This window comes from Gordonia sp. X0973, from assembly GCF_013348785.1.
In the GTDB taxonomy this organism is placed as follows: Bacteria; Actinomycetota; Actinomycetes; order Mycobacteriales; family Mycobacteriaceae; genus Gordonia.
Genome location: NZ_CP054691.1, coordinates 3,182,443 through 3,238,452 on the forward strand (window position 1 = coordinate 3,182,443; position 56,010 = coordinate 3,238,452).

General features: G+C 68.7%; 57 protein-coding genes (2 of these 57 cut by a window edge). 24 read left to right on the plus strand and 33 right to left on the minus strand.

The window, feature by feature from the left end; genetic code table 11:
• The 3 genes in view from HUN08_RS15715 to HUN08_RS15725 are tightly spaced (each overlapping or abutting the next) and all read left to right on the plus strand, a layout consistent with a single transcriptional unit that may run on beyond the window.
• Positions 1-747, plus strand: partial view of a M23 family metallopeptidase gene (locus tag HUN08_RS15715; RefSeq protein ID WP_124247042.1) — the 3' portion only. 165 nt of this gene lie to the left of the window's left edge; 747 of the gene's 912 nt are visible here — the last part of the coding sequence; its start codon lies off the left edge, out of view; it ends in the stop codon at positions 745-747.
• Positions 744-2,519, plus strand: a complete 1,776-nt coding sequence (locus HUN08_RS15720) for an ABC transporter ATP-binding protein (protein WP_124247041.1) — start codon at positions 744-746, stop codon at positions 2,517-2,519. Before HUN08_RS15715 ends, HUN08_RS15720 begins: the two co-directional genes overlap by 4 nt.
• The gene (locus HUN08_RS15725; protein ID WP_124247040.1) at positions 2,516-4,240 is read left to right on the plus strand and encodes an ABC transporter ATP-binding protein; all 1,725 of its coding nucleotides are present in this window, start codon (positions 2,516-2,518) and stop codon (positions 4,238-4,240) included. The genes HUN08_RS15720 and HUN08_RS15725 overlap by 4 nt, the downstream gene beginning before the upstream one ends.
• 5 nt (positions 4,241-4,245) lie before the next feature.
• On the opposite strand, the gene HUN08_RS15730 is transcribed toward HUN08_RS15725, so the two are convergent.
• Together HUN08_RS15730 and HUN08_RS15735 are read right to left on the minus strand one after the other, a co-directional pair.
• Positions 4,246-5,379 carry a nitronate monooxygenase family protein gene (locus HUN08_RS15730; protein WP_124247039.1) on the minus strand — a complete coding sequence of 378 codons (1,134 nt, stop codon included), beginning with the start codon at positions 5,377-5,379 and terminating at the stop codon, positions 4,246-4,248.
• A 32-nt stretch (positions 5,380-5,411) separates the two neighbouring features.
• A complete protein-coding gene (locus tag HUN08_RS15735; protein ID WP_124247038.1) occupies positions 5,412-6,989 on the minus strand; it encodes an acyl-CoA synthetase in 1,578 nt (525 codons plus the stop codon).
• A 61-nt stretch (positions 6,990-7,050) separates the two neighbouring features.
• On the opposite strand from HUN08_RS15735, the gene HUN08_RS15740 reads away from it, so the two are divergent.
• Positions 7,051-7,857 carry a crotonase/enoyl-CoA hydratase family protein gene (locus HUN08_RS15740; protein ID WP_124247146.1) on the plus strand — a complete coding sequence of 269 codons (807 nt, stop codon included), beginning with the start codon at positions 7,051-7,053 and terminating at the stop codon, positions 7,855-7,857.
• 88 nt (positions 7,858-7,945) lie between these two features.
• Here HUN08_RS15740 and HUN08_RS15745 read toward each other — a convergent pair whose 3' ends face one another.
• Positions 7,946-8,782: an SDR family oxidoreductase gene (locus HUN08_RS15745; protein WP_124247037.1), complete on the minus strand. Its 837-nt coding sequence runs from the start codon at positions 8,780-8,782 to the stop codon at positions 7,946-7,948.
• A gap of 70 nt (positions 8,783-8,852) precedes the next feature.
• On the opposite strand from HUN08_RS15745, the gene HUN08_RS15750 reads away from it, so the two are divergent.
• Complete coding sequence (locus HUN08_RS15750) at positions 8,853-9,179, plus strand: DUF4873 domain-containing protein (RefSeq protein WP_124247036.1); 327 nt, start codon at positions 8,853-8,855, stop codon at positions 9,177-9,179.
• A gap of 99 nt (positions 9,180-9,278) precedes the next feature.
• On the opposite strand, the gene HUN08_RS15755 is transcribed toward HUN08_RS15750, so the two are convergent.
• Complete coding sequence (locus HUN08_RS15755; protein ID WP_301546763.1) at positions 9,279-9,986, minus strand: TetR/AcrR family transcriptional regulator; 708 nt, start codon at positions 9,984-9,986, stop codon at positions 9,279-9,281.
• Positions 9,987-10,154: 168 nt separating this feature from the next.
• Between HUN08_RS15755 and HUN08_RS15760 the strand changes: the two genes are divergently transcribed.
• The 6 genes from HUN08_RS15760 (at position 10,155) to HUN08_RS15785 (ending at position 16,641) form a co-directional block, all read left to right on the plus strand.
• Positions 10,155-11,129 carry a diiron oxygenase gene (locus tag HUN08_RS15760; protein WP_124247034.1) on the plus strand — a complete coding sequence of 325 codons (975 nt, stop codon included), beginning with the start codon at positions 10,155-10,157 and terminating at the stop codon, positions 11,127-11,129.
• Between the two features lie 69 nt (positions 11,130-11,198).
• Positions 11,199-12,218 (plus strand): diiron oxygenase, encoded by a 1,020-nt coding sequence (locus HUN08_RS15765; RefSeq protein ID WP_124247033.1) that lies wholly within the window; start codon positions 11,199-11,201, stop codon positions 12,216-12,218.
• 5 nt (positions 12,219-12,223) lie between these two features.
• A complete protein-coding gene (locus tag HUN08_RS15770) occupies positions 12,224-13,309 on the plus strand; it encodes a ferredoxin--NADP reductase (RefSeq protein ID WP_124247032.1) in 1,086 nt (361 codons plus the stop codon).
• A gap of 84 nt (positions 13,310-13,393) precedes the next feature.
• On the plus strand, positions 13,394-14,404 hold the full coding sequence (locus HUN08_RS15775) for a Zn-ribbon domain-containing OB-fold protein (protein WP_124247031.1): 1,011 nt from the start codon (positions 13,394-13,396) through the stop codon (positions 14,402-14,404).
• A gap of 21 nt (positions 14,405-14,425) precedes the next feature.
• Positions 14,426-15,466, plus strand: coding sequence for a thiolase domain-containing protein (locus tag HUN08_RS15780; protein ID WP_124247030.1), 1,041 nt, complete (start codon positions 14,426-14,428; stop codon positions 15,464-15,466).
• On the plus strand, positions 15,466-16,641 hold the full coding sequence (locus HUN08_RS15785; RefSeq protein WP_124247029.1) for a thiolase domain-containing protein: 1,176 nt from the start codon (positions 15,466-15,468) through the stop codon (positions 16,639-16,641). The genes HUN08_RS15780 and HUN08_RS15785 overlap by 1 nt, the downstream gene beginning before the upstream one ends.
• A gap of 28 nt (positions 16,642-16,669) precedes the next feature.
• Here HUN08_RS15785 and HUN08_RS15790 read toward each other — a convergent pair whose 3' ends face one another.
• From HUN08_RS15790 to HUN08_RS15835, 10 genes are all read right to left on the minus strand, one after another.
• Positions 16,670-17,374: an MgtC/SapB family protein gene (locus tag HUN08_RS15790; RefSeq protein ID WP_124247145.1), complete on the minus strand. Its 705-nt coding sequence runs from the start codon at positions 17,372-17,374 to the stop codon at positions 16,670-16,672.
• 204 nt (positions 17,375-17,578) lie between these two features.
• Complete coding sequence (locus HUN08_RS15795; protein WP_124247028.1) at positions 17,579-18,226, minus strand: carboxymuconolactone decarboxylase family protein; 648 nt, start codon at positions 18,224-18,226, stop codon at positions 17,579-17,581.
• A 28-nt stretch (positions 18,227-18,254) separates the two neighbouring features.
• Complete coding sequence (locus HUN08_RS15800; protein ID WP_124247027.1) at positions 18,255-18,881, minus strand: hypothetical protein; 627 nt, start codon at positions 18,879-18,881, stop codon at positions 18,255-18,257.
• The gene (locus tag HUN08_RS15805) at positions 18,882-19,370 is read right to left on the minus strand and encodes an RNA polymerase sigma factor (protein ID WP_124247026.1); all 489 of its coding nucleotides are present in this window, start codon (positions 19,368-19,370) and stop codon (positions 18,882-18,884) included.
• Positions 19,371-19,494: 124 nt separating this feature from the next.
• The gene (locus HUN08_RS15810; RefSeq protein ID WP_124247025.1) at positions 19,495-19,944 is read right to left on the minus strand and encodes a flavodoxin family protein; all 450 of its coding nucleotides are present in this window, start codon (positions 19,942-19,944) and stop codon (positions 19,495-19,497) included.
• A gap of 9 nt (positions 19,945-19,953) precedes the next feature.
• Entirely contained in the window at positions 19,954-20,850 is an 897-nt protein-coding gene (locus HUN08_RS15815) for an RNA polymerase sigma-70 factor (protein ID WP_124247144.1), read from the minus strand.
• On the minus strand, positions 20,850-22,004 hold the full coding sequence (locus HUN08_RS15820; RefSeq protein WP_124247024.1) for an NAD(P)/FAD-dependent oxidoreductase: 1,155 nt from the start codon (positions 22,002-22,004) through the stop codon (positions 20,850-20,852). Before HUN08_RS15820 ends, HUN08_RS15815 begins: the two co-directional genes overlap by 1 nt.
• Positions 22,005-22,135: 131 nt before the next feature.
• Positions 22,136-22,573 carry a hypothetical protein gene (locus HUN08_RS15825; RefSeq protein WP_124247023.1) on the minus strand — a complete coding sequence of 146 codons (438 nt, stop codon included), beginning with the start codon at positions 22,571-22,573 and terminating at the stop codon, positions 22,136-22,138.
• Between the two features lie 874 nt (positions 22,574-23,447).
• Entirely contained in the window at positions 23,448-23,897 is a 450-nt protein-coding gene (locus HUN08_RS15830) for a nuclear transport factor 2 family protein (RefSeq protein WP_124247022.1), read from the minus strand.
• Positions 23,894-25,123, minus strand: coding sequence for a cytochrome P450 (locus tag HUN08_RS15835; protein WP_301547008.1), 1,230 nt, complete (start codon positions 25,121-25,123; stop codon positions 23,894-23,896). The genes HUN08_RS15830 and HUN08_RS15835 overlap by 4 nt, the downstream gene beginning before the upstream one ends.
• A gap of 228 nt (positions 25,124-25,351) precedes the next feature.
• On the opposite strand from HUN08_RS15835, the gene HUN08_RS15840 reads away from it, so the two are divergent.
• A complete protein-coding gene (locus HUN08_RS15840) occupies positions 25,352-26,515 on the plus strand; it encodes a steroid 3-ketoacyl-CoA thiolase (protein ID WP_124247020.1) in 1,164 nt (387 codons plus the stop codon).
• A gap of 7 nt (positions 26,516-26,522) precedes the next feature.
• Positions 26,523-27,026, plus strand: coding sequence for a nitroreductase family deazaflavin-dependent oxidoreductase (locus tag HUN08_RS15845; protein WP_124247019.1), 504 nt, complete (start codon positions 26,523-26,525; stop codon positions 27,024-27,026).
• Here HUN08_RS15845 and HUN08_RS15850 read toward each other — a convergent pair.
• The 3 genes from HUN08_RS15850 to HUN08_RS15860 are packed head-to-tail and all read right to left on the minus strand — an operon-like array spanning position 26,998 to position 28,236.
• The gene (locus tag HUN08_RS15850; protein WP_124247018.1) at positions 26,998-27,288 is read right to left on the minus strand and encodes a HigA family addiction module antitoxin; all 291 of its coding nucleotides are present in this window, start codon (positions 27,286-27,288) and stop codon (positions 26,998-27,000) included. The two genes, HUN08_RS15845 and HUN08_RS15850, sit on opposite strands and share 29 nt — an antisense overlap.
• Before the next feature lie 13 nt (positions 27,289-27,301).
• On the minus strand, positions 27,302-27,580 hold the full coding sequence (locus HUN08_RS15855; protein ID WP_124247143.1) for a type II toxin-antitoxin system RelE/ParE family toxin: 279 nt from the start codon (positions 27,578-27,580) through the stop codon (positions 27,302-27,304).
• A gap of 38 nt (positions 27,581-27,618) precedes the next feature.
• Positions 27,619-28,236 carry a TetR/AcrR family transcriptional regulator gene (locus HUN08_RS15860; RefSeq protein ID WP_124247017.1) on the minus strand — a complete coding sequence of 206 codons (618 nt, stop codon included), beginning with the start codon at positions 28,234-28,236 and terminating at the stop codon, positions 27,619-27,621.
• A gap of 110 nt (positions 28,237-28,346) precedes the next feature.
• On the opposite strand from HUN08_RS15860, the gene HUN08_RS15865 reads away from it, so the two are divergent.
• Positions 28,347-29,603, plus strand: a complete 1,257-nt coding sequence (locus HUN08_RS15865; protein ID WP_124247016.1) for a cytochrome P450 — start codon at positions 28,347-28,349, stop codon at positions 29,601-29,603.
• Here the strand turns inward: HUN08_RS15865 and HUN08_RS15870 are convergent.
• Positions 29,576-30,544 (minus strand): hypothetical protein, encoded by a 969-nt coding sequence (locus HUN08_RS15870; RefSeq protein WP_301546764.1) that lies wholly within the window; start codon positions 30,542-30,544, stop codon positions 29,576-29,578. The genes HUN08_RS15865 and HUN08_RS15870 overlap by 28 nt on opposite strands.
• A gap of 72 nt (positions 30,545-30,616) precedes the next feature.
• Complete coding sequence (fadD8, locus tag HUN08_RS15875; RefSeq protein WP_124247015.1) at positions 30,617-32,224, minus strand: fatty-acid--CoA ligase FadD8; 1,608 nt, start codon at positions 32,222-32,224, stop codon at positions 30,617-30,619.
• 173 nt (positions 32,225-32,397) lie between these two features.
• Between fadD8 and HUN08_RS15880 the strand changes: the two genes are divergently transcribed.
• The gene (locus HUN08_RS15880; protein WP_124247014.1) at positions 32,398-33,060 is read left to right on the plus strand and encodes a GNAT family N-acetyltransferase; all 663 of its coding nucleotides are present in this window, start codon (positions 32,398-32,400) and stop codon (positions 33,058-33,060) included.
• Positions 33,061-33,206: 146 nt separating this feature from the next.
• Here the strand turns inward: HUN08_RS15880 and HUN08_RS15885 are convergent, their stop codons facing one another.
• Positions 33,207-34,100 carry an SDR family oxidoreductase gene (locus tag HUN08_RS15885; RefSeq protein ID WP_124247013.1) on the minus strand — a complete coding sequence of 298 codons (894 nt, stop codon included), beginning with the start codon at positions 34,098-34,100 and terminating at the stop codon, positions 33,207-33,209.
• Between the two features lie 54 nt (positions 34,101-34,154).
• Entirely contained in the window at positions 34,155-34,961 is an 807-nt protein-coding gene (locus tag HUN08_RS15890) for an SDR family oxidoreductase (protein ID WP_124247012.1), read from the minus strand.
• Between the two features lie 68 nt (positions 34,962-35,029).
• Here HUN08_RS15890 and HUN08_RS15895 point away from each other — a divergent pair, with 68 nt between their 5' ends.
• Genes HUN08_RS15895 through HUN08_RS15915 form a run of 5 tightly spaced genes read left to right on the plus strand, consistent with a single transcriptional unit; the run spans position 35,030 to position 40,580 of the window.
• Positions 35,030-35,803 carry an enoyl-CoA hydratase family protein gene (locus tag HUN08_RS15895; RefSeq protein WP_124247011.1) on the plus strand — a complete coding sequence of 258 codons (774 nt, stop codon included), beginning with the start codon at positions 35,030-35,032 and terminating at the stop codon, positions 35,801-35,803.
• 3 nt (positions 35,804-35,806) lie between these two features.
• Entirely contained in the window at positions 35,807-36,733 is a 927-nt protein-coding gene (locus HUN08_RS15900) for a CoA transferase subunit A (protein WP_124247010.1), read from the plus strand.
• Positions 36,730-37,488: a CoA-transferase subunit beta gene (locus tag HUN08_RS15905; RefSeq protein WP_174900948.1), complete on the plus strand. Its 759-nt coding sequence runs from the start codon at positions 36,730-36,732 to the stop codon at positions 37,486-37,488. Before HUN08_RS15900 ends, HUN08_RS15905 begins: the two co-directional genes overlap by 4 nt.
• The gene (locus HUN08_RS15910) at positions 37,485-38,585 is read left to right on the plus strand and encodes a nitronate monooxygenase family protein (RefSeq protein WP_124247008.1); all 1,101 of its coding nucleotides are present in this window, start codon (positions 37,485-37,487) and stop codon (positions 38,583-38,585) included. The genes HUN08_RS15905 and HUN08_RS15910 overlap by 4 nt, the downstream gene beginning before the upstream one ends.
• Positions 38,586-38,624: 39 nt before the next feature.
• Positions 38,625-40,580, plus strand: a complete 1,956-nt coding sequence (locus HUN08_RS15915; RefSeq protein WP_124247007.1) for an acetoacetate--CoA ligase — start codon at positions 38,625-38,627, stop codon at positions 40,578-40,580.
• 16 nt (positions 40,581-40,596) lie between these two features.
• On the opposite strand, the gene HUN08_RS15920 is transcribed toward HUN08_RS15915, so the two are convergent.
• Positions 40,597-41,565 carry a sigma-70 family RNA polymerase sigma factor gene (locus HUN08_RS15920; RefSeq protein ID WP_301546765.1) on the minus strand — a complete coding sequence of 323 codons (969 nt, stop codon included), beginning with the start codon at positions 41,563-41,565 and terminating at the stop codon, positions 40,597-40,599.
• A gap of 1 nt (position 41,566) precedes the next feature.
• The gene (locus HUN08_RS15925; protein WP_124247005.1) at positions 41,567-41,998 is read right to left on the minus strand and encodes a VOC family protein; all 432 of its coding nucleotides are present in this window, start codon (positions 41,996-41,998) and stop codon (positions 41,567-41,569) included.
• 115 nt (positions 41,999-42,113) lie between these two features.
• Here HUN08_RS15925 and HUN08_RS15930 point away from each other — a divergent pair, with 115 nt between their 5' ends.
• Positions 42,114-43,241, plus strand: coding sequence for a class I SAM-dependent methyltransferase (locus HUN08_RS15930; protein ID WP_124247004.1), 1,128 nt, complete (start codon positions 42,114-42,116; stop codon positions 43,239-43,241).
• Here the strand turns inward: HUN08_RS15930 and HUN08_RS15935 are convergent.
• Positions 43,213-44,679 carry an MDR family MFS transporter gene (locus HUN08_RS15935; RefSeq protein WP_165353469.1) on the minus strand — a complete coding sequence of 489 codons (1,467 nt, stop codon included), beginning with the start codon at positions 44,677-44,679 and terminating at the stop codon, positions 43,213-43,215. The two genes, HUN08_RS15930 and HUN08_RS15935, sit on opposite strands and share 29 nt — an antisense overlap.
• Positions 44,680-44,757: 78 nt before the next feature.
• Between HUN08_RS15935 and HUN08_RS15940 the strand changes: the two genes are divergently transcribed.
• Entirely contained in the window at positions 44,758-45,387 is a 630-nt protein-coding gene (locus HUN08_RS15940; RefSeq protein WP_124247003.1) for a TetR/AcrR family transcriptional regulator, read from the plus strand.
• Positions 45,388-45,481: 94 nt separating this feature from the next.
• On the opposite strand, the gene HUN08_RS15945 is transcribed toward HUN08_RS15940, so the two are convergent.
• Entirely contained in the window at positions 45,482-46,084 is a 603-nt protein-coding gene (locus HUN08_RS15945; RefSeq protein ID WP_124247002.1) for a TetR family transcriptional regulator, read from the minus strand.
• 85 nt (positions 46,085-46,169) lie between these two features.
• Between HUN08_RS15945 and HUN08_RS15950 the strand changes: the two genes are divergently transcribed.
• Positions 46,170-46,610: a hypothetical protein gene (locus HUN08_RS15950; protein ID WP_124247001.1), complete on the plus strand. Its 441-nt coding sequence runs from the start codon at positions 46,170-46,172 to the stop codon at positions 46,608-46,610.
• A gap of 78 nt (positions 46,611-46,688) precedes the next feature.
• Here HUN08_RS15950 and HUN08_RS15955 read toward each other — a convergent pair whose 3' ends face one another.
• The 5 genes from HUN08_RS15955 to HUN08_RS15975 form a co-directional block, all read right to left on the minus strand.
• On the minus strand, positions 46,689-47,912 hold the full coding sequence (locus tag HUN08_RS15955) for a serine hydrolase domain-containing protein (protein WP_124247000.1): 1,224 nt from the start codon (positions 47,910-47,912) through the stop codon (positions 46,689-46,691).
• Positions 47,913-49,421, minus strand: coding sequence for an aldehyde dehydrogenase family protein (locus HUN08_RS15960; RefSeq protein ID WP_124246999.1), 1,509 nt, complete (start codon positions 49,419-49,421; stop codon positions 47,913-47,915).
• Positions 49,422-49,552: 131 nt separating this feature from the next.
• Positions 49,553-50,710 (minus strand): acetyl-CoA C-acetyltransferase, encoded by a 1,158-nt coding sequence (locus HUN08_RS15965; protein WP_124246998.1) that lies wholly within the window; start codon positions 50,708-50,710, stop codon positions 49,553-49,555.
• A 33-nt stretch (positions 50,711-50,743) separates the two neighbouring features.
• Positions 50,744-51,583 carry an SDR family oxidoreductase gene (locus HUN08_RS15970; RefSeq protein ID WP_124246997.1) on the minus strand — a complete coding sequence of 280 codons (840 nt, stop codon included), beginning with the start codon at positions 51,581-51,583 and terminating at the stop codon, positions 50,744-50,746.
• The gene (locus tag HUN08_RS15975) at positions 51,580-52,878 is read right to left on the minus strand and encodes an acyl-CoA dehydrogenase family protein (RefSeq protein ID WP_124246996.1); all 1,299 of its coding nucleotides are present in this window, start codon (positions 52,876-52,878) and stop codon (positions 51,580-51,582) included. Before HUN08_RS15975 ends, HUN08_RS15970 begins: the two co-directional genes overlap by 4 nt.
• A 43-nt stretch (positions 52,879-52,921) precedes the next feature.
• On the opposite strand from HUN08_RS15975, the gene HUN08_RS15980 reads away from it, so the two are divergent.
• Complete coding sequence (locus HUN08_RS15980; protein ID WP_124246995.1) at positions 52,922-54,478, plus strand: FadD3 family acyl-CoA ligase; 1,557 nt, start codon at positions 52,922-52,924, stop codon at positions 54,476-54,478.
• Between the two features lie 69 nt (positions 54,479-54,547).
• Here the strand turns inward: HUN08_RS15980 and HUN08_RS15985 are convergent, their stop codons facing one another.
• The 3 genes in view from HUN08_RS15985 to HUN08_RS15995 are tightly spaced (at most 33 nt apart) and all read right to left on the minus strand, a layout consistent with a single transcriptional unit that may run on beyond the window.
• A complete protein-coding gene (locus HUN08_RS15985) occupies positions 54,548-54,970 on the minus strand; it encodes a hypothetical protein (protein WP_124246994.1) in 423 nt (140 codons plus the stop codon).
• Positions 54,971-54,999: 29 nt separating this feature from the next.
• On the minus strand, positions 55,000-55,365 hold the full coding sequence (locus tag HUN08_RS15990; protein ID WP_124246993.1) for a DoxX family protein: 366 nt from the start codon (positions 55,363-55,365) through the stop codon (positions 55,000-55,002).
• A gap of 33 nt (positions 55,366-55,398) precedes the next feature.
• Positions 55,399-56,010, minus strand: partial view of a hypothetical protein gene (locus HUN08_RS15995; RefSeq protein WP_124246992.1) — the 3' portion only. Its footprint extends 54 nt past the window's final position; 612 of the gene's 666 nt are visible here — the last part of the coding sequence; its start codon lies off the right edge, out of view; its stop codon occupies positions 55,399-55,401.

Sequence of the window (56,010 nt, forward strand, 5' to 3'; positions counted from 1 at the left end):
GCCCTCGCCGCGCTGTCCAATCCCCCGGTGTGGATCTTCGGCACCCGGGTGGTCCTCGCGCTGCGCTGCCTCGTCATCGCGGCCATCGTCGCGTCGGCCATCCGCTTCCGGTCGGCCGCCGACGCGTCGGCCCTTTCCGACGAGATCGTGGTCGTCGCCGTCGTCGCCCTCCTCGTCGCGGCGATCTGGCTGGTCACCCGAGCATCCGGGCGGGCCCGGATCGATCTGCACAAGCCGGTCGACGGCGATCTGATCGTCACCCAGGGCGGCCGCTTCGGCAACCACCACAAGGTCTCGGCCACCCAGCGGTGGGCGGCCGACATCCTGGCCCTGGGAACCGACGGTCGTCGGGCGCCGGCGATCGCGGCCACCCACGCCGAGGAGTACGTGATCTTCGGCCTCGACGTGCACGCGCCCTGCGACGGCGTCGTCGCGGAGTGTGCCGACGGACGGCCCGACAACACCGATCTGAACACCCCGCCGACGTTCAGCGACGCCTACGGGAACTTCGTGGCGATCGCCACCGACGAGAACGTGCGGGTCGTCCTCGCCCACCTGCAGGACGGCTCGATCGCCGTACGCGAGGGCGACCGCGTCACCGTCGGCCAGGTGGTCGGGCGGAGCGGCAATTCGGGACGGACCACCGAACCGCATCTGCACCTGCATTGCGAGTCCGACGGCGTCGGCGTGCCCTTCACCATCGACGGCCACAAGCTCTACCGCGGCGCGCGGCTGCGTCGACGGTGAGCCGCGGGCGCTCGGAGGTCGGCCGCCGGAATTTCTACCTCGTCGACCTGGTGCGGCTCTGCCTCAGTCGGCGGCTGCTGCTGATCGCCGCGGCGATCGTCCTCGCGCAGTCCGCCTCCATCGCATTCGAGCTGCTCCTGCCCGTCCTCTACGGCCGGCTGATCGACGGCGGTCTGCTCACCGGCAACGCGTCGCACGCCATGCGGATCGGCGCGTGGATGCTGGCGGCGGTCGCCGCGCAGGCCGTCGTCTCCTATGGCGCCGTGCGACTCGTCGCGCAGGCGTCGATCATGGTCGGCACGACGTTGCGCCGCCGCCTGGTACACGGCGTCGTCGCCGGTGCCGGCGAGCGCGCCGGCCTCGAAGCGGGCGGGATCGTCACCCGCGCGTCGCGCGACGTGATGGGAGTCCAGGCGCTGTTCTCCAATGCGCTCGGATCCTGGTACACGGCGGCCGCCCTGAGTGTCTTCGGCCTGGTCACCCTGTTTCTCGTCGCGCCGCGATCGGCGCCGCTCGCGACCTGTTTCACCGTGCTCTTCGGCGTGGTCGGCTACGTCCTGGCGCGGCGGATGGCCCCGCACATCCGCACCATCCTGCGGGTTTCCGACCGGGTGAACACCGCCTTCTCCGACCGGATCCGCGGGCGCGAGTCGCTGCGGGCACTGCCTCGCTTCACCTCGGTCGTCGACCCGTTCAGCGGGCCGAACAAAAAGCTGCGCGACGAGGAACTCGGTCTGGGATCGATCCTCGCGCTGATCACCCCGTCGTCCACGGTCATCACGACCGCCGGGGCGATCACCGTCATCGCCACCGGTGCGGCCGCCGTCCAGGCGGGAAGCCTCCAGATCGGCGAGCTGTCCGCGTCGATCACGATCTTCCTCCAAGTCCTGTTCGGCGTCTCGTCGCTCCTCGCCAGCCTCATGTCGCTGCCGATCCACCTGGCCAGTGCCGAGCGGGTACACGCGGTGGTCCACGGGGCCGACGGCGACGCCCCTGCGCCGGTCACCGCACCCGACGGACGCGAATATCTGCTCCGCGTCGAAGACCTGCACGTCACCGACCCCGCCACCGGGCGGCGCGTTCTGGACCTCGACGAGCTGGACATCGCCGCGGGCAGTCGCGTCGGCATCGCCGGGCCGATGGGATCGGGGAAATCGGTGCTGGCCAGACTGCTCGCCGGGCTCGCCGTTCCGGAGGACGGGCGGGTGGTGTTGATCGACACCTCCACCGGCGCCGCCGTCTCGCCGCTGGGCGTCTGCGGCTACCTGGCCCAGGAGCCCTATCTGACGACCGGCACCATCCGTTCCAACCTGTACCCCGCGAAGACGAGTGGGCACGGCGACGACAATGCGATCGCGGCGCTGCAAGCGGCATCCATCGACGCCCTGGTACTCCGACGCGGCCTCGACGCACCGGTCTCCGGTGGCGGCGCCGAGTTCTCCGGCGGTGAGCGCCAGCGCCTGGCCCTCGCCGCGGCCCTGCACCAATCGCGCGGGTTGGTCGTCCTCGACGATCCCGTCTCCGCGGTCGACCCGGCGACGCGCACCCGGATCACCGATGCCCTCTTCGACGACGAGACCGAAGGTCGGCGTCCCGGAACCCTCGTCGTCGCGACGACCGATCCCCGCATCCTCTCCCGCTGCGACGTCGTGGTCTACCTGGATGCCGGATCGGCCGCCGACGTCGGGACCCACCGGGAGTTACGGGACCGCCACGACGCCTACCGGATCCTGGTCGACTCGTACTCCGACGAGGAGGTCTCGCCCCGATGACCACCCCGACCACCCGCGCGGCCGGCGCCCCGGATTCCCCGGTCCACGACTCGAGCGGCACGCTGCGCCGGCTGATCGCGCTGACCCGGGGAAGCATCCGCGGATTCCGGTGGCGACTGGCGCTGGTGATCGTGCTCTCGGTGCTGCTCGTCGGCCCGGCGATGGTGACGCCCTATCTGCTGGGCGCGGCCACCGACGCGGTGATCGCACGCGTATCCGGGGCGGCCGGCGGGAGATCGCTCGCGTCGGTACTGGCCGCGGTGGGACTCGTCGCGATCATGGCCGCGATCATGGGTTTCACCCGCGACCGCGTCCTGTTCCGGCTCATCGAGGACTGGAACCGGGCCGTGCGCGCCAGGTTGATGGACATCTTCAACCGCAGTCCGGCGAGCCTCGAGGAGATCCCGCCGGGGGATCTGCTGGCCCGCTGCGTCACCGACCTGGACACCCTCACCAACACCGCGACGCAGTCGCTCTCGTCGGCGGCGACGGCCGTCGTCTCGATCGTCGGATCGCTGGTCATGATGGCGTGGTTCGACCCGTGGTTCCCGCTCCTGGCCGTCGCGACCTTGGCGGCGACCGCCCTCGTCGGCCAGTTGCTGGCCCGGCGGGCGCGGCCACATTTCGAGCAGCAGATGCGCGAATACGGCGGGCTGACCGGCATCGTGCTGGACGCCTACCGGGGTCGCGACTCCTATCGGACCGGCCACAATTCCGCTGGTCTGCTCGCCGCGCTCGACACCGTCGACCGGCGGTTGTCCGCCAGCGCGTTCCACTCCGCCCGCCTCTCCGGTGCCGTCGGCCCGACGGCCGCGGTCCTGGACAGCATCGGCTTCGTCGCCATCGTCGTGCTCGGCGCCTTCCGGATCGCCTCCGGCTCGCTGTCCGTCGGGCAGGTGCAGGCCTCCATCCAGTACTTCCGCCAGGCGACCGGCCCGGTCGGCAAGCTGACCGACCTGCTCTACTCGATGCAGCAGGCGATGACCTCGGCCCGTCGGGTACTGGCGGTCCTGGCGCTCGACGACGCGGCGGCCCGGCGTCGCGACGTGCAGGCGACACCCCCGCCCGAGCCGGGGCCGCTGGCCGTCTCCGTCGAGAACGTCTCCTTCGCCTACGACGACAGCACAGTGCTGGACGGACTGTCGCTGCACCTTCCGGCGGGATCGCACGCCACGCTCACCGGCCCGTCCGGCGCGGGTAAGAGCACCGTGGTGAACCTGCTCCACGGCCGCCTCCGGCCCGCCGCGGGCACCATCCGCCTGGGTGACCGCGTCCTCGCCGACATCCCCCGCGACCAACTCGTCGAGATGGTCGCGGTCGTGCCGCAGGACCCGTGGATCTTCACCGGGACGATCACCGAGAACATCGCCTGCATGCGCGCGTCGATCCCGGTGGACCGCGTCCACGAGGTCGGCGGCCTATGCGGCCTCGACACCTATCTCGCCGCCCTGCCCGACGGCTACGACACCGTCATCTCGGCGGACGGCCGCGAGCTCTCGGGCAGCGCGCGGCGACTGGTGGGCATCGCCCGCGCGTTGGCGGGCCATCCCGGACTGGTGCTGATGGACGAACCGACGGCCGGGATGGACCCGGCTTCGGCCGCGGAGATCGAGACCCTGATCGCGGACGGCTTCGAGGGCATCACGGTGCTGGTCATCTCCCACCGGGCGTCGACGATTGCCGCCCTGGCACGCACCATCACGCTCGGCGAGGCGCACTAGGCGGATCAGCGCGCGATCGTCGCGTTCATGCGGGCGACGGACGCGTCGTATTCCTCGACGAGTCCGGCGATCAGATCGGCCACCGGGGTGATCGCGTTGCACCGCCCGACGATCTGCCCGGCGGGCATCGCGATGACGTCGGGATCGTCGGCCGCCGAGATACGCGCATGCGCCTCCCCGACGAGGAGGTTCTGCAGCGGCATCGGCAGCGGATCGGGGGCGTTCGCCGCATCCCAGGCGTCGGTCCATTTCGTCTTGAGCAGCCGCGCCGGTTTGCCGGAGTAGATGCGGCGACGGACGGTGTCGCGCGAGGTCGCCTTCAGCAGCGCCTGCTGCACGGTCGACGGTCCGTCACCGGTCGCACCCAGTTTGTATTCGTCTGCGGTGAGCCAATAGGTGCCCATCCACACCCCCTGCGCGCCGAGGGCGATGGCCGCGGCGATCTGGCGTCCGCTGCCCACCCCGCCGGCCGCCAGCACCGGGGCGGTGTCACCCAGCGCGTCGACGATCTCGGGCCACAGCACCATCGAGGTGACCTCGCCGGTGTGCCCGCCCCCCTCGTAGCCCTGGGCGATCACGATGTCGACGCCGGCGTCGACGTGGTGCAGGGCGTGCTCCTTGGCACCGGCGAGCGCGGCGACGGCGACCCCGTTCTCGTGGGCGAGCGCGATCACGTCGTCGGGCGGGGACCCGAGGGCGTTCGCGATCAGTTTGATCTGCCCGTATTTGCGGGCGTGCGCCATCGCGACGTCGACGTGGCTGCGGGCCACCGAGTGCAGCCAGCCCAGGACGCCGGTGTTGATCCGGCTCCCGTCGGGCAGCGGCGGCACGCCGAGGTCGTCCAGGGTGCGCTCGACGAAGGCGCGGTGCTCGGGCGGGATCATCGAATCGAGGTCGACCTTGGAGCCCTCGGTGGGGATCTTCGCCGGCATCACCACGTCGACACCGAAGGGCTTCCCCTCGGTGAGGTCGTGCATCCGCTCGAGCACCTCGTCGAGTTCGGATGCCTCGTTGAACCGCACGCAGCCCAGGACGCCGAGGCCGCCGGCGCGGCTGATCGCGGCCGCCACGTCCTCACTCGGGGTGAAGCCGAAGATGGGGTATTCGATGCCGAATTTCTCGCTGAGCTGGTTCTTCATGGAGGCTCCTGACGTGGTCGGGGTGGCGGTTGTCAATGCGCTTCGTGCGGCGGCGAGTCAGCGGTGACCGATGCGGCCCAGCGGTAGTCGGGCTTGCCCGCCGGCGACCGTCTGATCTCGTCGACGAACCAGAGGCTGCGCGGCACCTTGTATCCGGCGAGTTCGGCGCGCACCACCTCCGACAGCGCGGCCAGCGAGGGACGCGCGCCGTCGCGGGTCGCCACCACGGCGGCGACGCGCTGGCCGAACCGCTCGTCGGGGACGCCGACGACCGAGACGTCGAAGACGTCCGGGTGGGCCTTGAGCGCGGCCTCGACTTCCTCCGGGAACACCTTCTCGCCACCGGTGTTGATCGACACCGAGCCGCGGCCGAGCATCGTGATGGTGCCGTCGGATTCCAGCGTCGCGAAGTCGCCGGGCAGCGAGTAGCGCACCCCGTCGTATTCGACGAAGGTCTTGGCCGATTTCTCCGGATCGTTGTGGTAGCGCAGCGGCACGTGACCGGATCGGGCCAGCACGCCGACTTCCCCGCTGCCGGGTTCGACCGGTGTCCCGTCCTCGCGCAGCACGTGGGTCTCCGGGTCGGCCTTCACCTTCGGCGCACCGACGTGGCTCTCTCCCTTGACGACGACGCTCATCCCGCCGAACCCGGTCTCCGACGAGCCGATGGCGTCGACGACGACCGCGTTGGGGAAGGCGGTCACGTAGCGGTCCTTGACCGACGGGGAGAACAGCGCCGCCGACGAGGCCACCGAGACGAGCGTGGAGGTCTCGTAGTCGCCGGCCTCGTAGGCCTCGATCATCGGGCGGCCCATCGCGTCGCCGGTGATGAACACGACGTTGACGCCGTGGCGCTCGATGGCCCGCCACACCTGCTCGGCGTCGAAGTCGGGGTAGACGACGGCCTTGCCGCCGGCGAACAACGACTGGAAGATCGCCCACTGGGAGCCGCCGTGGATGAACGGCGGGATCGGGAAGCGGACCAGCTGGCCGCCGTCGGCGCCGGCCTTGGCGAGTTGCCACTCGTCGGCCACGGGCTCGCCCGAGTACCAGTCGATGCCGCCGCCGAGGACCCGCCACACGTCCTCCTGGCGCCACACCACGCCCTTCGGCCGCCCGGTGGTGCCGCCGGTGTAGAGCATGTAGAGGTCGTCGTCGCTGCGGGCGGTGAAGTCGCGCTCGCCGGACTGCTCGGCGAGCAAGCCGTCCAAGTCGTCGAGGACGAGGCAGTCGGTGATCGCGGTCTCGGTGTTCTGCAACGTGTTCTCGACGCGGTCGGTGTAGCGCCCCTCGTGGAGGAGCACCTTCATGCCCGAGTCGGCGAAGATATGGGCGAGTTCGGCTTCGACGTAGCGGTAGTTGACGTTCACCATCACCGCGCGGGCCTTGAAGATCGCCAGCATGGCCTCGACGGCCTCGATGGTGTTTCTGCTGTACAGGCCCACCGCATCGCCGGGTTGGACGCCGCGGGAGATCAGCGCGTGCGCGAGTTTGTTGGCGCGCGCCTCGAGCTCGGCGTAGGTGCGCGAACGATCACCCGATTCGAGGGCGATTCGCTCGGGCATGAGGTCGACGGCGTGCTCGAACAGGTCGCCAATCGTGTAGGCCATGCCTAGAAACTAGAACGTGTTACTGTTTTCGGCAAGCGTCTGCGTGCGCGCCCTGCGACCGATGGAGGATCCGATGGCCGACACCACCCCCGATTGCCTCGTCGAGAAGCGCGGCCACATCCTCATCGTCACGATGAACCGGCCCGAGGCGCGCAATGCGCTGTCGGCCGAGATGATGGCGATCATGACGGAGGCGTGGGACACCGTCGACGCCGATCCCGAGATCCGCGTCGCCGTGCTGACCGGTGCCGGCGGCGCCTTCTGCGCCGGGATGGACCTCAAGGCGATGAACGCCAACTCGCCCGGCGACACCGTCGACAGCGGCAGCTGGGACCCCGCACGACTGCCCGCCCTGCTGAAGGGACGACGTCTGACCAAGCCGCTGATCGCCGCCGTCGAGGGCCCGGCCATCGCCGGTGGGACCGAGATCCTGCAGGGCACCGACATCCGCGTGGCGGGGCAGAGCGCGAAGTTCGGGGTCGCCGAGGCCCGGTGGGGCCTCTACCCGCTGGGCGGCAGCGCGGTGCGCCTGCCGCGCCAGATCCCGTACACGATCGCCGCCGACTTGCTCCTGACCGGGCGCCACATCACCGCCGACGAGGCCAAGGAGTACGGCCTGATCGGCTACGTGGTGCCCGACGGCGGTGCGTTGGACAAGGCACTCGAGCTCGCCGAGCTGATCGCCGCCAACGGACCACTCGCGGTGCAGGCGATCCTCAAGACGATGCGCGACTCCGAGGGCATGCACGAGGAAGAGGCCTTCACCGCCGACGGCAAGGTCGGGATCGGCGTCTTCAAATCCGCCGACGCCAAGATCGGCCCCCGCGCCTTCGCCAACAAGGAAAAGCCGGTCTTCACCGGCGAATAGCGCCGACTGGGCACCCCAACCCCGCCGACTGGGCACCCCAAATGCATCGACTGGGCACCCCAACCCCGCCGACTGGGCACCTAACGCTTCAGAGGCGGTCGGCCACTCCACCGATCTTGCCGAGTCGTCCGACGACGTCCTCGTAGCGGCCCCCGACGACGCGCGGCACCGCGTCGAAGAACCGGGCATCCGCGCCGATCAGCACGCGCGGCTTGTTGTGCCTGATCCCGCGAATGATCGCCTTCGCCGCACCGTCGGGGGTGGTCATCGCGATCTTGTCGAACCCCTTCGCCGCCTTGGCGATCTCCTCGGGCGTCTTGCCCGTGCCGCGGGCGTTCGCGGCGATATTGGTCTTGATCCCGCCCGGGTGCACGCAGGTGACGCCGACCTTGTGACCGGAGAGGATCATCTCTTGGCGCAGTGCCTCGGTGAACCCGCGGACGGCGAATTTCGCCGAGTTGTAGGCACTTTGGCTCGGTATGCCCATCAGCCCGAACACCGAGGAGACGTTGGCGATGTGCGCGTCACCGGAGTCGATGAGTTGCGGCAGAAACGCCTTGGTCCCGTGCGCGACGCCCCAGAAGTCGATGTCCATCAACCAGTGGAAGTCCTCCCACGACATCTCCTCGATGGTGGCCGAAAGCGCCACCCCGGCATTGTTGACCAGCACGTTGGCCGGGCCGAAGTCGTCGCGCACCTGCTCCGCGTGGGCGTACACCGCGTCGCGGTCGGCGACGTCCAGGCGGTAGCCGAGGGCCCGGGCACCGAGCTTCTTGCACATCTCGACGGTCTCGGCGAGGCCGGCCTCGTCGACGTCGGAGATGGCGATCGCCATTCCGCGCTCGGCAAGGTTCGTCGCCAACGACCGTCCGATTCCGGAACCGGCACCGGTGATGACCGCCGTCTTTCCCTCGAGATCCTTCATTGCCGCCCCGTCCTGCCGTCCCGTGCGCGATGCGCTGATGGAAGCAAAAGTATGGCATACCATCGGTAGCATGAGCGGCGTCTTCACCCACAGCCCCCACGAGGGATCCGACTACATCGGTGACGCGACGGTGATCGTCCGTGGCACCGAGGTTCCGGTCCAGATCGAGATGCGCGGCTACCGCGAGCCGATCGACGGCGTCTACCGCTGGATCGGCCGGGTGTCGGCGAATCAGCAGCTCAGCGACATCCTCGGCGACGCGCAACGGACCGACATCACCATCCGGACCCACGACGACCCGCGACCCGCCGTCATCGGCGACCCGGACCCGTGGAACCGCTTCCGCGTGATGGGCAAGAGCACACCGCCCTACCCGGTCGAGACCGAACTGGACTGACCCACCCCCAAACCCCGCACTTCACGACAAACCCGACGGGCAGATGCCGCTGGGTTTGTCGAGAAGTGCGGGGTTTGCCGGGCGCGCGCGGGGAGACCGTCAGCTCGCGTAGACGGCGGCGAGGTTCTCCGCGATCGACGCGTCGAAGTCCAGTTCGGCATTGCCGGTCTTCGACGCGGCGACGGCGAGGAGCGCTCGGATATACGGCGCGGTCCGGTCCACGAAACTCTCGACGCTCTCGGTGGGCACGTCGTCGCCGACCCAGCCGTCGGCGGCGAAGACCACGGCCCCCATGATCATCGCCGCGGCGGCGTCGAGTTCGTGGATACCGTCGGACCTCTCCTCGGAGGCCCCCGGCACCAGGGCCGAGAGCACGCTCGAGATGTCGAAGGCCATCGTCCGCGCGGTCTCGATGGCGTGGACGCCGGGCGACGCGGCGCCCGCGTTCGCGCCGGAGAAGTTGAGTTGCAGGAAGCGGAAGACGCGCGGGTGCCTGCTGACGAAGTCGGCGTATCCGGCGATCCCGTCGTGGACCATCTCGCCGAGGGTGCCCGCGGTCAGCTGCGGGCCCATCACGATGCGGTCGGTGAGCGTGTCCATCACCCGGTCGTTGATCGCGTTGACCAACTCCCACTTGTCGGTGAAGAAGCGGTAGAGCGTCGGCTTGGGAATCTTCGCCTCCGCGGCGATCTCGCGCATGCTGACATGCGGGCCCTGGGCGTCGATCGCGCGGATGGCGGCGTCGACGAGCGTCCGTCGCATCTTCTTCCGATGCTCGGCCCAGCGTTCGGTGCGAGCATCCGGCATGACTCCCCCGTTCACCATTCTCGGGCTGCCCGACCGGTCGGCGGCGGACTGGCCGCGACGGGTGAGGCGCTCCCCCAGTATGAATCATCGCGCCCGGATACGTCGAAACCCTGTCACGACCGACCAAGTTAGTCATACTGGCGGTATCCCATACCGGAGGTTGGCGATATGAACACCGAGTTCTACGCACCGACGACCACCGACGGCGCCGCGATCACCCGACGCCGCTCCATCGTCGATCGGCAGGCCACGGCTCAACGGTTCCTCTTCGAGGCGGCCGAGGACGTCTTCGACGGCGACCTCGACATCGACTGGGACGCGCCGCCGGTCGCCGGACGCAGATGGCTGCCCGACCAGATGGTCACCCTCTTCGGCACGCCCTCCTGGTCCGCGATGGAACCGGAGAAGCGCGCCGACCTCGCCCGCCGCGAACTCGTCGACCTGCTGACCGTCGCCGTCTACGCCGAGACCGTCCTCTCGATGCTGACCTTCCGCGACGCCGCCGAGGAACGCGCCTTCGCCGACGACCGGACGCGCTGGCAGCTCAAGTGCATCGACACCCGGGCGCGCAATATCAGCATGTTCGGCCGCTTGATCGACATCACCGATGTCCGGCCATACCTCCGCCCGAAACTCGCCAAACGACTGGAGCGGTACACGCTGCTCCTGCCCGCCGGCGCGACGACGGCGACGGTGAACCTGCTGCTGGAGTCGGCGCTCCAGGGCTTGGCCGAGTTGATCTCCGCCGATCCCGACCTTCAGCCCCACGTCGCGCAGATCATGGAAATCCAGCTGGGCACCGGTCGACGCCACGTGCAGTACGCGCGCGAAGAGCTGACCAGGGTCGTGGCGTCGCGCGGTGCAGCGCGACGGGCCGGCGCCTCGATCGCCGGCGCCGCCGTCGTGTCGCTCATCGGTCGGCTGATGGTCAACCCGGCCGTCTATCGCGACCTCGGGTTGGCGGCACACCTGACGGCGCAGCAGGCGCGAAGCGGTCCGGCGCGCCGACGGCGAATGGATGCGGCCTTTGCCGACGCGGTGCGGTTCGCCGCCGACGCGGGCCTGTTCCGCGACCGGACGAGCAGGGCGATCCTGCGCCGCAACCACCTCGCACCGACCCGGATGACCGATGTTCGATCTTGACTTCACAATTGTGATGCGCGACACTGATACCGGCGGTAGCCGATACCTCTGGTTCAAGAGGGGAGAATCATGACCGTAACGGATTCCACCGCCGCAGAGGCTGCGGGTGGCTCGTCGGGGGTCCCGCGCTTCTACAAGGGAGCGGTCAGCACCACCGACATCAACGTCGGCGATCGACAGAAGACCGCCCAGCGCCTCCTCCGCTCCACGGCCGATCGGTCATATGACGGCGAACTCGACATCGACTGGGATGCCGCCCTCGTCGACGGCGCGCCCTGGGTCCCCTATCACCGCGTGACACTGTTCGGCTCCACGCACTGGGACGGGCTGACCGACGAGCAGAAGCAGCAACTCTCGATGCACGAGGCCGTCGCCGTCCTCTCCTACGGCATCTTCGCCGAGATCGGCCTCTCGCTGAACCTGATGCGCAGCGTGTTGCGCAATCCCGGTTTCGTCGACGACCACATCCGCTACGCACTGGCCGAAGTGGCCGAGGAGACCCGCCATTCGACGATGTTCGGGCGGCTGATCAACAAGTCCGGCCTTCGCCCGTACCGGCGACCGAAGGCGGTCATGAAGATCCTGCGCCTGGTCGGGTTCGTCCCGATGGGCCCGTCGGCCTATGCGGGCACTCTGCTGATCGAAGAGGTGCTCGACCGACTGCAGCGCGAGGGGATGATGGACGAGACGGTCCAGCCCCACTTCCGCCAGCTGATGAAGATCCACGTCCTGGAAGAGGCCCGCCACATCACCTACGCCCGCGAGGAAATGGTGCGCTCCATCGCCGCGCGCGGACCGATCTCCAACGCCGCCCACCGGCTCGCATTCGCGCTCATGGTGAATTTCGTGCAGGAGGAGATCATCCACCCGAACGTCTACAAGTCGGTCGGGATGCGCCCCATGAAGGGAATGCTCGCGGCCCGACGCTCCCCCCAACACAGCGCGACCGCGCAGTTCATGGCCGGGCCGCTGCTGGACTTCGCCTACGACGCCGGGATGATCAAGGGCGCCGTCACCACCCGGCTCTATCGGATGACCGGCGCGCTCTCACCCGAGCTGCGCGCCAAGATCGAGGCCGACCGCCGCTGAGCCCCATGACAATCGAACCGACGGTGGCCACCGACGAGGGCGCCACGCCCCGCCCACCCGTCAGCCACGCCCATGACCTCCGCGTCGTCGAGGTCGTCGCCGAGACCGCCGACGCCATGTCGATCGTGTTCGACGTGCCCGAGTCCGCGACCGCGGCGTTCCGCTATCTCCCCGGCCAATTCCTGACGATCGACATCCCCACCGACCGGGCCGGCGGTGCGGCGCGCAGTTACTCGCTGTCGAGTTCACCGCATTTCGAGACCGACCTCGTCATCACCGTGAAACGCACCGTCGGCGGCTACGCGTCGAATTGGCTGTGCGACAACATCCGCCCCGGTTCGACCCTGCGGGTGCTCACCCCGGCCGGTCGGTTCACCCCGCCCTCGCTCGATGACGACGTGCTGTTGATCGGCGCGGGCAGCGGGATCACGCCGTTGATGTCGATCGCGAAGTCGGTGCTGATCGGCGGCACCGGCACCGTCTACCTGCTGTATGCGAACCGCGACCGGGCGTCGACGATCTTCGGCCGGGAGCTGACCGCGATGGCCGCCGAATTCCCCACGCGGTTCGCGGTCGAGCACTGGTTCGCCGACGAGCGCGGACTCCCGACCGTCGACGGCCTCGCCGCGGCGGTCGCCCCCTTCGCCTCCTATGACGCCTTCCTATGCGGACCGGCACCCTTCATGGCGGCTGCGAGCAGCGCCCTGACCCGGGTCGACGTGCCGCCGTCGCATATCCACGTCGAGAAGTATCGATCGCTCGACGGCAACCCCTTCGCCGGCGCGGTCATCGTCCCGACGGCCGACGGGGAGACGAGTGCGCACGCGACGGTCGCCATCGACGGGCAACTCGTCGAACTGGAGTGGCCGCGGCAGACCAAGCTCCTCGACCTCCTGCTGGCGAACGGCTACGACGCCCCGTACTCCTGCCGCGAGGGCGAATGCAGTTCCTGCGCGTGCACGGTGCGGCGCGGCGAGGTGCGGATGCTGCGGAACGAGACCCTCGTCGACGCGGATCTACGGGCGGGACTGACGCTGGCCTGCCAGGCGGTACCGATCTCCGATGAGGTCGACATCGCGTTTGACCAGTAACTTCTAGAACACGTTCTGCCCGGTCGACATCTCGCTTCAGCACGTCCTTGCGCGGCAATATTAGAACGTGTTCTAGTAGAGGTTGTGAGTACATCGCCGATCACCAGCCCCGTCGCGGAGGTGCCCGAACCCACCACGACGATCCTGTCCGCGCCGCTGTCCAACAGCTTCGACTACACCCGTTCGCTCGGGTCGGTGCTGTCGCCCTTCGCCCTCGCGCTGCGCGAGGGGCGCATCCTCGGCTCGAAGGGCAGCGACGGCCGCGTCAGCGTCCCGCCGGTCGAATTCGACCCGACGACCGGCGCCCCGACGACCGAACTCGTCGAGGTCGCGACCGTCGGCACCGTCACCGCGTGGTCGTGGGAGCCCGATCCCCAACCCGCCCACCCGCTGGACAAGCCGTTCGCGTGGGCGCTGATCAAACTCGACGGCGCCGACACCGCCCTGATGCACGTCATCGACGCCGACTCCCCGTCGCAGCTGTCCACCGGCGCCCGCGTCGCCGCCGTGTGGCGGCCCGCCCGCACCGGCGTCGTCACCGACATCGCCCACTTCACACTTGCCGACGCCGGGCACCCGGCAACGGCGAACACCGCCGACGTCGAGACCCCCGCCGACGGCAACGTCGTCATCACCACCCCGTACGCGGCGACCATCGAGCACGCGGCCACCGAAGAGGAGTCCTGGTACCTCGAGGGCCTCAAGAACGGCAAGCTGCTCGGCGGCCGGGTCGCCACCGGCGAGGTGTACTTCCCGCCGCGGCAGGCCAGCCCGGCCGACGGCTCGCGCACCGCCGAGCGCGTCGAGGTCTCCGACCACGGCACCGTCACGACCTTCTGCATCGTCAACGTCCCGTTCCTCGGCCAGCAGATCAAGCCGCCCTATGTCGCGGCCTACGTGCTGCTCGACGGTTCGGACATCCCGTTCCTGCACCTGATCCTGGACTGCCCCGCCGAAGACGTCCGCATGGGTATGCGCGTCAAGGCGGTGTGGCGGCCGCAGGAGGAATGGGGCCACACGCTGCGCAACATCAGCCACTTCGCGCCCAGCGGCGAGCCCGACGCCGACTTCGCGTCGTACCGAGACCACCTGTAGGCGAGAAGGAGACCCACCCCCATGAGCAGTCCTGACCTGCCTCGCATCGCGGTTGTCGGCTTCGCCCACAGCCGCAACGTCGCACACACCACCGGCACCACCAACGGCGTCGAGATGCTGATCCCCTGCTTCGACAAGCTCTACTCCGAACTCGGCATCACCCGCTCCGACATCGACTTCTGGTGCAGCGGATCATCGGATTACCTTGCCGGACGGGCATTCTCGTTCATCTCGGCCATCGACTCGATCGGCGCGGTGCCGCCGATCAACGAGTCGCACGTCGAGATGGACGGCGCCTGGGCCCTCTACGAGGGGTGGGTGAAGATTGCCACCGGCGAAGTCGACACCGCCCTGGCCTACGGCTTCGGCAAGGCGTCGGCGGGCAACAGCGATCTGACGCTGGCACTGCAAACCGACCCGTACACCGTCGCGCCGCTGTGGCCCAGCGCCTACGGTCTGGCCGGGCTGCAGGCCCGCGCCGGACTCGACGCCGGCACCTGGACCGAGGCCGACATGGCCGGCGTCGCGTCGCGGTTCACCGGCAAGCCCGTCGACGAGCTGCTCGCCGCCGACTACGTCGCCGACCCGCTGCGCGCCCACGACATCGCGCCCTACGCCGACTCGGCCGCCGCGGTCATCCTCGCCACCGAGGAACGGGCCCGCGAACTCGTCGAGAATCCGGCCTTCATCACCGGCTGGGACCACCGGATCGACTCCCCGAACTTCGGCGACCGCGATCTGACCGTCTCACCGTCGACGAAACTGGCCGGCGACACCGCTTTCGGCGACCGGCCGCGCGACGTCGACGTGGCCGAGATCCACGCGCCCTACACCCACCAGGAGCTGATCGTCCGCTCCGCGCTGGGCCTGCCGGATACGACGCGGATCAATCCCTCCGGCGGGGTGATGGGCGGCAACGCCCTGTTCTCCGCGGGGCTGCAGCGGATCGGCTACGCGGCGCACTCGATCCTGACCGGCGACGCGCAGACCGCACTCGCCCACGCGACGAGCGGACCGCTGCTGCAACAGAACATGGTCGTCACGCTGGAAGGGAATTCCTAATGGGCCGCAATCGGGCCGCGGTGCTGGGCACCGGGCAGACGAAGTACGTCGCCAAACGCCACGACGTCACGATGGCCGGCATGTGCCGCGAGGCGATCGACGCCGCGTTGATCGACGCGGGCGTGAGCATCGACGACATCGACGCGATCGTGATCGGCAAGGCCCCCGACCTGTTCGAGGGCGCGATGATGCCGGAACTCGCGATGGCGCAGGCACTCGGCGCCGTCGGCAAACGGCTGATCCGCGTCCACACGGCCGGCTCGGTGGGGGCGTCGACCGCCATCGTCGCGTCGTCGCTGGTGTCGTCCGGGGTGCACCGTCGCGTGCTCGCCGTCGCCTGGGAGAAGCAGTCGGAGTCGAACGCCATGTGGGCGCTGTCGATCCCGGTGCCCTTCACCATGCCGGTGGGTGCCGGCGCGGGCGGCTACTTCGCCCCGCACGTGCGCGCCTACATCCACAACTCGAAGGCACCCGAACACATCGGTGCGATGGTGGCGACCAAGGACCGTCGCAACGGCGCCAAGAACCCGCTGGCCCACCTGCACCAGCCGGACATCACCGTGGAGAAGGTGATGGCCAGCCAAATGCTCTGGGACCCGATCCGTTTCGACGAGACCTGCCCGTCGTCGGATGGCGCGTGTGCCGTGGTGATCGGCGACGAGAAGGCCGCCGACGACGCCGTCGCACAGGGTCACCCGGTCGCGTGGATCCATGCGACGGCGATGCGCACCGAGCCGCTTGCCTACGCGCATCGCAACGTCGTGAGCCCGCAGGCCGGGCGCGACGCCTCCGCCGCGCTCTGGAAGGCCGCCGGGATCACCAACCCGCTCGAGGAGGTCGACGCCGCGGAGATCTACGTGCCGTTCTCCTGGTTCGAACCGATGTGGCTGGAGAACCTCGGCTTCATGCCGGAGAACGAGGGGTGGAAGCTGACCGAGGCCGGGGAGACCGAGATCGGCGGCAAACTGCCGGTCAACGCCTCCGGCGGCGTGCTCTCGTCGAACCCGATCGGCGCGTCGGGCATGATCCGCTGCGCCGAAGCAGCCATCCAGATCATGGGGAAGGCCGGCGACCACCAGGTCGACGGAGCCCGCAAGGCCTTCGGGCACGCCTACGGCGGCGGTTCCCAGTACTTCTCCATGTGGCTCCTCGGGGCGGACAAGCCGCAGCTCTGACACCGCTGTCACAGGCTGACACCGCTGGTCACAGGTCGGGACCGACCTCGGTATCGATCGCGTTCCACCGCACCGCGGTGACCGAGGGGTCCATGCTCAGCTGGCTGATGGCCGACTCGAGTGCGCTGTCGTCGCGACCGTCGGCGGTCAGGGTCGCGCGCACCTCCACCCGGCCGTCGGTGGTGTTGCTCGAGCCCACCGACTGCACGTGGAAGACCGTGCGGGTGAGTGCTTGGACCAGCATCACCCGGACGTGTGCCTCGTTCTCGTCGCGCGTGGCGGCGACGAACTCGTAGCGCGTCGGGGCCTCGTCGCCGGTGGTGGGCGCCTTGTCCACGACGTATCCCACCGAGCGCAGCGCGGTGTTCACGCAGATCACGACCACCGTGCCGATTGCCGCCGGAATGTACATGCCCGAACCGGCGAGTGCGCCGACGGCGGCCGAGCACCACAGCGTGGCCGCCGTGTTGAGTCCGCGCACGGTCAGCCCGTCGCGCAGGATGACGCCGCCGCCGAGGAAGCCGATCCCCGACACGATTTGCGCGGCGACGCGCGTCGGGTCGCCGCCGGCGAACCCGTAGGCGGAGAGCACGACGAACAGAGCCGAGCCCACCGACACGAGTGCGTTGGTGCGGAGCCCGGCCATCCGGGCCCGATACTGCCGCTCAAGTCCGATGAGTGTGCCGAAGCCGACGCCGGCCGCGATCCGCAGCACGATGTCGAGGATGGTGATGTTGGTGTTGACGCTCACGGCGCGCCTCCCTTGCCTGAGAAGCCCACGGGCCGCCGCACCGCGCACGGCACGGCGACACGTTGGGGATGAACTGAGCGCAGCGAAAAGCGCGCCGGTTATCGGCGCGACAGCAGATTCACCGCGATGAAAGCTGATGCGGCTCAGCGGGCTCCGGAGATGATGCGGAGACCGCCGAGCATCGGACTATCGCCGTTCGGCATGTGCATCACCTCCTGCAGGTCGATCCCCAGGATGGCACGGGCCAACCGGGTCGGCAACTCGAGACGGCACCGTCGGAAGGGCTACGACGCGCGGCGCTCCGGCAACGCAGGCCTGGCCGTCGGACATCCCGGTGGCGCGGACGCCGAGCGCCTGGTTCAACCGGGCGCGCTGGTTCTCCCAGGCGACCTCGGCGGCCAGCTCGGCGACCTGCCCCTTGGTGAAGTGCGTCAACAGCTCGTCGCGGATCGCGGTCAATTCCTCGCCGACGGCCGGCGTCGCGGTCATCGCCTCGGCGAAGGAGAGCACCAGCTTCTCCAGCTCGGTGTACGCGTCGCTGTCGGCGTAGACCGGCAGGTCGCGCAACTGCTGCTCGGTGATGCCCCCGTAGCGGGCCAGCGCCGAACCGATGTCGAGGCAGAACTCGCAACTGACCATCCCGGCCGACTTGAGCAGCGCCAGCTCCTTGTAGTGCGGATCGAGGCGGTTGGAGAACATCAGCGACATCTCGTACCAGGCCGTGGCGAGCAGGATCAGCGGCCGCCGGATCAGCCACGCGTAGAGATCGACGCGATTCCGCTTCGACGACGAGAAGGCTCTCACGTAGCCCCAGAGCCGGTGGATTGCGCGCATGATGACCTCCTGGTTGCGCCGTTCGGCGTTACTCCCCTGCTTCGGGCCGTCGACGCCGACTGTAACGCCACGCGACGACGAATGTGACCAGCAACACAATCGCGGCCAGCCCCTCCGCCGCGTGCAATCCGGCGCCCCACACCCACACGTTCACCTCGCGGAGCCCGTGGACGCCGAGCACGACGCCCAGCGGCACCCCGGCCGCGACGGCGAGCACCACCCATTGCCGGTCTAGTGACGCGACCAGTGCGACGAGTCCGACGGCGATCAGCGCGAATCCGCCCTCGGTCATCGAATGCGGCGAATACGGCTCGCCGATATTCGACGCGATCCAGCGGCCCGACGTCAGGTTGGTGATCCCCTGGAAGGCCAGTAGCGCACCGAGCACCGCGGCCGCGATCCGCGGCCACCGCCAGGCACGCGCCTGCTCCGCGCGGGCGCGTCGTCGCGCCGCGGCCGATGCCCGGCGACGGACCGGTGGCGCCGGCGTCAGTTTGGCGGCGACCCGTTCGGTCACCACGGTCGGCGGGGTCAGGGTGAAGGCATCGGTGAGCCAGGCCAGCGCCGGATCGGTGCGATCACCGGCCAGCGCGTCGTCGATGGCGACGTCCAGCGCATCGGCCGCCGCTTGCCCACCGTCGAAGGTCTCCGTCACTCACACCACCTCCTTCCGCAACTTGCCCACCGCCCGGTAGACGAGCATCCGGGCGGCCGGTGCCGAGATACCCAGGGCCGCACCGATTTCCGGCGACGAGAGGCGGGCCCCGAAGCGCAACGCCACCGCGTCGCGCTCCCGGGTGGTCAGCACGGCCAGGTGCGCGCGGACCTCGTCGTCGGCGAGTCGGCGCAACGTCGCGCTCTCCGGGTCGTCCTCGGTGGCCGGCCGGTCGTCGGCGACGGCCTCCACCGGGATCTCACGCCCGGATCGCCGCCACCAATCCGCGACGCCGTGCCGCGCGATGCCGGTGAGCCACGCCCCGACGGTTCCGTGTGCGGGGTCGTAGCGCTCCCACGATTTCATCGCCGCCACGAACACCTCGCTGATCACGTCCTCCGCGTCGGCGTCGCAGGGCACGCGCACGCGCACGTACCGCCACAGGGGCGTCACGTGCTCGCGGTAAATGCCCTCGAATCCACCGTCCATCCATCACCCCTTCGCGCGGAACGGCGAAACTGTAACGCGCGGAGTTCCCACAATCGTCCGAATCCTGGGGTGCCGAGGGCATATTGCCCTCGGCAGCCGCCAACTCGGACGATTGTGGGAGTTCTCATTTGAGAGCAGCGGCAAATGACTCGGCTCGGTCCAGGTCGGCGTCGAGCGGATGGTCTTTCTTGGCCCCGCCGAACCAGCCGAAGGGTGGCGACGTGTCGTAACCCCGGCACAGGAACTCGCCCGCGACGGTGAGCCCGGCCGCTTCCAATCGCTTCTGCAGCGGTTTCGTCGTCAGCGGCGGGAATCCGCTGGTGCCGAAGACGAAGGCGCGACCGGACAGACCAAGCGGCGGAAGATCCTCGACAAAGCCGCGCAGGCGCTCGTGGAACCGCTGGTAGAAGATGCCGGACCCGAATCCGACCAGGTCGTAGTCGGCGAGGTCGGCGACGGTGACCTCTTCGGGTTCGACGATTCGAGCGTCGAGGATCCCGGCCATCGCGTCGGCGACCCTGCGGGTGTTCCCGTGCGAAACGGATACACAGATCAGCAGCGCATTGGTGCTCACTTCACTCTCCTATCGGGCGATCGAGCGCGGGGCCTCGAGGCCGCCGAGCTTCTCCGGGTTGCGCATGGCGTAGATGTGCGCGATCTTGCCGTCGACGACATGGAACCAGAACGCACCGCCAGGATCGTCGGTCATCGTCACCGCAAAGCCGGGCATGCCGTTGGCACGCAACGCGCGCGTGGCCATGTCCTTCTTCATGCCGATCCGTACGAAGCCCAGCAGTATTCGGGCGATCGCGTCGGCCCCCACGATCGGGCGCTTGGCCGCGCTCGCCTTGCCGTCGCTGTCCGCGGTGTACACCGCGTCGGGGGCGAGTAGCGCCAGCAAGCCATCCATGTCCCCGGTGACGGCGGCGATCTGGAATGCGTGGACCACCTCGTCGGCGCGGGCCGCAGCCGCCGCGTCATAGCGCGGCCGTCTGGCTTGGACATGCCCGCGCGCACGATGCGCGGTCTGACGGACGGCGTCGGCCGATTTCCCGACGATGGTGCCGATCTCGTCGTAGCCGAAGCCGAACACCTCGCGCAGCAGGAATACCGCTCGCTCCTGCGGCGCGAGCGTTTCCAGGACGACGAGCATCGCGGTCGACACTGACTCCGCCAACACCACGTCGTCGGCCGGGTCGTTCTCGTCGAGCAGGATCGGCTCCGGCAGCCACGGCCCGACGTATTCCTCGCGCCGACGAGAAGCCGCCCGCGCCGCGTTGAGCGCCTGCCTGGTGACCACCCGGGCGAGATAAGACCGCGGGTTGTCGACCGTGGCGAGATCGACGTCGGCCCAGCGGAGATAGCTCTCCTGCAGCACGTCGTCGGCATCGGCGGCCGAGCCGAGGATTTCGTAGGCGATGGTGAACAGCAGTGGCCGATACTCGGCGAAAACTGTTGCGTGCCCGCCGGTCTCGTCCATCACACCGCCACCCGGGCCGGCGCGTCGGCCACGACGCCGGCCGGGGCCGCCCCCGTCGACGCCCGGTAGAGCCGCGGATGACGGACCCCCCAGACGGTGCTGCGGCAGATCGTCTCCTTGATCTTCGCCCCCAACCCGCCGGTGAGGATTCGATTGATCGGGGTGTCGTCGAACTTGCTGAGCTGGACCGTCGCCGCATGACGCCCCAGACTCACACACTGGCCGACGAAGGTCAGGTGGACGGCTTTGGGCGGATTCCCCGCCGCTAGCGCGCGGACGGTCGCGGCGGCGTGGGCGCCGAGCGGGATGGCCGCCTGGCAGCTGTTGCGGATGGCCACCCCGGCCACGGTCGCGGAGTCGCCGGTTCCGACGATCCGCGCGTCGTCGATGCTGACGAGGGCGCCGTCGGTGCGCAGGCGCCCGGCGTCGTCGACGGCGAGCCCGCTGCGCCGGGCAAGATCGGGGTAGGCGAATCCGGCCGTGACGACGGTGACCGTCGCCGCGATCTCGGAACCATCGTCCAGGTGCACCGACGTGGGGCCGATCTCGGCGACTCCGGCCTGCTCGCGGACCTCGACACCGATCCGTCGCAGCGTCTCGCGCGTCGACTCACGCCCCTTCTCCGACAGGCTCGGGCCCAGTTCACCACCGGTCACCAGGGTCACCCGATGGCCCTGTTCGGCGAGCTCCGCCGACGTCTCGATGCCGGTGAGGCCGCCGCCGACGACGGCGACCGACTGCGGGCCGACGCCGAGGACCTCGCGCAACCCGGAGGCCGATTCCCAATCCTCGAGCCGATGACCGTACTCGACCGCGCCGGGGATCGTCGCATCCGGCGCACCGCTGCCGAGGGCGTAGACCAGGTAGTCATAGCGCAAGACCTCGCCCGACGCCAGGTGGACCTGGCGCTGCGGCGCGTCGATGGCGGTCGCGGTGTCGACGACGAGCCGGACCCCGGGGGCCAGGATCGTCGCGAAGTCGTGTGCCGCCTCACCGCTGCCGGCGGCCCACTGATGCAGGCGGATGCGCTCGACGAAGCGGTCGCGCTCGTTGACGACGACGACGTCGAAGTCCCCGACTTGAGCGAGGCGGTTGGCCGCCATCGTCCCGGCGTATCCGCCGCCGATCACGACGACCCGTTGTCTCTGCGTCATGGTGTGCCTCCCGTGGTTGTCTTGAGTCTGACAACCCCAAGACACCGACGGAAGGGGGTTTGTGACAGGAGGTGACCGAGGCCACCCGTCGGCACGGTCGCCCGACGCCCCCCAGGGGGCGGCGCTGCAGGCTAGGGCTCGAGCGATTCGACGATCTTGACCGCTATCTCGATGGCTTTCTCTTTCGGTCCGACCACACCGAATTCGAACCGCGGCATGACGACTATGAAAGACAATTCATCATCGTAGGTACTATAGTCTTCGTTGTTCATGACGACCCCGCCGCGTTGGTCGACTTGCGGGATTTTCAGGACAGCATAATCGGGCGGAACGTCGCTATGGAAACGCTCCGACTTTCCAGTCCGGATGTCATCGATGACACTTAGCTCCGTGGGGGTGGGCCTGAGTCCGACAACGAATGTTTCGCCATCAGTATCGATCCGCCACCGACACAGGATTCCGGCTTCCTCTTCGTCCTCCGGCGTCTGCGGGCTGAATTCCTCGGTCGTACCATCCAAGACGTGCCCAAGGAGCACCGACAACTCGGCACAGGTCGAGGGGATGTTCATGAAATGACCTCCTGATTGGTGGCGGCCAGTCGGCGAGCCGTTCCGCGCATTGCTATCCGCACAGCACCCCCTCTGACCCGACCAATCTGGGGGCGAAGACAACCGCCCGAGAGATTTCGACTCGGTCAATCAGCGAGGATAAGTTCGATTTCGGGCAAGGGACGTCCAAGCGTGTAGGCCACGAGGAAGCTCTGGAATTCTTTCCGCGTGAAGCCTGTTCGCGCATGGAATTCGCCTTGCACCATAAACATCAATGTCAGACTCATGCACTCAACGGATATTCGGCTGTCTGAATCCGACACCTCCATAAGTTCAGATGGCGCCGCGCGCAACGCCGTGGCACAAGCTCTAATTCGCGCGAAAGTACCGGATTTAACCTCGTCTTTCGTTCTTCCAACCACAGTTTCGAAGTATTCCTCCGGAAGGAGTTCCCTAGCCTCCACTATCCCCGATCAGAACATGGACAGGTGGGCTAATGAGTATGACTGAGTCATTGGCTATCGCCTTTCCTCGAAGTACTGTCGGCCACGGTCCGGACGGAATGACGGCAAACGAGTTCGCCGCCTCACTGGTCGCCGAGCCACTCAGCAGTGCCGCCACGACCCCGGCAAGCAGCGCAACCGAGAATCTCCCCCACATGGTCACCCCTGTCCACGACATCCGATATGTCGGATAGTGGCACAGAGTTATTGATCATGTATCTAGAGTTCGATATCAACCTTCGGTGTGGACGGAGAAACACCTGGTCAACATGCAGTTCGACATTCGTAGGGACCAAAGTCCCGATGCCGCGATTCGGCTTCAGACCGACTTATCTCTCCAATCGCTCCCCACAGGAGCCACCGCCCCGGCCCGACTACGGTCGATCGTCGAACTAGGCCGGGCGCAGCGTCTGCATGGTCTTCTCGACCTCCCAGAACGCGCGCAGGGCGGAGAGCTTTCCGTTCGCGTCGGCACGGTAGGTGAAGACCCCGTGCGCCTCCGAGATATGACCGGCGATGTGGGTCACGATCTTGCCGACGTAGGCCACCTCGTTGCCGCAGATGATCTCGTCGTCGAAGACGAAGTCGAGCTTCTCGGTGGTGCCGATCGTCTTGTCCCAGAATTCCGAGAGCGCCTGGCGCCCGCGGTGGCCGACGCCCTGCTCATCGAACATCGACGGGCCGACCGGGTCCTCGACGATCCCGTCGTCGGCGAAGTTGTCCAACCACGCCTGCTTGTCCCGAGCGGCGACCGCCTCGCGGGACTTACGCCCCACCACCACACCGGGCGCGTTCTCCCGGTCGATGTTCAGGTACGCCGGGGTGCTCGCCTCGTCGCTCACTTGGCCCCCGTGCCGTAGTCGACCTGCAGTTCCTTGATGCCGTTGATCCAGCCGTGGCGCAGGCGGCGCGGGGAGTCGAGCTTGGTGATGTCGGGGACGATGTCGGCCAGCGCGTTGAACATCAGGCTGATCTCCATGCGCGCCAGGTTAGCCCCGACGCAGAAGTGGGCGCCGTTGCCGCCGAAGCCGACGTGCGGGTTGGGGTCGCGCAGGATGTTGAACGTGAAGGGGTCCTCGAAGACCTCTTCGTCGTAGTTCGCCGAGCCGTAGAACATCCCGACGCGATCGCCCTCCTTGATCGGCACGCCGCGGATCTCGGTGTCGCGCAGGGCCGTTCGCTGGAAGGAGTTGACCGGGGTCGCCCAGCGGACGATCTCGTCGACGGCCGTGGCCGGACGGTCCTTCTTGAACAGCTCCCACTGGTCGGGGTTGTCGAGGAAGGCGTTCATGCCGTGGCTGATCGCGTTGCGCGTGGTCTCGTTGCCGGCGACGGTCAGCAGGATGAAGAAGTAGCCGAACTCGATCTCGTCGAGCGAGTGGCCGTCGATGTCGGCGGTGACCAGGGTGGTGACGATGTCCTCGGCCGGGCACTTCCGGCGCGCCTCGGCCATGTTGTAGCCGTAGCCGAGGATCTCCGCCGACGCCTGGTCGGGCGGGGTCGTGAACTCGGGGTCGTCGGCGTTCATCATCGAGTTGGACCAGTCGAACAGCTTCATCCGGTCTTCCTGCGGCACGCCGAGCAGGTCGGAGATCGCCATGAGCGGGAGGTCGACGGCGACCTGGTGGACGAAGTCGCCGCTGCCGGAGTCGGCGGCCTCCTGCACGATCTTGCGCGCTGCCTCGTCGAGCTTCTCCTCCAGGCCGTGGACGGCGCGGGGGGTGAAGGCCTTCGAGACGACCTTGCGCATACGGGTGTGGTCGGGGGCGTCACGGTTGATCAACAGCGACTTGGTGACCTCGAGGGCCTCTGGCGGCATGTCGTCCTCGAACCGCATGATCACGCCGTTGCGGTTGGTGGACCAATCCTGGGAGTTCTTGGAGATGTCGCGCACGTCGGCGTGCTTGGACACCACCCAGTAGCCGGCGTCGGTGAATCCGCCGCCCTTGCCCGGCGCCTGCGCGTTGAACCACACCGGCGCGGTCTTGCGCAGACACGCGAACTCTTCCATCGGGATGCCCTGCTGGAGCAGGTCGGGGTTGGTGAAATCCCAACCCTCCTGCTTCATGAACGGGCATTGCCCCGCAGCCTCGCTCGTGGCATTCGCCGGAGCGACCGTCGCCTCATTCGCCTGGGTCACGTCTGCACCTCTTCTTGCCTGTCCCGGCCGGGCCGCGGCCGGGAAGGAACGTGTTTCAATTCGTGTGTCGCATACTCTGCCACACAGGGTAGACGGGAACAAGAACTTGTTCTAGTTTTGAAGCTGAGATTCCACCAAGGAAAGCGAGATGCTCAGATGGGCGTGCCAGTAATCGTCGAGGCAGCGCGTACCCCGATCGGCAAGCGCAACGGCTGGCTGTCCGGGCTACACGCCGCGGAGATCCTCGGCGCCGCCCAGCGCGGCGTGATCGAGCGGGCCGGGATCGACCCGGAACTGGTCGAGCAGGTCATCGGCGGCTGCGTCATGCAGGTCGGCGAGCAGGGCAACAACGTCACCCGCACGGCCTGGCTGCACGCGGGTCTGCCGTGGCAGACCGGCGCGACCACCGTCGACTGCCAGTGCGGGTCGGCGCAGCAGGCCAACCACCTGATCGCGGGCCTGATCGCCACCGACACCATCGACGTCGGCGTCGCCTGCGGGATCGAGGCGATGAGCCACGTTCCGCTGGGGGCCAACGTCGGCGAGAACGCCGGACCGCGTCGCCCCGAGTCGTGGGACATCGACATGCCCAACCAGTTCGACGCGGCCGAGCGCATCGCGGATCGGCGCGGCATCACCCGCGAAGACCTCGACGCCTTCGGGCTGCGCAGCCAGCAGCTGGCCAAGCAGGCGTGGGACGAGGGCCGCTTCGACCGCGAAGTCCTCACCGTCATCGCGCCGGAGCGCACCAAAGAGGGAGAGCTCACCGGGCAGAAGCTCACCGTCGACCGCGATCAGGGTCTGCGCGACACGACCGCCGAATCCCTCGCCGGCCTCAAGCCGGTCGCCGAGGGCGCCCGCCACACGGCCGGCACCTCGTCGCAGATCTCCGACGGCGCCGCCGCCGTGCTGCTGATGGACGAGGCGAAGGCCAAGGCGCTCGGACTCAAGCCGCGCGCGCGGTTGCGCGCCCAGGCGCTCGTCGGCGCGGAGCCGTACTACCACCTCGACGGTCCGGTGCAGGCCACCGAGCGAGTGCTGGCCAAGGCCGGGATGAGCATCGGCGACCTCGACCTCTTCGAGGTCAACGAGGCATTCGCCTCGGTGGTGCTGAGTTGGGCGCAGGTACACCGGCCGGATATGGACAAGGTGAACGTCAACGGCGGCGCCATCGCCCTCGGGCATCCCGTCGGGTCGACCGGCTCGCGGCTGATCACCACCGCGCTGCACGAGCTGGAACGTCGGGACGGCGAGACCGCACTCATCACCATGTGCGCCGGCGGCGCGCTCTCGACCGGCACGATCATCGAGCGGATCTGATCGCATCGTGGATGCGCGCAAGCGTCCCGATCAGCTCGACTCGCCGGTCGTCGCGTCGCTGATCAAGGTCGGCTCCCGGCTCAACACCCGCCTCTATCGGGCAACCGGCGGCCGCCTCGGCGGGACCTGGCGGATCGGTGCCGGGATGCGCAAACCCGCGCCGGTCTGCCTGCTGACGACGATCGGGCGCAAGTCCGGCGAGGCCCGCACCGCACCGCTGATCTACCTGCGCGACGGGGAGGACTTCGTCGTCGTCGCGTCCCAGGGCGGCCTGCCGAAGCATCCGGCGTGGTATCTCAACCTGCGCGACAACCCGCAGGTGACAATCCAGGTCGGCACGCAGCGCCACGACCTCGTCGCACGCACCGCGACTCCCGACAAGAAGGCGCGCCTCTGGCCGAGGCTGGTCGACGTGTACGCCGATTTCGACGACTACGACGCCTGGACCGAGCGTGAGATTCCCGTCGTCATCTGCTCGCCGATCACCGAAGCGAAGCGAGCGGATCGATAAACGAGAAGTCCGTTCTCGACCGCGTGACCTCCACGTCGTAGCGCTGCTGCAAGTTGAGCCAGAAGGTCTCCGACTGGCCGAACAGGCGCCCCAATCGAATGGACGTATCCGGTGTGATCGCCCGCTTGCCGTGAACGATCTCGTTGATACGGCGCGGCGGTACGCCGATCAACTCGGCGAGCTTCCGCTGCGACAGCCCGTAGTCGGGGAGGAAGTCCTCGGCAAGCACCTCACCCGGATGGATCGGCGCGAAGTCAGCCATGTCGCCCTCCTCTCTAGCGGTAGTCAACGATCTCCACATCCTCCGGTCCCGCCTGCTCCCATCGGAAGCAGATCCTCCACTGCGAATTGATTCGGATGCTGTGTTGGCCTGCGCGATCACCGGTCAACTGTTCCAGTCGATTGCCGGGCGGTGAGGCCAGATCGGACACACTCTCCGCCGCATCCACCGTCTGCAGCTTCCGATGGGCCATCCGAGTCAGCTCCGGTCCAAACCGTCGGACAAACTTCCGTTCCCACACGTGCTCGGTGTCCTTGTCGGCAAAGGACTGGATCGCGACTCAAGCGTAACGCGTAACGTTACGCGGCGCCACTAGTCGCCTCGCTTACCCACACCCTCGGGTGCCATCCCCCGGATCGCGGCACCGACCCAGCGGTCGAGGAAGCCCGTTAGATCCGCGCGGTCGCCCGGCGCCAACACCAGCGACTGCAATGTGCGCAGGATGATCTCGGCGATGTCGGCGAGACGATCCTCCCCCAGTCCGTGCGCCGCCCAGTCGACGTCCATCCGGCTCATCATCGAGCGGGCGAAGCCCTGCCCGACCTCCGACGTGAAGTCGCCGACGACCGGCAGGCTCAGCTGTTCCCCGCGCAGCACGAGACCGACGTAGTCGTCGGCGGCGAGGGCGTCCATCACGGCGACGAGGCCGGCGACCACGGCTTCGTCGGGACGCGTATGACCCCGGAGCTTCTCCGCCACCCGGTCGAGTAGCGCACCGACCGCACCCATCGCGGTCGCGGCGAGCAGGTCGCCGGTGCTGGGGAAATAGCGGTAGACGGTCTGGCGCGTGACGCCGAGCTGGCGGGCGACGTCGGCCAAGCCGGTCGACGACCCCTTCTCGTCGATCACCTGCCGCGTCGCGGCGAGGATCCGCGCGACGGCCTCCTCGTCGTCGACGGGCGGTTGTCCGCCCCAGCCGTGGGTGCGCATGGCTGGTCAGCCTACCCACGTCGCTCTGGCCGACTTAGACCATACGCTCAACGATATTGTGTATGGTCATAGTGACCGCGACCACAGCCGACCCGCGCGGAGGACCCGAAATGACCGCAGCCGCCGACGCCTGCCCCATCCACCAGGGCTTCGACTTCACCGATCCCGACCTCCTCGAGCGCGGGATGCCCATCACCGAGTTCGCGCAGCTACGTGCGACCGCCCCGGTTTGGTGGAATCAGCAGCCCGCGCTCGCCGAAATCTTCGGCGACGACGGATTCTGGGTGATCTCCAAGCACCGACACGTCCGCGAGATCTCCAAAGACAGCGGCTTGTGGTCGACCAACGCAAAGGGCGCCATCATCCGGTTGCCCGAGTACATGGAGCCCGACCAGCTCGACCTCACCAAGGCCCTGCTGATCAACCACGACCCGCCCGAGCACACCCGGCTGCGCAAGATCGTCTCGCGGATGTTCACCCCACGCGCGGTGCACGCGTTGGAGGAGCGCCTGGCCACCTCCGCCCGCGAGATCGTCGAAGAGGCGGCGGCCAAGGGCAGTGGGAATTTCGTCGACGACGTGGCGATCCACCTCCCGCTCAACGCGATCATGGATCTGCTCGGCGTTCCCGCGCCCGACCGGGGGCGCATCCACCAGCTCGTCGACTCGATCATCAACAGCGACGACCCGGACCAGCCCTTCGACCCGGTGACCGCGAACGCGGAGTTGATGGCCTACGCCTATCAGATGGCCGAGGACCGTCGCACCAACCCGACCGAGGACGTCGTGTCCGCACTCGTCGAAGCCGGCGACGACGGTGAGGCGATGTCCGAGGTCGAGTTCGCCTTCTTCGTCATCCTGCTCATCACCGCAGGGAACGAGACGACGCGCAATGCCACCAGCCACGGCATCAACGCCTTCTTCGACCACCCCGAACAGTGGGAGTTGTTCAAATCGCGGCGCCCGGCGACCACCGTCGACGAGGTGCTGCGCTGGGCGACGCCCGTCCACGCCTTCCAGCGCACCGCCACCGCCGACACGCAGGTCGGCGGGGTCGACATCGCCGCGGGGCAGCGCGTCGGCATCTTCTACAGCTCGGCCAATTTCGACGAGGAGGTCTTCGACGACCCCTTCACCTTCGACATCACTCGAGACCCCAACCCGCACTTGGCCTTCGGCGGCAACGGGGCCCACTTCTGCATCGGCGCCAACCTGGCGCGGCTGGAGCTGAACCTGATCTTCAACGCGATCGCCGACGTCATGCCCGACATCAGCCGCACCGGGGAGATGAAACGTGTGCGCTCGGGCTGGCTGAACGGGGTGAAGGGGCTCGACGTCGACTACGGCTGTCCGGTCGTCGGCCGCTGAGGTATGCCGAATATCCGTCCGGTGAGCTTGAGCACCGAGCCGTCCTCGGAACCGGCGACGACGCTGCGGCCGTCCGGCGTGCGCGCCAACGAGGTGAGCGGATGCCCGGTGCTCACCGTGCAGATGCCGCCCGTCGCCAGGTTGACCACGCCCACCGTGCCGAGTGCGGAGGTCACCGCCAGGGTGTGCTTGCCGAGTACGACGAGGTCGTCGAGGGTGCCGGGGATCGGTGCGGTCAGGTCGGCCGCGACCGTGGCGGCTGCCGGGTTCTTGATCGGCACGCGCAGGACCCTCCCGGACAGACTGGACGTCATCGTCACGTAGACGGCGTCACCGAGGACCACGACCCCGTTCATGCCGGTGCCGTTGACGGTCGCATTCGGCGCGAGGTTCTTCGGCGCCCGTGCGGTCCATGCCTGATCGATCGAGCCGTTGCGACGCACGCGGACCACACCGAGGCGCGAGTCGCCGACGTACATCGTCCCGTCGTCGGCGACCGCCAGCCCGTTCGGCATTCCGAGGCCGCGCGTCACCACGCGAACCGCTGGCGACGTTCCGGCGGGATCGAAGGAGACGATCCTTCCCTGCCTGGGCAGGATCGGCATCATGTTGGCCGGACTGTCGCCCGAGTTCGCGAACATCTTCCCGTCGGGACCGAGCCGCACCGCACCGGGCGCGTCGATGTGTACCGCCCCGATGTGACGCCCGCGCGGGTCGTATTTGTCGATCACGTTCTGCTGGGTCCGCGAGACCCACAGATTGCCCGCCTTGTCGTATCCGACGTTCTCCGCCCAGCTCAGCACCGGTACGGGCGCCGGTACGACCGTCGAGATCGACACCGGACCGCAGCCCGATGCGGCCGACGCCTGGCCGACGTGTACGCCGGTCAGACCCAGCATCGCTACTCCGAGCAGGACGCCCGCAACTCCCCGTGACTTCATCGCAGAAGCGTATCGCCTGATCTGTTGCTGTTCGTGCCGGTAAGCGACACAAACAGCAACGGATCCGCCCAATCAGCCGACGGAGCGCGCCGCGCCTTCCCAGAACTGCGCCCGCAGCGCCTTCTTGTCCGGTTTGCCGAGTGCGGTGAGGGGAAGTGCGTCGGCGAAGATCACCTGCTTGGGCGACTGCACCGCCCCCTTGCGGTCCTTCACGGCCACCTTGATCTCGTCGGCGATCACGGCGCGCGCCTCTTCGGTCTCCCCGGTGCCCGCCCGCAGAACGACGACGGCGGTGACGGCCTCTCCCCACTTCTCGTCGGGCGCCCCGACGACGCCGACCTGCGCGACGGAAGGGTTCTCGGCGATGACGTCCTCGACCTCGCGCGGGAAGACGTTGAATCCGCCGGAGACGATCATGTCCTTGGTGCGGTCGACGATGAACCAGAAGCCGTCGTCGTCCTCGCGCGCGACGTCACCGGTGCGCAGCCATCCGTCGGCGGTGAAGGTGTCCGCCGTCTGCTCCGGGAGGCCGAGGTAGCCGCCGGCGAGCAACGGGCCGGAGACACAGATCTCCCCGGGCTCCCCCTGCGCGGCCGGCTTGCCGTCGGCGTCGAGCAGCGCGGTGCGCAGGAAGGCCGACGGGCGGCCGCAGCTGCCGAGCCGCGCCGGATCGTGCTCGTCGCGTCGCAGATAGCTGATGACCATCGGCGCCTCGGACTGCCCGTAATACTGCGCGAAGATCGGGCCGAACCGCTCGATCGCCTCGGCCAGCCGCACCGGGTTGATCGGCGATGCCCCGTAGTAGACGGTCTCCAGCGACGAGAGGTCGCGAGTCTTGGAATCGGGGTGGTCCATGAGTGCGTAGAGCATCGAGGGCACCAGCATGGTCGCGCTGATCTTCTGTTCTTCGATGGTCTTGAGGACCAGCGCCGGGTCGAAGGTCGGGAGCACGATCATCGTGCCGCCCTTCATCAGCGTCGGCGTGAAGAACGCGGCGCCGGCATGCGAGAGCGGCGTACACATGAGGAAGCGCGGGCGCTCCGGCCATTCCCATTCGGCGAGTTGGATCTGGGTCATCGTCGACATCGCGCGCGCGGTGCCGATGACCCCCTTCGGCTTGCCCGTCGTCCCACCCGTGTAGGTGATCGAGACGACGTGGTCGGGGGCGAGGCGGGCGGCGGCCAGCGGCTGCGGGTCGAACCCGGCGGCCGTCGCGATGAGATCGGTACCGACGTCGGCGAGCTCCGGCGGCACCGGGCCCAACGTCAGCACCTGCTTGAGGTCGGGCACCTTGGCCAGGAGTTCGACGGTGCGCTCGACGAACTTGGGGACCGGGTCGATGATGATCGTCGAGACGCCCGCGTCGTTCAGGACGTAGGCGTGGTCGTCGGCGGAACCGAGCGGGTGCAACGCCGTCCGGCGATACCCTTGTGTCTGCCCGGCGCCGATCACCAGCAGCACCTCGGGACGGTTGAGGGCGAGCAGCCCGACCGCGGTCCCGGTGCCCGCACCGAGGGATTCGAAAGCCTGGACGTAGGTGCTGATTGCCGCGGCCATCTGCTGGCCCGTCAGTTCCACGTCGCCGAGTTGCAGCACGGGCCGGCGGGCATGGCGATGGAGGGCGGCGACGAGGTAGTCGCCGAGGTGGGTCTCGCCGTGCAGGAGGTCGATTTCCGTCATGAGTCAAGATTAGGACGTGTTCTAGTTTTCGGGAAGTGATGGGCCGAAATAATGGCTACACACTGGGGATTGTCTGTACCAACGCGATTAAGAACGCGTTACACTTCTGACCTGCGTAAACTACTCGTCAGTAGACTCACCAGTAACACTCGAGCGGCGTTACCATCGGCCCCATGACCGATCTGGACCAGACCACCACCCGCCGCGACATCACCGACGCCCTGCTCACCGCACTCGAACGCCGCCACGAGGTCCTCGACGCAATCGTCGACGCCGACAACCGCGCCGCCGCCGTCGACGCCATCTCCGATCTCCTCGGCAAGTCCAAGTTGGGCGCCGAGGCGGTACTCGGGATGTCCTTCTACCAACTCACCAAGGATCAGCGCCGCCGCAATCAGGCCGAGCTCGACGACCTCAACTCCGCATTGACCTTCACCCTTGCCGAGCGGCCCGCCTCCAGCGGCGACACCTTGGACCTGCGCCCCTTCTCCCCCGACGCCGACGCCGATCTCTTCGCCGAGCGCACCAGCGAGCAGGGCTCCGCCGGCGACGGTTCCGGCAAGCCTGCGGGCGCACTCGACGACGAGATGGCCGCGGCGAGCAACCGCGTCGACGACGAAGAGGCCGTCTGGCTCGTCGCGACCGAGGGCAACGCCAAGATCGGTCTGGTCATGGGCGAGCTGAACGGCGGCGAGGTCGACGTCCGCATCTGGATCCGCCCCGATCGTCGCAAGCAGGGCTTCGGCATGGCCGCACTGCGCCGATCGCGCGCGGAGATGGCCGCACTGTTCCCGGGTGTCCCGATGGTCGTACGCGCGCCGGGCGCCGGTGCCTGACGCTTATCCCGCACCAATACGCAGATCCCGACGGAATTTCGTCGGGATCTGCGTATTTGTGCGGGAGGAAGGTCTCGATACGACCACCGTCGATATCGGTGGTCGAGTGTCGGCGAGGCGCCAGCCGAGCCGATGTATCGAGACCCCTACCGCGCGCCGTAGGCCTTAACCGGCTCCGGGGACTGGGAGACCAACTCGGCAACGACGGAACCGACCTCCGCAGGCTCCCAGCGGGCACCCTTGTCACGCGAGGCGGCGCGCTGCCAGCCGTCGAGCACGGTGATCGTGCCGCCCTCGACCTCGAAGACCCGGCCACTCACGTCGGCCTGCGCCGACCCGAGCCACACGACGAGCGGGGAGATGTTCGCCGGGTCCATCGCGTCGAAGGAGCCGTCGGTCGGCGCGGCCATCTGCGCGGCCATCGCGTCACCGGCACCCATCGTCATCGCGGTCCGCGCGGCCGGGGCGATCGCGTTCACCAGCACCCCGTACCCGCCCAGTTCGGCGGCCGCCTGGATCGTCAGCTCGGCGATCCCCGCCTTCGCCGCGGCGTAGTTCCCCTGCCCGACGGAACCGAAGATGCCCGCTCCCGACGAGGTGTTGACGACGCGCGCCTCCCGCTGCGCACCGGCCTTGGCCTGCGCCCGCCAGTATTCGGCGGCATGCCGCAGCACGACGAAATGCCCCTTGAGGTGCACACGCACCACCGAGTCCCACTCGTCCTCGGACAGTGAGACCAGCATGCGGTCGCGCACGAACCCGGCGTTGTTCACCACGGTGTCCAGGCCGCCGAACTCGCGGACCGCGGTCGCGACCAGCTCGGCACCGGCATCCCAATCCGCCACATCGGCACCGTTCGCGACGGCCTTCCCGCCGGCGGCGACGATCTCGTCGACCACCCGCTGGGCGGCCTCGACGGCGTAGTCGTTGACGACGACGCTCGCACCGTCGGCGGCGAAGGCCAACGCGTGCGCCCGCCCGATCCCCTGGCCGGCGCCGGTGATGATGACGACGCGACCGTCGCTGAGCTTGTCGGACATGAGTGCTCCTTGAGTCTGGATAGTTGGGGAATTCTGGATGGCGGGAAGGCGCGGTTAGACCCGGTTCTCGGCGTTACCGGCGTCGAGGAAGGCCGGCTTCTCACCGCCGCCGTGGACGGTCAGCGTCGAGCCGGTGATGTAGGCCGACAACGGCGAGAGCAGGAACGCAACAGCGTTGCCGACGTCGGCGGGCGTCGCGAGGCGGCCCATCGGGATGGTCCTCCCGACGGCGGCGACCCCGTCGGCGTCGCCGTAGTGCAGGTGGGAGAGTTCGGTCTCGATCGGCCCGCAGACGACGGAGTTGAGGCGCACCGCCGGCGCCCACTCGACGGCGAGGCTTTGCGTGAGGTTGTCGAGCCCGGCCTTGGCCGCGCCGTATGCCGAGGTCCCGGGCGACGGCCGGTGCCCGCTCACGCTGGAGACGTTGACGATCGCCCCGCCGCCGTCCTGGCCGGCCATCACCGCGTGGGCCGCCCGCGCGACGACGAGGGGCGCCACCAGGTTCAGTTCGACGATCTTGCGGGCGAAGTTGTCCGAGGCGTCGGCGGCCAGGGCGAACGGCGAGCCGCCCGCGTTGTTGACGACCCCGTCGAGGCGACCGTGCTTCGCGACGATATCGGCGATCATCGTGGCGACCGCCGCGGAATCCCGCACGTCGCAGGCGAAGAAGTCGGGACGACGGCTGGGCAGGCCGTTCTCGGCGCCGGGCTCGGGCGCGGTGCGCCCGCAGATGACCGGCACCGCGCCGAAGCTCTCGAGTACGGCGACGATCCCCGCGCCGACACCGCGGGCGCCGCCGGTGACCAGGACGACGCGGCCACCCAGGTCGAGGCCGGCGGTCGCCGACGTGTTCTCAGGCATGGGTGCTACCCTACCAAACAACCAAGCATTTGCTTGGTACACCTAGACCCGACGACGAGGAGCATCTCGTGCCCATCACGACCACTCGCGGCGAACCGGGGTCCGCCGACGCCGGGATCGTCACCATCACCGTCGACTTCCCACCGGTCAACGCGCTGCCCAGCGCCGCCTGGTTCGAGTTGGCCGACACCATCACCGCCGCGGGCGCCGACGAGTCGACCTGCGTCGTGATCCTGCGGGCAGAAGGTCGCGGTTTCAACGCCGGCGTCGACATCAAGGAGATGCAGCAGACCAGCGGCTTCGACGCCCTGATCGCGGCCAACCAGGGCTGCGCGGCCGCCTTCTCCGCCGTGTACGACTGCGCCGTCCCGGTGATCGCCGCGGTCAACGGCTTCTGCGTCGGCGGCGGGATCGGCCTGGTCGGCAACGCCGACACCATCGTCGCCTCCGACGACGCCGTCTTCGGGCTCCCCGAGGTCGACCGCGGCGCACTCGGCGCGGCCACCCACCTGGCACGGCTGATGCCGCAACACATGATGCGGACGCTGTACTACACGGCGCAGAACGCGACCGCCCAGCAGCTGCACCACTTCGGCTCGGTGTACCGCGTCGTCCCTCGCGAGGAGCTCCTCGATGCGGCTTTGGAGGTCGCGCGCATGATCGCCGTCAAGGACACCCGGGTCATCCGCCGCGCGAAGGCCGCGATCAACGGCATCGACCCCGTCGACGTGAAGAACAGCTACCTGTTCGAGCAGCGCTTCACCTATGAACTCAACCTCGCCGGCGTCGCCGACGAGCACCGCGACGCGTTCGTCGAGACCGGAAAGCCGAAGGGGAAGTAAGAGATGCCCACCGACAAGACTTCGACACTCGATGAGGTGATCGGCGAACTGCGCGACGGGATGACCATCGGGATCGGCGGCTGGGGCTCGCGCCGCAAGCCGATGGCCCTGGTGCGCGCGCTGGCTCGCTCGACCGTCACCGACCTCACCGTCGTCACCTATGGCGGCGCCGATCTCGGTCTGCTGTGCGCGGCGGGCAAGGTCCGCAAGGCCTACTACGGATTCGTCTCGCTGGACTCCGCGCCGTTCTACGATCCGTGGTTCGCCAAGGCCCGCACGGGCGGCGAGATCACCGTCCGCGAGATGGACGAGGGCATGGTCAAATGCGGTCTGGAGGCCGCGGCGGCCCGACTGCCGTTCCTCCCGATCCGCGCCGGACTCGGTTCCGACGTCCCGACGTTCTGGGAGGGCGAACTCAAGACCGTCGAGTCACCCTATGCGGACGCCGACGGGCGGACCCAGACGCTGATCGCCATGCCCGCGCTGCGCCTCGACGCCGCCTTCGTGCACCTCGACCGCGCCGACTGCCACGGCAACGCCGCCTATACCGGCGTCGACCCCTACTTCGACGACCTGTTCCTCGCCGCCGCCGACCGTCGCTACCTCGAAGCCGACGAGGTGGTGTCCACCGAGGAATTGGTCGGGTCGGTGGAACGCGAACGCTTGCTGATCAACCGGATGAACGTCGACCGCGTGGTCCACACCCCGAACGGTGCGCACTTCACCTTCAGCGGGGGCGCCGGGAGCGGAGCGAGCGGGCCCAATCGAAACGGTTACGGCCGCGACGAGGCGTTCCAGCGGTTCTACGTCGAATCCGCCGCCGACGACGAGACGTGGACGGCCTTCAAGACGCGTTTCCTCGACGTCGACGAGCCGGCCTACCAAGCCGAGGTCGCCAAGTGGCAGGCCGAGCAGGAGGACAAGAAGTGAGCACCAGCACCGAGATCACCCGCGCCGAGTACTGCGTCGCGTCGTGCGCCGACCTCTTCACCGGCGCCGGCGAGATCATGGCGTCGCCGATGGCCCCGACGCCGTTGCTGGGCGCCCGCCTGGCCCGCCTCACCACCGAGCCCGATCTGCTCATCACCGACGGCGAGGCACTGATCCTCGCGGACACCCCGGCCATCGGCAAGACCGGCCCAATCGAGGGTTGGATGCCGTTCCGCAAGGTCTTCGACGTCGTCGCGTCGGGCCGTCGCCACGTGGTGATGGGCGCCAACCAGATCGACCGGTACGGCAACCAGAACCTGTCGGCCTTCGGACCGCTCCAGCATCCGACGCGACAGATGTTCGGCGTGCGCGGAGCACCGGGCAACACCATCAACCACGCGACAAGCTACTGGGTCGCGCGGCACTCGTCGCGCGTCTTCGTCGACACCGTCGACATCGTCTCCGGCATCGGCTTCGACAAGGTCGACGCGGAGAACCCGGCCTTCGACCACATGGGCGTGCACCGCGTCGTGTCGAATCTGGGCGTCTTCGACTTCGGCGGTCCCGACCACACGATGCGCGCGGTTTCGTTGCATCCCGGGGTCACCGCCGCCGATGTCGCGGAGAACACGACCTTCACGATCGTCGGCCTCGACGAGGCGACGGAGACCCCGGCGCCCTCCGACGAGCAGCTCCGGATCATCCGAGAAGTGTTGGATCCCAAGGGTGTTCGTGACCGCGAGGTGAAGGCGTGAGCGCCGACCGGTCGAGTGCGGAGACGCTGAGCACCCGCTTCACCGAACTCGTCGGGGTCCGCTACCCGATCGTGCAGACCGGCATGGGGTGGGTTTCCGGCCCGGCGTTGACCTCGGCGACCGCCAACGCGGGCGGATTGGGCATCCTCGCGTCGGCGACGATGACCTACGACGAACTCGAGGCGGCCATCGCGAAGACGAAGTCGCTGACCGACAAGCCGTTCGGGGTCAACCTGCGCGCCGACGCGACCGACGCCGGTGAACGGATCGACCTGCTCATCCGGGAGGGTGTGAAGGTCGCCTCGTTCGCCCTGGCCCCCAAGGCGGAGTTGATCGCCAAGCTCAAGGACCACGGCGTCGTCGTCATCCCGTCGATCGGTGCCGCCAAGCATGCCGTGAAGGTCGCCTCGTGGGGCGCCGACGCCGTCATCGTGCAGGGCGGCGAGGGCGGTGGCCACACCGGTCCGGTCGCCACGACACTGCTGCTGCCGTCGGTGATCGACGCGCTCAGCGAGAACGGTGGACCGACGTCGATCCCGGTCGTCGCCGCCGGCGGCTTCTTCGACGGTCGCGGCCTGATCGCGGCGCTGGCCTACGGCGCCGAGGGCGTCGCGATGGGCACCCGCTTCCTGCTGACCTCGGATTCGGCCGTGCCGGATTCGGTCAAGCAGGAATACCTGCAGCGCGGCCTGTCCGACACCGTCGTCTCGACGAAGGTCGACGGCATGCCGCACCGCGTCCTGCGCACCCAACTGGTCGAGGCACTGGAGAGCGGCTCGGGCGTGCGAGCGCTGGCCGCGGCCGCGCGCAACGCCAACGAGTTCAAGCAGATGACCGGCATGCGTTGGACGACCATGCTGCGTGACGGTCGGTCGATGAAGCGCTCCGGCGAACGCACCTGGCAGCAGGTCATCATGGCCGGCAACACCCCGATGCTGTTGAAGGCCGGCCTCGTGGAGGGCCGGACCGATGCCGGGGTGCTCGCGTCGGGGCAGGTCGTCGGAATGATCGAGGATCTGCCGTCCTGCGACGAACTGATCCAGTCGATCATGGCGCAGGCGCACGCCAGGTTGGCCGCACTGAAGAATTTCAGTTAATTTCTAGTAACTGGGAGGGTTTGGGGTGATAATCACCCCATGCCCGAAACCGCGCCCGCGCCGCTCTGGACCCCCGATCCCGATCGAATCGCGGGGGCCCGGATCACCGACTTCGCCGCCAAGGCCGGGCGCACCGACGACGACTACGCCGCCCTGTGGGAGTGGTCGGTCACCGAGCCCGGCGAGTTCTGGGCCGCGATCTGGGACTACTTCGACCTCGACTCGGGCAGCGGCGGCTACTCCGAGGTCCTCCCGGATGCGACGATGCCCGGCGCACAGTGGTTCACCGGCGCGGAGGTCAACTTCGGCGGATACCTCCTGTCCCAGGGCGAACCGGATGACGTCGCGGTAGTCGCCACCGACGAATCCGGCTCGTCGACGACCTGGACCCGCGCGCAGTTGCGGGAAGCCGCGGGCGCGCTCGCGGCGACATTGGCCGAGGCCGGCGTCGGTCGCGGCGACGTCGTCGTCGGGTATCTGCCCCACGTCGCCGAGACGATCGTCGCCTTCGCCGCGACCGCCTCTCTCGGCGCCATCTGGTCCTGCGTCGGCCAAGACTATGTCGCCGGCGCCGCGATCGACCGCTTCGGCCAACTCGAACCAAAGGTGTTGATCACCGCCACCGGCTACTCCTTCAACGGCAAGCAGCACGACCGCCGCGGCGACATCGCCAGCCTGCGCGAGGGCCTGCCCACCGTCGGCACGACGATCGTCCTCCCCCGTCTCGGCTTCGACGCCGAGGGCCTGGGCACGCCGTGGGCGCAGGCCGTCGCCCGGCCCGCCGCCTTCGATCCGGTGCCCGTCCCCTTCGACCATCCGCTGTGGGTGCTGTTCAGCTCGGGCACCACCGGCATACCGAAGGGCCTGGTCCACGGGCACGGCGGCATCCTCGTCGAAATGCTGAAGCAACTCGGGCTGCACTGGGACCTCGGGCCCGACGACCGGCTGTTCTGGTACACCTCGCCGAGCTGGATGATGTGGAATGCGCAGATTTCGGCGTTGGCGCTCGGCGCATCGGTCGTCTGCTACGACGGTTCCCCGACCTTCCCGGACGCGGCGGCGATGTGGGATGTCGTCGACCGGCACGGCGCCACCTTCTTCGGCACCAGCCCCGGCTATCTGCTCGCCTGCCAGAGCGCCGGGGTGAGCCCGGCCAGCGGCTCCCGCACCCTCGCGTCACTGCGCTCGATGGGCTCCACCGGATCGCCGTTGTCCCCCGATGTCCACCAGTGGCAGGCCGCCCAGCTGCCCGACATCCCGCTGTGGTCCTTGTCCGGGGGCACCGACGTGTGCAGCGCCTTCATCGCCGGTTCCCCGACCGTACCGGTGTGGCCCGGGGAACTCTCGGTGCGCTGCCTGGGCGCCGACGTGCAAGCCTGGGACCCCGCCGGGAAGCCGGTCCCGGCCGGCGCCGTGGGCGAGCTGGTATTGGCCACGCCGTTGCCGAGCATGCCGGTGAAACTGTGGAACGATCCGGATGGGCAGCGCTACCGCGACGCCTACTTCGAGATGTACCCGCACGCCTGGCGCCAGGGCGACTGGATCACGCTGACCGAGCGCGGCAGCGTCGTCATCCATGGGCGGTCCGACTCGACGCTCAACCGGCACGGCATCCGCATGGGCAGCGCGGACATCTACGCGGCCGTCGACACCGTCGACGGGATCACCGAGTCGCTCGTGATCGGCGCCGAACAGCCCGACGGCTCGTATTGGATGCCTTTGTTCGTGGTGTTGGCGGAGGGGCGCGAACTCGACGACGAGCTGATCGCGACGATCCGCTCCCGTATCCGCGAACGCGCATCGGCCCGCCACGTGCCAGACGAGGTGATCGCCGTCCCCGGCGTCCCGCACACCAAGACCGGCAAGAAGCTCGAGGTGCCGATCAAACGCCTCCTGCAGGGCGCCGAGGTCTCTGCCGTCGTCAATCCGGCCTCCGTCGACGACCCGCAACTCCTGGAGGTCTACGCGCGGTTCGCGGCCGAGCGCAACGGCTAGGCGGTCTCGCCCGGGGTCAGCAGGTCTCCGGCAGTCCGGCCAGGCGGAACAGCTCCGGCTCGAAGAACGCCCCGACATGCGCGACCTTCCCGTCGACGATGGAGATCACGTCGAGTTGGAACGGCCGCCACACGTCGCGCCCCGCGACGGTCGTGCGGAGGTACATCCCCGCTGCGGGGAGCCCGTTGCACGTCGTCGGGATCATCCGGAGGTCGCCGGCCCGCTGTGCCGGGCACTGCGTGCGGGTCAGCGTGCCGATCGCCGCGGCACCGACGTACCAACCGGGGAACGGCGGCATCTCCCAGACCGCCTCGTCGGCCAGCAGGCCGACGACCCCGTCGATGTCGTGGCGCTCGAACGCGGCGCAGAACTCCTCCCATACCGCCCGTTCGTCGGCGGTCAGCTCAGCCGCGCGGCGGCCGTCGGGCACCGCACCGTCGCCCAAGGTCTTGCGCGCGCGGGCGAGCGCGCTGTTCGCCGACGCGACGCTGGTGTCCAGCAGCTCGGCGGTCTCGGCCGCGCTGAACGCCAGCACATCCCGCAGGATGAGGGTGGCACGCTGCCGCGGTGGCAGTTCCTGCATGGCCGCCACCATCGCGAGCCCGACGCTCTCGCTGCGCACCGTGGCCTCCGCCGGATCACCCAGCGCTCGGTCGGGCAACGGCTGCAGCCAGAGGGTTTCGCGGTCGGCGACGACGGGAACACTCGGGTCGCTCGCGTCGGTGCCGAGCCCGGTCGGCAGCGGGCGTCGCGACTGGTTGTCGAGAGCGGTCAGACAGGTGTTGGTCGCAATCTGATAGATCCATGTCCGCACCGACGAGCGGCCCTCGAAGCGATGGAACGCGCGCCACGCCCGCAGGTATACCTCCTGCACCACGTCCTCGGCGTCGGTGGCCGAGCCGAGCATGCGGTAGCAGTGCGCGAGCAGTTCTGCCCGAGACACGGCGGCAGTCAGCTCGTCGAAGGCCGTCTCGTCGGCGGTCACGTCACGCTCCCTGCTGTGCGAACTCCTCCGGCCCCACCTCGACGGCAGCCGGATCCATCCACATGATGCCCCACGCATGGCCGTCGAGGTCCTCGAAGTCGCGACCGTACATGAATCCGTGGTCGTCGGTGCGGCCGTCCTTGGCGCCCAACTCGACCGCGCGGTCGACCAGCGAATCGACCTCCTCGCGGCTGCCCGCGCTCAGGTTGATCAGCACCTCGCTGGACGTCTTCGCGTCGACAATCGTCTTGTCGGTGAAGGTCGAGTAGAACTCGGCGCGCATCAGCATCGAGACGATGTGGTCGCCGAGGACGAGCGCGGCGGCGTTGCCGTCGCAGAACCGGTCGTCGAAGTGATAGCCGAGGGCTTCGAAGAAGGTGCGCGAGCGCTCCAGGTCGGCCACGGGCAGGTTCACGAAGATCATGTCGTGCATCGGTTTCTCCTAGTTCCGCGACACCGCGTTTCGATGCCGTCATAGAGGTAGACCGGTGCCGGCCCCGAAACTGATCGGTCCGGGTGGAATCGATTCACGAAGTAGGCTCATCGTCGTGGATCTGCGCCGCTTCCCCGACGTCGAAGGGCCCGGACTCGTGGCTGTCGACGCCGCGGACCGGCTGATCCTCGACGAGACAGCCGGACTCCTCGCCGATGGCGCGACATTCGCTCGCGACGCGGCCGTCGTGATCGACGACGCCTACGGCGCGCTCACCCTCGGGTCACTCGAGATGCTCGACGGGCCCGGCGCCGTCCACGTTCATCAGGATCTGATCACCGGCGAGCGCGCCCTGGCCGCCAATGCCGCGCGCAACGGGGCAACCGGTTTCCGTTCCCTACCGCTGAGCCCGGATGCCGTCGCCGGCGCGCGACTGGTTCTACTGCGCCTCCCCCGCTCACTGGACCGCCTGGCCGAAGTCTCCGCGCTGATCGCCTCCCACGCCGCACCGGATGTCGTCGTGGTGGCCGGCGGGCGGATCAAGCACATGACTCCGCGGATGAACGACGTGCTGGGCGAGGTGTTCGAGCGCGTCGACGTGAGTCATGCGCGGCAGAAGTCGCGGGTGTTGTTCGCGCGCGGGCCGCGCGCCGCAGCTGCGTCGACCGCATCCGGCATCTGGCCACGTACCGAAGACCACCCCGATCTTGACCTCACCGTGGCGGCCCACGGCGGCGTCTTCGCCGGCACGAATGTCGACATCGGCTCCCGCTTCCTCCTGAAATGCCTCGACGAGGAACCCGCCGCACCCTCCGACGGGACGGTCGTCGACCTCGGCTGCGGCAACGGGTCGCTGGCCGCATGGTTCGCGAAAACCCATCCCGACGCCAGGGTCACCGCCTTCGACCGCTCGGCAACGGCCGTCGGCTCCACGCGCATGACCGCCGAGCGCAGCGGTGTCATCGTCGACGCCAGGCAGGCCGACGGCACGGAAACCCTCGATGCCGAGTCCACTGATCTGGTGCTGCTCAATCCGCCGTTCCACTCCGACGCCGCGCTGTCGACGGGGATCGCCGAGCACCTCTTCGCCGACGCGGCCCGGGTGTTGAAGCCGAGCGGCGAACTGTGGTGCGTCTGGAATTCGCACCTGCGCTACCGCGGCGCGCTGACTCGAATCGTCGGGCCGACGCGTCAGATCGCGCGCAACGCCAAGTTCACCGTGACGGCATCGGCGCGTCCTTGAGCTGATCGCCGCTGGGCTCGACGACGGGCCGGCCGGGCAACCAGACGGCCAGCACGGCTGCAAGCACCGCGAATCCGATCGACCACCAGAAGGCGATGTCGAAGGCGTCGGAGGCGCCGGCAGACCCGGCGGCCACCCGGCTGAGCATCGCCGACTGCAGGATGACCGCCAGCACGGCTGTACCGAAGGATCCACCGAGCTGCTGCGCGGTTCGGGTGATGATGCTCGAGTGCGGGATGTCGGTGGCGGCCAGCCCCTGGTAGGAGGCGACCATCAGCGGCATGATGATGCCGCCGAGGCCGAAGCCGCGCACCACCAGCACCGCCATAAGGAACCACTTGTCGGTCGTGGCGGTACTCAGGGCGAACGGGATGGTCGCGAGCCCGACGATGAGGAAGCCGCAGAACGCGACCGGGCGCGCGCCGATGGTGTCCGACAGCCGCCCGGCTATCGTCCGGCTGAACAGCATCCCGATGCCCTGCGGGATCATGAACAACCCGGCCCCCAGCGCGTCCATCCCGCGCAGCTGCTGCAGATAGAGCGGCAGCAGCAACATGATGCCGTAGGCGGCGACGCCGGACAGGAACAGCAGCGCCGACGCCGAGGCGACGGAACGAACACCCAGGAGCCGGACGTCGACGAGGGCGCGGTCGCCCCGGCGCAACGCGTAACCGGCGAAGCTGAGCAGGAGTAGCACGCCGATCGCAATGAGCGGCCAGGCGTCGTGCGCGGCGAATCCGTCGTGCCCGGCGGAATTGGAGAGTCCGACGAGGATCAGCACGAGAGCGGGCAAGAGGAGAATCACGCCGACGATGTCGAGGCGGGGAGCGCGGCCGGTCGGACGGTCGGTGGGCAACCACCGCCACGCCAGGAGCAGCGACGCCACACAGAACGGGACGTTGACCCAGAACAGCCACGGCCAGTCCAGCCAATGCAGGATCGCCCCGCCGACGGCCGGTCCCAGGATCGGGCCGAGCATCGCGGGCAGGCCCACCGTCGCGGCGAGCCGTCCGAGGTTCCGGCCACCCGCGCGCTGCATCAGCAGCGTCTGCATGAGTGGCATCATGATTCCGCCGCCGATGCCCTGCACCACGCGGAACGCGATCAAACTCGACGCGTTCCAGGCGAGGCTGCACAGCACCGAGCCGATCAGGAACAACGCCACCGCGAGAATCCACGACCGCTTCCCGCCGAGTCGTTGCTGCAGCCAGCCGGTCAGCGGGACGGTCGCGGCGAGGGCGAGGACATACCCGGTGGTGACCCATTGGATGGTCGAGACCGGCGACTTCAATTCGGTCGACAACGAATGCAGCGCGATGCTCATGATCGTCGTGTCGAAGACGACGGCGAGTACGCCGACGATGAAGACCGCGATCATCTTGTAGTCGTCGCGGCTCAACGATTCGGCCGGTGATTCGACCTGCTTGGCGTCTGTCATGTGCCCACTCCCGGTTTGTCCGCTTTAGATACACCCGCGTATCCAATTGACAGTAGGCCCCGATGTTAAGATACGCAAGTGAGTCTTAGTAGCCGGCCCGGTCGGGCTCGGGCGTCGGGAACGCCGCGGACCCGCCGTCGCGGCGAAGAACTCGACGAGGCGCTGCTCGAGGCCGCGTGGGAGGAACTCGAGGAGCGCGGCGTCGCTGCCTTCACCTACGACGCGGTCGCCAAACGCGCGCACACCAGCCGGCCGGTCCTCTACCGCCGCTGGGCGACGCGCGAAGATCTGATCATCGCGGCGATCGCCCACCACTTCGACAACTCACCGGTCGCGATCCCCGATACCGGCACGCTTCGCGGGGACCTCTTCGCCTTCCTGCGCGACCTCGGTCAGCGGCGCGGGGCGATGGCGGCACCGATGGCGGTACAACTCGGCGCGCTCTACGAATCCGGCATCACCATGGCCAAGGCCCGCGAGCGGATGATCCGGTCGCACCCGGCCGTCGACGCGTTGATCCTCGAGCGGGCCGACGCTCGCGGCGAGCTCGACCTCGCGAAGATCCCGCCAGCGGTCCGCTCACTTCCGCTGGACCTGTGGCGCCACCACATGCTGATGACACTCGATTCCTCCGACGAGGAGTACATCCGCGCCATCGTCGACGACATCTTCCTGCCGCTCGTCGCGCACTATTCGCGCGCACGGTGATCGGCGCGGCGAGTGCCCAGTCGGCGGGGTTGAGGTGCCCAGTCGGCGGGGTTGGGGTTGCCCACTCGCGGTCACTCGACCCAGCGCCCGGCGCTCAGCGCGGGAGGATGCCGTCGAGGACGACGCTGAGGTACTGGTCGGCGATCTCGTCGACCGACTTCGTGCCACCCGGCCGGTACCAGCGGACCGCGACCCACACCGTGTCGCGCAGGAACCGGTACACCAGCTCGACGTCGAGGTCGGTGCGGAACTCACCGTCGGCCACCCCGCGTCGCAACACCGACTCCCACAGCTCGCGGAACTCGACGTTGCGCTCGTTGATGTAGGCGAACCGGTCCTGGCCGGCGAGGTGACGCGCCTCGTTCTGGTAGATGGCGACCGCGGTGTGCCGCGCGTCGATTGCTTCGAAGGAGGCGACCACCAGCCGGCGAAGGGTCTCGGCGGCCGACAACCCGGCGGCCGTGATCTCGCGGTAGCGGGCGAACAGGTCGTCGAGGAAGCCGCGCAGCAGCTCGTCGACCATCGACTCCTTCGAGTCGAAGTGGTGGTACAGGCTCCCGGACAAGATCCCCGCGGTGTCGGCGATGTCGCGCACCGTCGTCGAACGAAGGCCACGTTCGGCGAAGAGTCCGCCGGCGATGCCGAGCAGTTCCTCGCGTCGGGTCGCCCCCGACGTCCCGTCGGTCTTCGCCGCCACCGCACCTCCTATAGCCGGTCGCATCACCCTAGCAAGTGCTTGGTTGATATGGTCGGTCGACAAGGTCCCCGGGGGAAGGAATCACATGCGCAATCGTCGGATCGTCATCATTCTCGCCGCAGTCGCGGCACTCTTCGGACTGCTCGCCGCACCGGCACCGACTCCGGCCGATGCGGCCGGTCCGCCGTCGGTCCGCGTCTGCGCACGCATCGGCGGCGATCCCTACGTCGGCCCGATGACCGTGGACAACGGCAACTTCTGGGACTTCGCCGCGCATCGCACCTTGAACTCCTCACCGCGCGGCTGCATGGTCTTCGGCCGCCTGCTGCCGCACCGCAACTACCGCATCGTCGTCGACCGGATCTTCTCCAGCTGCAACAGCGGCACCCGGGCGGACGGCACGACCTACCGCTGGGGCAGCGAGGGGCACGAGGTCGGCGCGAGCCGGTGGACCCTGACCAAGCGGACCGGGCAGACCGACCTCGGCACCTTCCGCGTGCGCCGCGTTTACAACGCCTGCAGCTAAGACCTCACAAAAACGTCCGAATCCCGGGGGTCGGAGGGCAAATGCCCCTCTGACCCCCGGGATTCGGACGTTTTCGCCTCAGCCGGCCTTCGCGGATGTGATCGTCGGAGGCTCGCCACGGCGGGTGGAGAGCGCAGTCGCGGGGGCACCCTTCGCGGCGGCGCGGCTGATCATCGGCAGCAGCCACAGGAAGCTGCCCAAGTCGGCGGCGACCGTCGACATGAGCCGGTTGTGGACGAATCCGACGGAGAGTCCCGTCGAGGGATCGGCCCAACCGAAGCAGCCGCTGTAGCCGACGTGGCCGAACCCGTTCGCGACGGGGATCGGCGCGCGGTGGAACCCGTGGTTCCACGACATCGGCAGACCCAACGCGCGGTCCCGCCGCCACCGGAACGGACCGTCGAAGGAGGCGACCGTCGATTCGGAGAGGAAGCGCACCCCGTCGAGGGTGCCGTCGGTCGCCAACGGCGCGTAGATGCGGGCCATGGCCCGTGCCGAGGCGACACCGTTGGCCGCGGGCATCTGCGCATCGTGGATCGCCGGATTCTGAGCCTTGAACAGCTGGGCGCTGCCGGGTCCGACATGCACCCCGCCCGCCATCGCACCGGCCGGCCCGGGCAGCCTGGCCAGCCCGGACAGCACCGAGTCGCGCAGGCCCGCGTTGCCGATGCGGAACGGGTCAACGATCTCCGAGAGCTCCAGCTCGCCGTCGCGCGGTGCGCCCAGGGACAGTTCGCCGACGCCCAGCGGCTCGGCCAATTCCTGCGCCCACAGCTCGCGCATCGACTTGCCCGTCACCGCCCCGGCCAGTCCCGCCATGAGCCAGCCGAAGGTCAGCGCGTGGTAGGCCGGCGCACCGAAGTGGCGGTCCGGACTGGCGGCGGCCAGTCTGGCCTGCATGAGGTCGTGGTCGAGCAGGTCGTCGACACCGTCGACCAGCCGCCGCAGCTGCGACAGCCCGCCGCGGTGCAACAGCAGCTTGCGCACGGTGATGTCGCTGCCGCTGAACTCGGGCCAATAGGTGCGGACGGGCTCGTCGTAGTCGATCAGCCCGCGATCGGCCAACCGGTGTACGACGATTGCCGACAACCCCTTCGACGCGGAGTAGAGCATCGCTCCCGTCGAGGGCGTCCACGCCTGCTCCCCGGCCCGATCACGGGTACCGCACCAGATGTCGACGACCGGGCGGCCGTTCTCGTAGACGCACAGCGCACCGCCGCCGTTGAGACGCCCGTCGAGTAGCCTTCCGAAGTTCTTCCGAACCCCGTCGAACCGGGCGTCCGACGTCCCGTGAACCGCCACTTAACGCTTCGCGTTCTTGCGGACCGACCCCCGGAGGAAACGGCGGAACATCGCCATCTGACGCTCGGTCAGCTTGCGATCGCGGTCGGTGAACGGGGAGGAGACCAGCTCGGCGAACTTGATCGGCATGGTCGACACCGTCACCGCACGGGCGTGGCTGAAGGTCTCGAACCCGAACCGGCCGTGGTAATTGCCCATCCCGGACCGGCCGACGCCGCCGAACGGCAGGCCGTGCGAGAGCAGGTGCAACGCGAAATCGTTGCCGCTGATCGACCCGCTGCGGGTGTGATCGGCCACGCGGGCCAGGTTCGCATTGTCGTCGCCGACCCAGTACAGGGTCAGCGGGTGGCCCGCAGCGTTGATCTTGTCGATCGCCTCGCCGAGTTCGCGATACGGGTAGACGGTGAGGACCGGGCCGAAGACCTCGTCCTCCTCGATCTTCATGCCGGCCTTGACCCCGGTGAGCAGCGTGGGCGGAATCTTGCGCGCCGCCGCGTCGGGCAATGCGTCCCCCGCCGGGATGACCTGCCGCTTGGTGGCACCAAGTTCCACCGCGTCGTCGATCAGCCCGACGATGCGGTTGAAGTTCTTCTCGTTGATGGTGGAGGTGTACTCGGTGTTCCCGACGACGGTCGGGAAGTTGGTCGTCCACCGCTGCACGACCTTGTCGGTGAACTCGCCGACCTTGTCCTCGGGGACGAAGACGTAGTCGGGGCACAGGCAGACCTGGCCGCCGTTGATCATCCGAGCGTCGGCCAGGAAATTGGCCGCCTTGTCGATGTCGGCGCCGACGTCGACGATGGCCGGGTTCTTCCCGCCCAGTTCCAGGGTCACCGGGACGAGGTTCTTCCCCGCCTCAACGGCCACCGACGCGCCCACCTCGGGCGAGCCGGTGAAGAACATGTGGTCGACCTTCAGCTTCGCGAAATCCGACCCGCCGCCGTGCTTCGACGTGATGACGGCCAGCTCTTCGATGGAGAAGTAGTCCGGCGCATGCTTGGCGATGACCTCGGTGGTGCGCGCGGTGACCGACGACGGGCGCATCAGCACGCGGTTACCGGCGGCGAAGGCCGAACCGGCAGGCACGACGGTCAGCTGCAGCGGGAAGTTCCACGGGCCCATGATCCCGACGACGCCGAGCGGGTCGTGGCGCAGCCGCTGCTTGTAGCCGAGCAACCCTTGCAGCTTCGCGACATTGGTCTCGGCCATCCACTTGGTCAGACTGCGCCGCTGGTGGGTGAGGTCGATCATGCAGCCGGCGATGTCGGTGGCGATGGACAGTTCGCGCGGACGCGTCCCGAAGTCCTCGTTGAGGGCGTCGCAGATCTCGTCGGCATTGTCGAGCAGCAGCGCCTGCAGACGATTGATGCGGTCGATGCGGGTCTTCGCATCGGGGATGCCGTCGCGCAGGAATGCCGCGCGCTGGATCTCCAGCAACTCCTCCATGGTGTGCGTCTCGGAAGAGATCTTGTCGCCGGTGCGTACACCGACCTCGGCTGGCTTGGTCATATCGGGATCTCCAATGGCGAATCTGATTGGGACAAAGTCGTTGATTCATCTCAAAGACTACCCCGACGGTGGTCGGGATCACAGTGCGACCGTCCTCGCGACGCCGATCGGGCCGAGGGCGGCCCGGGAGATCAGCCGAGGCGCTCGATGACGGTCACGTTGGCGGTGCCGCCGCCCTCGCACATCGTCTGCAGCCCGTAGCGGCCGCCGGTGCGCTCCAGTTCGTTGAGCAGCGTCGCGAACAGCTTCGCCCCGGTCGCGCCGAGCGGGTGGCCCAGCGCGATGCCGCCGCCGTTGCGGTTGACGCGTTCCGGGTCGGCGCCGGTCTCCTTGAGCCACGCCAGGACGACGGGGGCAAAGGCCTCGTTGATCTCGACGACGTCGATGTCGTCGATGCCCAGCCCGGTCTTCTCCAGCGCGTACTTGGTGGCCGGGATCGGTGCCGAGAGCATCATCACCGGGTCGTCGCCGCGCACCGACAGGTGGTGGATCCGGGCGCGCGGGGTGAGGCCGTATTCCTTGAGCGCCTTCTCCGAGACGACCAGCGTCGCCGACGCCCCGTCGCAGATCTGCGACGCGACGGCCGCGGTGAGGTCGGAGCCGGGCGCGAGCACGTCGAGCGAGGCCATCTTCTCCAGCGACGTCTCCCGCGGGCATTCGTCGACGACGCAGTCGCCCAGCGGCACGTTCTCGTTGTCGAACCGCCCGGCGGCGATGGCGGCGCGCGCACGCTCGTGGCTCTGCAGCGCCCACTCCTCCATGTCCCGGCGGGAGATGTCCCAGCGCTTGGCCATCATGTCCGCGCCGACGAATTGGCTGATCTCCGCGTCGCCGAAGCGCTTGTGCCAGCCGACCGATTCGGCGGTCGGGGTGGTGAAGCCGAGCTCCTGGCCGGCGATCATCGCCTGGCTGATCGGGATGGCGCTCATGTTCTGCACCCCGCCGGCGAGGACCACGTCCTGGGTGCCGCTCATCACGCCTTGTGCCGCGAAGTGGATGGCCTGCTGACTCGATCCGCACTGCCGGTCGACGGTGGTCCCGGGCACGCCGAGGGGCATCCCCGCGGTCAGCCAGGCGGTGCGCGCGATGTTGCCGGCCTGCGGGCCGATCGTGTCGACACAGCCGAAGACGACGTCGTCGACGACGTTCGGGTCGATGCCGGTGCGCTCGACGATCGCCGAGATCACGTGCGCACCGAGATCGGCGGGGTGGACCTTGGCCAACGATCCGTTGCGCTTGCCGACCGGCGTGCGAATCGCGTCGACGATGTAGGCCTGGGGGGTGCTCATGGGTACTCCTTGGGGGGCGCCGGGTGGGGGCGGTCAGGCTCGCTGGCTGGAGATCGAGACGATCTCCCCGGTGAGGTAGGTGGTGTAGTCGCTGGCGAGCATCGCAATGGTGGCGGCGATCTCCCAGACCTCGGCGGCGCGGCCGTAGGCCTCGCGGGAGGCGAGTTCATCGAGGAGGTCGTCGCTGGTCACCTTGGCCAGGAACGGGTGGCGGGCGATCGACGGGGCGACCGCATTGATGCGGACGCCGTAGTCGGCCGCCTCGACGGCGGAGCAGCGGGTCAGGGCCATCACCCCGGCCTTGGCCGCGGCGTAGTGGGCCTGGCCGCGCTGGGCACGCCAGCCGAGTACCGAGGCGTTGTTGACGATGACGCCGCCACGGGGAGCTGGCGACCCGGCATCAGCACCGTGGGGCGCGTCGCGGAAGTAGCGCAGCGCCGCGCGGGTGGCGCGGAAGCAACTGTTCAGGGTGATGTCGAGGACGCGGTCCCACTGCTCGTCGGTCATGTCGACGACGGGAGTCTCGCCGCCGAGACCGGCGTTGTTGACCAGCACGTCGATGCGGCCCAACTGCTCGGCCGCCGAGGCGATGAGGGCGTCGACCTGCTCAGTGCTGGACACGTCGCAGACATGGGAGACAACCTGCTGATCGGGGAATTCGCCGGCCAGCGTCGCGACGGTCTCACCGAGGCGGCGCTCGTGGAAATCGGAGACGAGGACGTCGGCGCCTTCGAGTAGGGCCCGACGGGCCGTCGCGAATCCGATGCCGGTGCCCGCCGCGGCGGTCACCACGACCTTCTTGCCGACGAGCAGGTCGTGGCCGCCGATCTCGTCGGGCACGGCGGCCAGCGGGGAGACGGGACGGTCGTTCATGCGCGGGCCTCTCGGGGTAGGCCGAGCACACGCTCGGCGATGATGTTTCGCTGGATCTCGTTCGATCCGCCGTAGATGGTGTCGGCGCGGGTGAACAGGAACAGCCGCTGCCATTCGTCGAGTTCGACGTGCTCGGGGTCGGTGACATCGTTGGGCACGCCCTCCGAGGTCGTCGCCGGCCCGACGAGCGACGGGGCGCCGACTACCCGCATCGCCAACTCGCCGAGGCGCCGGTGCCAGTTGGCCCAGAGCAGTTTGGCGACCGACGCGTCGCCGGCCGCGGTGTCGAAGCCGTGCGTGGTGCGGACCGATCCGGCATCGGCAAGGGCGGAGTCGAGGGTTCGCTGCGCGTGCGCGCGCATCACGGTCAGCTCGACGCGGGCCCGTTTGAGCGCGGCGGCGATCTCCGGGTTGTCGACCGATACGTTGGCCTTCGCGACGGCGACCAGGTTGTCCAGCTCGCGCGCGAACCCGACCTGCTGCCCGAGCGTCGACACACCCCGCTCGAACTGGAGCAGACCCATCGCAACCTGCCAGCCGTCGCCGGGCTTGCCGACGATGAGGTCGGCGTCGGTCACCGCGTCGTCGAAGAAGACCTCGTTGAACTCCGAGGTCCCGGTGAGCTGCTGGATCGGCCGGACGGTGACGCCGGGTTGGTCGATCGGCACCAGGAGGAAGGAGAGCCCGGCGTGGCGGACCGAGGCGGGTTCGGTGCGGGCGATGACGAAGACCCATTGCGAGTGGTGGGCCAACGAGGTCCAGATCTTCTGGCCGTTGATCTTCCACTGCCCGCCGTCGAGCCGGGCGGTCGTCGAGACGCCGGCGAGGTCGGATCCCGCGCCGGGCTCGGAGTAGCCCTGCGCCCACAGTTCGGTGACGTTCACGATGCCGGGCAGGAACCGCTGCTTCTGTTCCTCGGTGCCGAACTCGATGAGCGTCGGCCCGAGCAGTTCCTCGCCGAGGTGGTTGACGCGCGCGGGTGCGTTGGCGCGGGCGTATTCGCGGTGGAAGACGATGCGCTGGCTCATCGTCGCGCCGCGCCCGCCGTAGCGCGACGGCCAGCCCAGGCAGGTCCAGCCGGCTTGCGCGAGGTGACGATCCCAGGCCAGGCGCTCGGCGAAGAACTCGTGCTCACTGCCTGGTCCGCCGCGGCCGCGCAGATCGGCGAAGTCGCCCGCCAGGTTCTCGTCGAGCCAGGCGCGCACCGACCGCGCGAAGACCTCGTCGGCGTCGGGGGTGTCCGCCGCCCATTCGCCGAGGTCGACGGCTCGGTCGGCCAGGTTGATCGACGTCATGACCTCTAGCCTAACCTACCAAGCATTTGTTAGGTTTCTTCCTATGACGGCGCCCGCGACGACCACCCCGCAAGCCCTGCGACTGAGCGTCCAGCAGTGGCCCGAGCAGGTGGCCGTCCTCGACGACCAGTGGGGCACACCGGTCAGTCTGTCCTGGACCGACCTGCTCGAGCAGGTCCGGCGCTTCGCCGCCGCGCTGATCGCCTCCGGCATCGAACCCGGCGACCGCGTCGCGATCTGGGCGCCCAACAGCTACCACTGGCCGATCGCCGCGCTCGGCACCCACTACGCGGGCGCCGTGCTGGTCCCGCTCAACACCCGCTACACGATCAGCGAGGCCGCCGACATCATCACCCGCGCCGATGCCCGCGTGATCGTGACCGTCGAGGATTTCGTCGGTACCAACCGGCTGGCCGATCTCACCGGGCATAGCGTGAGCGACGGCCGGATCGTCGTCGGCATCGACCTCGCCGCCACCGGCCAGACACCGCCGCCGGCCGTCGCCTGGGACCGATTCGTCGAACGCGGCACCGACCTGGCCGCCGCCGACGCCCGCGCCGATGCCGTCGCCGAGACCGACCTGTCCGACATCCTCTTCACGTCGGGCACCACCGGGGCCCCGAAGGGGGTGCTCGCCGAACACCGCCACACCCTGGCCGGCGCACGCGCGTGGGGCGCCAACGGGCACCTCGGGCCCGACGACCGCTACCTGCAGGCGAACCCCTACTTCCACACCTTCGGCTACAAGGCGGGAATCCTGCCCAGCGTGCTCTTCGGCACGACGATGATCCCCCTGGCCGTCTTCTCCCCCGACACCGCTATGCGCGCGATCGCCGCGCACCGGATCACCGTGTTCCCCGGTGCACCGACCGTCTTCCAGACGATCCTCGACCACCCCGAGCGCGCACGGCACGACTTGTCCTCGCTGCGGCTGGTGGTCACCGGTGCGACGGTCGTGCCCGTCGTCCTCATCGAGCGACTGCAATCCGACCTCGGCGTCGAAAGCGTCCTCACCGCCTACGGGCAGACCGAGACCAGCGGATTCATCACCACCTGCACCGACGACGACGATGCGGTGACCGTCGCGACGACCTGCGGGCGGCCGTACCCGGGGATGGAGGTGCGGCTCGACCGTCCCGACGAGAACGGCGCCGGCGAGGTGCTGACCCGCGGCCTGATGGTCATGCGCGGCTACCTCGACGATCCGGCCGCGACCGCCAAGGCCATCGACGACGAGGGCTGGTTGCACACCGGCGACGTCGGGACGGTCGACGAACACGGCAACCTCAGGATCACCGACCGGCTCAAGGACATGTACATCTGCGGCGGCTTCAACGTCTATCCGGCCGAGGTGGAACAGGTACTGGCCCGGGCCGACGGGGTGGCCGAGGTCGCGGTGATCGGGGTGCCCGACGAACGGCTCGGCGAGGTCGGCCGCGCCTATGTGACCACCAAGCCGGGCGCCGACGTCGACACCGAGACGGTGCTCGCACACGCCCGCGAGCACTTGGCCAACTTCAAGGTGCCGCGCAGCATCGTCGTCGTCGAGGAATTCCCGCGCAACGCCGCCGGCAAGATCCTCAAGCGCGAACTGGGGTGACGCCTGCCGTGTCGCCAACCGGAGGGCGGCCGTCGCTGTGCACCGCCGACCGCGAATCGCCGAAGGGACTCAGGCGCCGCACACTCCGGCCCGGCCCGCATCGGGCCGACACCAGTAAACGCCCTGCAGGCCGGGGTTGAACTCAAGGACGGTGTATCCCCGGACCGTCGTCAGGCGGCCCAGCCAGTGCTTACCCGGCTTGATCCCGAAGTCCGCGGTGTCACCGTGGTGGAAGGTGCGCTTGACGAATGCGACGTCGATCCGCCCCTCTGCCGGCCCCCATTTCGCGGTCCACTTCTCGACGTTGGCCGCGCCCGACGCCACTGAGACGGTCGCCGCGCCGCCCGGTTTGACCACGATCTGGCGCCCGTGGCCGTCCCACGATCCCAGGAAGGCCGACGGCGGCGCCGCTGTCGCCGACCCGGCACCCACGACCATCACGGCGGCGGCGGCCGCCAAGGCCACCCCGAAGCTAATCTTGTACTCAGTCATCGCAATCCCCTCTCGAAGGTTTCGGCTCGTCAGAGCCAGATGGTCGCCAGCCAGATGAGTAGTGCCCCCTCGACGAGCAGCACCAGGTTCAACCCGACGACGCTCGATTCGCCGCGCCGCAGGTGCAATGTCGTCGCACCGATCTGCAGGAGGAAGAAGGCGATGGCCGCGGCGAACGCGAGCCACGGCGCGATCCCGGTCAGCGGTGGAAGGATCAACCCGATCGCACCGAGGATCTCCAGCACGCCGATGGTGCGCACGAAGGTCATCGGCACCGAATCGACCCAGCCCATCATCGGCCGCAACTGCTCGGCGCTGCGCACCGCCTTGAGGACGCCCGAGTAGAGGTAGAAGGCGGCGGTCAGGCCCGCGAGGATCCAGTACGCGACGGTCATGCGGACAACCGTAGTACCGACCCGCGGACCCCGTTACGCGTATCCGCCGTCGCGCAGCCCGGCCTCGACTTCGAAGCGATTGGGTTGTCCGGTGAGCACCGCACGCGACTGTTCGCGCAGATACGCCGCCGCAAAGCGGGTCCGCCCGTAGCGCGCCCACTGCTGGGAGTGGATTTCCTCGTGGTGCAGCAACCGATCGAGGTGCAGCCTCCCCTCGACGAGGCGCGCGCCTCGCTCGTAGACCGGCGCGGCCGCGGCGGTCGCGGCCAGCAGCACCGTCGTCGCGTCGACGTTCTTCCCGGCGTTGAGCACGAAGACGTCGCCCCAGGTGGTCCCGCCACGCTGGCTGAACAAGCGGGTGGGCCAGTTGCCGCCGGCACCCATGAGCATGCCGTTCGGCGTGGTCACGAGCCGTGCGCCGGTCGCCACGGCCATCGCCAGCGCCCGGCCGTAGCTCCACGAATTGGCGCGTTGCCGGACTCGGATGCGGAACACCTCGTCGGCGGTGAACGGCGTCGCCGGGAAGTCGCACTCGGGGTCGGCGCCGTAGCCGCTTCCCGCGTTGTGGACCAGGGTCGCGAGGACCGCCCGTCGAAGCGCGGGCCCGGACATCGCCACCGGCACCAGGAAATAGGACTTGCCGCC

Excerpts from the sequence above, each read along its gene's own strand:
- HUN08_RS15725 (WP_124247040.1), top strand. The coding sequence starts at position 2,516 with ATGACCACCCCGACCACCCGCGCGGCCGGCGCCCCGGATTCCCCGGTC.
- HUN08_RS15960 (WP_124246999.1), bottom strand. The coding sequence starts at position 49,421 with ATGACCAAGCCAGCCGAGGTCGGTGTACGCACCGGCGACAAGATCTCT.
- HUN08_RS15745 (WP_124247037.1), bottom strand. The coding sequence starts at position 8,782 with ATGAAGGATCTCGAGGGAAAGACGGCGGTCATCACCGGTGCCGGTTCC.
- HUN08_RS15735 (WP_124247038.1), bottom strand. The coding sequence starts at position 6,989 with ATGGCCTACACGATTGGCGACCTGTTCGAGCACGCCGTCGACCTCATG.
- HUN08_RS15835 (WP_301547008.1), bottom strand. The coding sequence starts at position 25,123 with ATGAAGCAGGAGGGTTGGGATTTCACCAACCCCGACCTGCTCCAGCAG.
- HUN08_RS15765 (WP_124247033.1), top strand. The coding sequence starts at position 11,199 with ATGACCGTAACGGATTCCACCGCCGCAGAGGCTGCGGGTGGCTCGTCG.
- HUN08_RS15870 (WP_301546764.1), bottom strand. The coding sequence starts at position 30,544 with ATGAAGTCACGGGGAGTTGCGGGCGTCCTGCTCGGAGTAGCGATGCTG.
- HUN08_RS15990 (WP_124246993.1), bottom strand. The coding sequence starts at position 55,365 with ATGACCGTCGCGTACTGGATCCTCGCGGGCCTGACCGCCGCCTTCTAC.
- HUN08_RS15880 (WP_124247014.1), top strand. The coding sequence starts at position 32,398 with ATGACCGATCTGGACCAGACCACCACCCGCCGCGACATCACCGACGCC.
- HUN08_RS15825 (WP_124247023.1), bottom strand. The coding sequence starts at position 22,573 with ATGAACATCCCCTCGACCTGTGCCGAGTTGTCGGTGCTCCTTGGGCAC.
- HUN08_RS15795 (WP_124247028.1), bottom strand. The coding sequence starts at position 18,226 with ATGCGCGCAATCCACCGGCTCTGGGGCTACGTGAGAGCCTTCTCGTCG.
- HUN08_RS15970 (WP_124246997.1), bottom strand. The coding sequence starts at position 51,583 with ATGAACGACCGTCCCGTCTCCCCGCTGGCCGCCGTGCCCGACGAGATC.
- HUN08_RS15965 (WP_124246998.1), bottom strand. The coding sequence starts at position 50,710 with ATGAGCACCCCCCAGGCCTACATCGTCGACGCGATTCGCACGCCGGTC.
- HUN08_RS15865 (WP_124247016.1), top strand. The coding sequence starts at position 28,347 with ATGACCGCAGCCGCCGACGCCTGCCCCATCCACCAGGGCTTCGACTTC.
- HUN08_RS15860 (WP_124247017.1), bottom strand. The coding sequence starts at position 28,236 with ATGCGCACCCACGGCTGGGGCGGACAACCGCCCGTCGACGACGAGGAG.
- HUN08_RS15780 (WP_124247030.1), top strand. The coding sequence starts at position 14,426 with ATGAGCAGTCCTGACCTGCCTCGCATCGCGGTTGTCGGCTTCGCCCAC.
- HUN08_RS15975 (WP_124246996.1), bottom strand. The coding sequence starts at position 52,878 with ATGACGTCGATCAACCTGGCCGACCGAGCCGTCGACCTCGGCGAATGG.
- HUN08_RS15805 (WP_124247026.1), bottom strand. The coding sequence starts at position 19,370 with ATGGACGGTGGATTCGAGGGCATTTACCGCGAGCACGTGACGCCCCTG.
- HUN08_RS15950 (WP_124247001.1), top strand. The coding sequence starts at position 46,170 with ATGCGCAATCGTCGGATCGTCATCATTCTCGCCGCAGTCGCGGCACTC.
- HUN08_RS15885 (WP_124247013.1), bottom strand. The coding sequence starts at position 34,100 with ATGTCCGACAAGCTCAGCGACGGTCGCGTCGTCATCATCACCGGCGCC.
- HUN08_RS15770 (WP_124247032.1), top strand. The coding sequence starts at position 12,224 with ATGACAATCGAACCGACGGTGGCCACCGACGAGGGCGCCACGCCCCGC.
- fadD8 (WP_124247015.1), bottom strand. The coding sequence starts at position 32,224 with ATGACGGAAATCGACCTCCTGCACGGCGAGACCCACCTCGGCGACTAC.
- HUN08_RS15815 (WP_124247144.1), bottom strand. The coding sequence starts at position 20,850 with ATGGACGAGACCGGCGGGCACGCAACAGTTTTCGCCGAGTATCGGCCA.
- HUN08_RS15980 (WP_124246995.1), top strand. The coding sequence starts at position 52,922 with ATGACGGCGCCCGCGACGACCACCCCGCAAGCCCTGCGACTGAGCGTC.
- HUN08_RS15755 (WP_301546763.1), bottom strand. The coding sequence starts at position 9,986 with ATGCCGGATGCTCGCACCGAACGCTGGGCCGAGCATCGGAAGAAGATG.
- HUN08_RS15890 (WP_124247012.1), bottom strand. The coding sequence starts at position 34,961 with ATGCCTGAGAACACGTCGGCGACCGCCGGCCTCGACCTGGGTGGCCGC.
- HUN08_RS15785 (WP_124247029.1), top strand. The coding sequence starts at position 15,466 with ATGGGCCGCAATCGGGCCGCGGTGCTGGGCACCGGGCAGACGAAGTAC.
- HUN08_RS15985 (WP_124246994.1), bottom strand. The coding sequence starts at position 54,970 with ATGACTGAGTACAAGATTAGCTTCGGGGTGGCCTTGGCGGCCGCCGCC.
- HUN08_RS15760 (WP_124247034.1), top strand. The coding sequence starts at position 10,155 with ATGAACACCGAGTTCTACGCACCGACGACCACCGACGGCGCCGCGATC.
- HUN08_RS15750 (WP_124247036.1), top strand. The coding sequence starts at position 8,853 with ATGAGCGGCGTCTTCACCCACAGCCCCCACGAGGGATCCGACTACATC.
- HUN08_RS15915 (WP_124247007.1), top strand. The coding sequence starts at position 38,625 with ATGCCCGAAACCGCGCCCGCGCCGCTCTGGACCCCCGATCCCGATCGA.
- HUN08_RS15925 (WP_124247005.1), bottom strand. The coding sequence starts at position 41,998 with ATGCACGACATGATCTTCGTGAACCTGCCCGTGGCCGACCTGGAGCGC.
- HUN08_RS15840 (WP_124247020.1), top strand. The coding sequence starts at position 25,352 with ATGGGCGTGCCAGTAATCGTCGAGGCAGCGCGTACCCCGATCGGCAAG.
- HUN08_RS15935 (WP_165353469.1), bottom strand. The coding sequence starts at position 44,679 with ATGACAGACGCCAAGCAGGTCGAATCACCGGCCGAATCGTTGAGCCGC.
- HUN08_RS15740 (WP_124247146.1), top strand. The coding sequence starts at position 7,051 with ATGGAGGATCCGATGGCCGACACCACCCCCGATTGCCTCGTCGAGAAG.
- HUN08_RS15900 (WP_124247010.1), top strand. The coding sequence starts at position 35,807 with ATGCCCACCGACAAGACTTCGACACTCGATGAGGTGATCGGCGAACTG.
- HUN08_RS15730 (WP_124247039.1), bottom strand. The coding sequence starts at position 5,379 with ATGAAGAACCAGCTCAGCGAGAAATTCGGCATCGAATACCCCATCTTC.
- HUN08_RS15820 (WP_124247024.1), bottom strand. The coding sequence starts at position 22,004 with ATGACGCAGAGACAACGGGTCGTCGTGATCGGCGGCGGATACGCCGGG.
- HUN08_RS15850 (WP_124247018.1), bottom strand. The coding sequence starts at position 27,288 with ATGGCTGACTTCGCGCCGATCCATCCGGGTGAGGTGCTTGCCGAGGAC.